Source organism: Mesonia aquimarina, from assembly GCF_003667275.1.
In the GTDB taxonomy this organism is placed as follows: Bacteria; Bacteroidota; Bacteroidia; order Flavobacteriales; family Flavobacteriaceae; genus Mesonia; species Mesonia aquimarina.
In genome coordinates, this window is the sequence record NZ_RCNV01000013.1 from 1 (window position 1) to 57,671 (window position 57,671).

At 34.0% G+C, this 57,671-nt stretch carries 56 protein-coding genes (1 of these 56 running past the window's edge); 28 read left to right on the top strand and 28 right to left on the bottom strand.

From position 1 onward, the window contains the following. The 9 genes from D9R05_RS13965 to argH all read left to right on the top strand — a co-directional run. Positions 1–182 (top strand): T9SS type B sorting domain-containing protein (locus D9R05_RS13965; protein ID WP_162985003.1); only part of this gene is annotated, 182 nt, incomplete at its 5' end. 375 nt (positions 183–557) lie between these two features. Continuing rightward, positions 558–1,184: a GNAT family N-acetyltransferase gene (locus tag D9R05_RS13970; RefSeq protein WP_121667851.1), complete on the top strand. Its 627-nt coding sequence runs from the start codon at positions 558–560 to the stop codon at positions 1,182–1,184. Continuing rightward, positions 1,181–2,371: an argininosuccinate synthase domain-containing protein gene (locus tag D9R05_RS13975; RefSeq protein ID WP_121667852.1), complete on the top strand. Its 1,191-nt coding sequence runs from the start codon at positions 1,181–1,183 to the stop codon at positions 2,369–2,371. The genes D9R05_RS13970 and D9R05_RS13975 overlap by 4 nt, the downstream gene beginning before the upstream one ends. Position 2,372: 1 nt before the next feature. After that, positions 2,373–3,329 carry an N-acetyl-gamma-glutamyl-phosphate reductase gene (gene argC, locus D9R05_RS13980; protein WP_121667853.1) on the top strand — a complete coding sequence of 319 codons (957 nt, stop codon included), beginning with the start codon at positions 2,373–2,375 and terminating at the stop codon, positions 3,327–3,329. Positions 3,330–3,340: 11 nt separating this feature from the next. Beyond that, entirely contained in the window at positions 3,341–4,483 is a 1,143-nt protein-coding gene (locus tag D9R05_RS13985) for an aspartate aminotransferase family protein (protein ID WP_121667854.1), read from the top strand. 8 nt (positions 4,484–4,491) lie between these two features. After that, the gene (locus D9R05_RS13990) at positions 4,492–5,436 is read left to right on the top strand and encodes an N-acetylornithine carbamoyltransferase (protein ID WP_121667855.1); all 945 of its coding nucleotides are present in this window, start codon (positions 4,492–4,494) and stop codon (positions 5,434–5,436) included. After that, entirely contained in the window at positions 5,433–6,206 is a 774-nt protein-coding gene (gene argB / locus D9R05_RS13995; protein WP_121667856.1) for an acetylglutamate kinase, read from the top strand. Before D9R05_RS13990 ends, argB begins: the two co-directional genes overlap by 4 nt. Beyond that, positions 6,206–7,270 carry a M20/M25/M40 family metallo-hydrolase gene (locus D9R05_RS14000; protein ID WP_121667857.1) on the top strand — a complete coding sequence of 355 codons (1,065 nt, stop codon included), beginning with the start codon at positions 6,206–6,208 and terminating at the stop codon, positions 7,268–7,270. The genes argB and D9R05_RS14000 overlap by 1 nt, the downstream gene beginning before the upstream one ends. Before the next feature lie 10 nt (positions 7,271–7,280). Beyond that, positions 7,281–8,561, top strand: coding sequence for an argininosuccinate lyase (gene argH, locus D9R05_RS14005; RefSeq protein ID WP_121667858.1), 1,281 nt, complete (start codon positions 7,281–7,283; stop codon positions 8,559–8,561). Positions 8,562–8,781: 220 nt separating this feature from the next. Here argH and D9R05_RS14010 read toward each other — a convergent pair whose 3' ends face one another. Together D9R05_RS14010 and gldJ are read right to left on the bottom strand one after the other, a co-directional pair. Then, the gene (locus D9R05_RS14010; RefSeq protein ID WP_121667859.1) at positions 8,782–10,059 is read right to left on the bottom strand and encodes a UDP-N-acetylmuramoyl-tripeptide--D-alanyl-D-alanine ligase; all 1,278 of its coding nucleotides are present in this window, start codon (positions 10,057–10,059) and stop codon (positions 8,782–8,784) included. Positions 10,060–10,130: 71 nt separating this feature from the next. After that, positions 10,131–11,801 carry a gliding motility lipoprotein GldJ gene (gldJ, locus tag D9R05_RS14015; RefSeq protein ID WP_121667860.1) on the bottom strand — a complete coding sequence of 557 codons (1,671 nt, stop codon included), beginning with the start codon at positions 11,799–11,801 and terminating at the stop codon, positions 10,131–10,133. Positions 11,802–12,009: 208 nt separating this feature from the next. On the opposite strand from gldJ, the gene porU reads away from it, so the two are divergent. The 9 genes from porU (at position 12,010) to D9R05_RS14060 (ending at position 24,783) form a co-directional block, all read left to right on the top strand. Beyond that, a complete protein-coding gene (gene porU / locus D9R05_RS14020; protein ID WP_121667861.1) occupies positions 12,010–15,828 on the top strand; it encodes a type IX secretion system sortase PorU in 3,819 nt (1,272 codons plus the stop codon). A 39-nt stretch (positions 15,829–15,867) separates the two neighbouring features. Further along, positions 15,868–17,034, top strand: coding sequence for a type IX secretion system outer membrane channel protein PorV (gene porV, locus D9R05_RS14025; protein ID WP_121667862.1), 1,167 nt, complete (start codon positions 15,868–15,870; stop codon positions 17,032–17,034). A gap of 183 nt (positions 17,035–17,217) precedes the next feature. Beyond that, positions 17,218–18,216 carry a pyruvate dehydrogenase (acetyl-transferring) E1 component subunit alpha gene (pdhA, locus tag D9R05_RS14030; RefSeq protein ID WP_121667863.1) on the top strand — a complete coding sequence of 333 codons (999 nt, stop codon included), beginning with the start codon at positions 17,218–17,220 and terminating at the stop codon, positions 18,214–18,216. A 5-nt stretch (positions 18,217–18,221) separates the two neighbouring features. Beyond that, positions 18,222–19,940, top strand: a complete 1,719-nt coding sequence (locus tag D9R05_RS14035) for a pyruvate dehydrogenase complex dihydrolipoamide acetyltransferase (protein WP_121667864.1) — start codon at positions 18,222–18,224, stop codon at positions 19,938–19,940. 85 nt (positions 19,941–20,025) lie between these two features. After that, a complete protein-coding gene (locus tag D9R05_RS14040; protein WP_121667865.1) occupies positions 20,026–20,970 on the top strand; it encodes a M20/M25/M40 family metallo-hydrolase in 945 nt (314 codons plus the stop codon). A gap of 9 nt (positions 20,971–20,979) precedes the next feature. Next, positions 20,980–21,663, top strand: coding sequence for an SDR family NAD(P)-dependent oxidoreductase (locus tag D9R05_RS14045; RefSeq protein ID WP_121667866.1), 684 nt, complete (start codon positions 20,980–20,982; stop codon positions 21,661–21,663). Positions 21,664–21,666: 3 nt separating this feature from the next. Then, complete coding sequence (locus D9R05_RS14050; protein WP_121667867.1) at positions 21,667–22,263, top strand: SprT-like domain-containing protein; 597 nt, start codon at positions 21,667–21,669, stop codon at positions 22,261–22,263. A gap of 7 nt (positions 22,264–22,270) precedes the next feature. Beyond that, positions 22,271–23,350 (top strand): mannose-1-phosphate guanylyltransferase, encoded by a 1,080-nt coding sequence (locus D9R05_RS14055; RefSeq protein WP_121667868.1) that lies wholly within the window; start codon positions 22,271–22,273, stop codon positions 23,348–23,350. Between the two features lie 2 nt (positions 23,351–23,352). Further along, positions 23,353–24,783 carry a DUF389 domain-containing protein gene (locus tag D9R05_RS14060; RefSeq protein ID WP_121667869.1) on the top strand — a complete coding sequence of 477 codons (1,431 nt, stop codon included), beginning with the start codon at positions 23,353–23,355 and terminating at the stop codon, positions 24,781–24,783. A gap of 92 nt (positions 24,784–24,875) precedes the next feature. Here the strand turns inward: D9R05_RS14060 and D9R05_RS14065 are convergent, their stop codons facing one another. Together D9R05_RS14065 and D9R05_RS14070 are read right to left on the bottom strand one after the other, a co-directional pair. After that, positions 24,876–25,640 carry an ABC transporter ATP-binding protein gene (locus D9R05_RS14065; protein WP_121667870.1) on the bottom strand — a complete coding sequence of 255 codons (765 nt, stop codon included), beginning with the start codon at positions 25,638–25,640 and terminating at the stop codon, positions 24,876–24,878. Continuing rightward, a complete protein-coding gene (locus tag D9R05_RS14070) occupies positions 25,640–26,377 on the bottom strand; it encodes an MlaE family ABC transporter permease (RefSeq protein WP_121667871.1) in 738 nt (245 codons plus the stop codon). Before D9R05_RS14070 ends, D9R05_RS14065 begins: the two co-directional genes overlap by 1 nt. 117 nt (positions 26,378–26,494) lie before the next feature. On the opposite strand from D9R05_RS14070, the gene pafA reads away from it, so the two are divergent. Continuing rightward, entirely contained in the window at positions 26,495–28,177 is a 1,683-nt protein-coding gene (pafA, locus tag D9R05_RS14075) for an alkaline phosphatase PafA (protein WP_121667872.1), read from the top strand. Here pafA and D9R05_RS14080 read toward each other — a convergent pair. From D9R05_RS14080 to gcvP, 4 genes are all read right to left on the bottom strand, one after another. Beyond that, positions 28,174–29,022, bottom strand: coding sequence for a glycosyltransferase (locus D9R05_RS14080; protein ID WP_121667873.1), 849 nt, complete (start codon positions 29,020–29,022; stop codon positions 28,174–28,176). The two genes, pafA and D9R05_RS14080, sit on opposite strands and share 4 nt — an antisense overlap. A gap of 4 nt (positions 29,023–29,026) precedes the next feature. Then, on the bottom strand, positions 29,027–29,551 hold the full coding sequence (locus D9R05_RS14085) for a methyltransferase domain-containing protein (RefSeq protein WP_121667874.1): 525 nt from the start codon (positions 29,549–29,551) through the stop codon (positions 29,027–29,029). 5 nt (positions 29,552–29,556) lie between these two features. Then, a complete protein-coding gene (locus tag D9R05_RS14090) occupies positions 29,557–30,618 on the bottom strand; it encodes a 3-oxoacyl-ACP synthase III family protein (RefSeq protein WP_121667875.1) in 1,062 nt (353 codons plus the stop codon). 204 nt (positions 30,619–30,822) lie between these two features. Continuing rightward, positions 30,823–33,672 (bottom strand): aminomethyl-transferring glycine dehydrogenase, encoded by a 2,850-nt coding sequence (gene gcvP / locus D9R05_RS14095; RefSeq protein ID WP_121667876.1) that lies wholly within the window; start codon positions 33,670–33,672, stop codon positions 30,823–30,825. Between the two features lie 135 nt (positions 33,673–33,807). Between gcvP and D9R05_RS14100 the strand changes: the two genes are divergently transcribed. Further along, positions 33,808–34,617 carry a UbiA prenyltransferase family protein gene (locus D9R05_RS14100; RefSeq protein ID WP_121667877.1) on the top strand — a complete coding sequence of 270 codons (810 nt, stop codon included), beginning with the start codon at positions 33,808–33,810 and terminating at the stop codon, positions 34,615–34,617. Between the two features lie 6 nt (positions 34,618–34,623). Here the strand turns inward: D9R05_RS14100 and D9R05_RS14105 are convergent, their stop codons facing one another. Together D9R05_RS14105 and D9R05_RS14110 are read right to left on the bottom strand one after the other, a co-directional pair. After that, the gene (locus D9R05_RS14105; RefSeq protein WP_121667878.1) at positions 34,624–34,893 is read right to left on the bottom strand and encodes a hypothetical protein; all 270 of its coding nucleotides are present in this window, start codon (positions 34,891–34,893) and stop codon (positions 34,624–34,626) included. 6 nt (positions 34,894–34,899) lie between these two features. Then, positions 34,900–35,460 carry a sigma-70 family RNA polymerase sigma factor gene (locus D9R05_RS14110; RefSeq protein ID WP_121667879.1) on the bottom strand — a complete coding sequence of 187 codons (561 nt, stop codon included), beginning with the start codon at positions 35,458–35,460 and terminating at the stop codon, positions 34,900–34,902. Positions 35,461–35,538: 78 nt separating this feature from the next. Here D9R05_RS14110 and D9R05_RS14115 point away from each other — a divergent pair, with 78 nt between their 5' ends. Together D9R05_RS14115 and hemW are read left to right on the top strand one after the other, a co-directional pair. Continuing rightward, the gene (locus D9R05_RS14115) at positions 35,539–36,786 is read left to right on the top strand and encodes a glycosyltransferase (RefSeq protein ID WP_121667880.1); all 1,248 of its coding nucleotides are present in this window, start codon (positions 35,539–35,541) and stop codon (positions 36,784–36,786) included. Positions 36,787–36,788: 2 nt separating this feature from the next. Beyond that, positions 36,789–37,913 carry a radical SAM family heme chaperone HemW gene (gene hemW, locus D9R05_RS14120; protein WP_121667881.1) on the top strand — a complete coding sequence of 375 codons (1,125 nt, stop codon included), beginning with the start codon at positions 36,789–36,791 and terminating at the stop codon, positions 37,911–37,913. Here the strand turns inward: hemW and D9R05_RS14125 are convergent. After that, entirely contained in the window at positions 37,910–38,368 is a 459-nt protein-coding gene (locus D9R05_RS14125; protein WP_121667882.1) for a GAF domain-containing protein, read from the bottom strand. The genes hemW and D9R05_RS14125 overlap by 4 nt on opposite strands. A gap of 51 nt (positions 38,369–38,419) precedes the next feature. Here D9R05_RS14125 and xrtF point away from each other — a divergent pair, with 51 nt between their 5' ends. Beyond that, positions 38,420–38,998 carry an exosortase family protein XrtF gene (gene xrtF, locus D9R05_RS14130; RefSeq protein WP_240463084.1) on the top strand — a complete coding sequence of 193 codons (579 nt, stop codon included), beginning with the start codon at positions 38,420–38,422 and terminating at the stop codon, positions 38,996–38,998. After that, positions 38,991–39,428 (top strand): exosortase F system-associated membrane protein, encoded by a 438-nt coding sequence (locus D9R05_RS14135; protein ID WP_121667883.1) that lies wholly within the window; start codon positions 38,991–38,993, stop codon positions 39,426–39,428. Before xrtF ends, D9R05_RS14135 begins: the two co-directional genes overlap by 8 nt. A 33-nt stretch (positions 39,429–39,461) precedes the next feature. Here D9R05_RS14135 and D9R05_RS14140 read toward each other — a convergent pair whose 3' ends face one another. The 4 genes from D9R05_RS14140 to D9R05_RS14155 all read right to left on the bottom strand — a co-directional run bounded on the left by D9R05_RS14140 (position 39,462) and on the right by D9R05_RS14155 (position 41,711). Next, the gene (locus D9R05_RS14140; protein ID WP_121667884.1) at positions 39,462–39,740 is read right to left on the bottom strand and encodes a hypothetical protein; all 279 of its coding nucleotides are present in this window, start codon (positions 39,738–39,740) and stop codon (positions 39,462–39,464) included. 120 nt (positions 39,741–39,860) lie between these two features. Continuing rightward, on the bottom strand, positions 39,861–40,112 hold the full coding sequence (locus D9R05_RS14145; RefSeq protein WP_121667885.1) for a hypothetical protein: 252 nt from the start codon (positions 40,110–40,112) through the stop codon (positions 39,861–39,863). Positions 40,113–40,139: 27 nt separating this feature from the next. Then, positions 40,140–40,361, bottom strand: coding sequence for a hypothetical protein (locus D9R05_RS14150; protein WP_121667886.1), 222 nt, complete (start codon positions 40,359–40,361; stop codon positions 40,140–40,142). Positions 40,362–40,463: 102 nt separating this feature from the next. After that, positions 40,464–41,711 carry a 3-deoxy-D-manno-octulosonic acid transferase gene (locus tag D9R05_RS14155; RefSeq protein ID WP_121667887.1) on the bottom strand — a complete coding sequence of 416 codons (1,248 nt, stop codon included), beginning with the start codon at positions 41,709–41,711 and terminating at the stop codon, positions 40,464–40,466. Between the two features lie 92 nt (positions 41,712–41,803). Here D9R05_RS14155 and D9R05_RS14160 point away from each other — a divergent pair, with 92 nt between their 5' ends. After that, positions 41,804–42,931 (top strand): DegT/DnrJ/EryC1/StrS family aminotransferase, encoded by a 1,128-nt coding sequence (locus D9R05_RS14160; RefSeq protein WP_121667888.1) that lies wholly within the window; start codon positions 41,804–41,806, stop codon positions 42,929–42,931. A 66-nt stretch (positions 42,932–42,997) separates the two neighbouring features. Here D9R05_RS14160 and D9R05_RS14165 read toward each other — a convergent pair whose 3' ends face one another. The 6 genes from D9R05_RS14165 to D9R05_RS14190 all read right to left on the bottom strand — a co-directional run bounded on the left by D9R05_RS14165 (position 42,998) and on the right by D9R05_RS14190 (position 48,728). Further along, the gene (locus D9R05_RS14165) at positions 42,998–45,367 is read right to left on the bottom strand and encodes a hypothetical protein (protein ID WP_121667889.1); all 2,370 of its coding nucleotides are present in this window, start codon (positions 45,365–45,367) and stop codon (positions 42,998–43,000) included. A gap of 12 nt (positions 45,368–45,379) precedes the next feature. Then, on the bottom strand, positions 45,380–46,261 hold the full coding sequence (gene fabD / locus D9R05_RS14170; protein WP_121667890.1) for an ACP S-malonyltransferase: 882 nt from the start codon (positions 46,259–46,261) through the stop codon (positions 45,380–45,382). A 94-nt stretch (positions 46,262–46,355) separates the two neighbouring features. Continuing rightward, complete coding sequence (locus D9R05_RS14175; RefSeq protein ID WP_121667891.1) at positions 46,356–46,856, bottom strand: pyridoxamine 5'-phosphate oxidase family protein; 501 nt, start codon at positions 46,854–46,856, stop codon at positions 46,356–46,358. An 86-nt stretch (positions 46,857–46,942) separates the two neighbouring features. Further along, a complete protein-coding gene (locus D9R05_RS14180) occupies positions 46,943–47,803 on the bottom strand; it encodes a fructosamine kinase family protein (RefSeq protein WP_317124604.1) in 861 nt (286 codons plus the stop codon). Further along, entirely contained in the window at positions 47,800–48,282 is a 483-nt protein-coding gene (locus D9R05_RS14185) for a dihydrofolate reductase (protein WP_121667893.1), read from the bottom strand. Before D9R05_RS14185 ends, D9R05_RS14180 begins: the two co-directional genes overlap by 4 nt. An 11-nt stretch (positions 48,283–48,293) precedes the next feature. Then, positions 48,294–48,728 carry a 2TM domain-containing protein gene (locus tag D9R05_RS14190; protein ID WP_121667894.1) on the bottom strand — a complete coding sequence of 145 codons (435 nt, stop codon included), beginning with the start codon at positions 48,726–48,728 and terminating at the stop codon, positions 48,294–48,296. A gap of 63 nt (positions 48,729–48,791) precedes the next feature. On the opposite strand from D9R05_RS14190, the gene D9R05_RS14195 reads away from it, so the two are divergent. Further along, complete coding sequence (locus tag D9R05_RS14195; RefSeq protein WP_121667895.1) at positions 48,792–49,877, top strand: aminotransferase class V-fold PLP-dependent enzyme; 1,086 nt, start codon at positions 48,792–48,794, stop codon at positions 49,875–49,877. 45 nt (positions 49,878–49,922) lie between these two features. Here the strand turns inward: D9R05_RS14195 and egtD are convergent, their stop codons facing one another. The 4 genes from egtD to D9R05_RS14215 form a co-directional block, all read right to left on the bottom strand. Next, positions 49,923–50,888 carry an L-histidine N(alpha)-methyltransferase gene (egtD, locus tag D9R05_RS14200; protein WP_121667896.1) on the bottom strand — a complete coding sequence of 322 codons (966 nt, stop codon included), beginning with the start codon at positions 50,886–50,888 and terminating at the stop codon, positions 49,923–49,925. Between the two features lie 12 nt (positions 50,889–50,900). After that, complete coding sequence (egtB, locus tag D9R05_RS14205) at positions 50,901–52,067, bottom strand: ergothioneine biosynthesis protein EgtB (protein ID WP_121667897.1); 1,167 nt, start codon at positions 52,065–52,067, stop codon at positions 50,901–50,903. Between the two features lie 170 nt (positions 52,068–52,237). Next, positions 52,238–52,564, bottom strand: coding sequence for an energy transducer TonB (locus D9R05_RS14210; protein ID WP_240463085.1), 327 nt, complete (start codon positions 52,562–52,564; stop codon positions 52,238–52,240). 12 nt (positions 52,565–52,576) lie between these two features. After that, complete coding sequence (locus tag D9R05_RS14215; RefSeq protein ID WP_121667898.1) at positions 52,577–53,401, bottom strand: thymidylate synthase; 825 nt, start codon at positions 53,399–53,401, stop codon at positions 52,577–52,579. A 220-nt stretch (positions 53,402–53,621) separates the two neighbouring features. Between D9R05_RS14215 and D9R05_RS14220 the strand changes: the two genes are divergently transcribed. Beyond that, entirely contained in the window at positions 53,622–54,257 is a 636-nt protein-coding gene (locus tag D9R05_RS14220; protein WP_121667899.1) for an outer membrane beta-barrel protein, read from the top strand. A gap of 24 nt (positions 54,258–54,281) precedes the next feature. Here D9R05_RS14220 and D9R05_RS14225 read toward each other — a convergent pair whose 3' ends face one another. From D9R05_RS14225 to D9R05_RS14235, 3 genes are all read right to left on the bottom strand, one after another. Then, positions 54,282–54,917, bottom strand: coding sequence for a bifunctional nuclease family protein (locus tag D9R05_RS14225; protein WP_121667900.1), 636 nt, complete (start codon positions 54,915–54,917; stop codon positions 54,282–54,284). A 109-nt stretch (positions 54,918–55,026) separates the two neighbouring features. Further along, positions 55,027–55,995 (bottom strand): electron transfer flavoprotein subunit alpha/FixB family protein, encoded by a 969-nt coding sequence (locus D9R05_RS14230; RefSeq protein ID WP_121667901.1) that lies wholly within the window; start codon positions 55,993–55,995, stop codon positions 55,027–55,029. Between the two features lie 43 nt (positions 55,996–56,038). Further along, positions 56,039–56,785: an electron transfer flavoprotein subunit beta/FixA family protein gene (locus D9R05_RS14235; protein WP_121667902.1), complete on the bottom strand. Its 747-nt coding sequence runs from the start codon at positions 56,783–56,785 to the stop codon at positions 56,039–56,041. Between the two features lie 170 nt (positions 56,786–56,955). Here D9R05_RS14235 and D9R05_RS14240 point away from each other — a divergent pair, with 170 nt between their 5' ends. Further along, positions 56,956–57,671, top strand: the 5' portion of a protein-coding gene (locus D9R05_RS14240) for a pyruvate dehydrogenase complex E1 component subunit beta (RefSeq protein ID WP_121667903.1). 265 nt of this gene lie beyond the right edge of the window; only the first 716 of its 981 coding nucleotides appear in the window; the start codon lies at positions 56,956–56,958; the stop codon falls past the right edge of the window.

Consider the following 57,671-nt stretch of genomic DNA (forward strand, 5'->3'; position numbering starts at 1 on the left):
TTGATCGCTATGGAAAGCTGCTTAAACAGTTAAGTCCGAGTGGTCCGGGATGGGATGGAACCTATAATGGTAATCCGGTATCGTCTAATGACTATTGGTTTAGAGTAGAGTATATGGAAACTCTGCCCGATGGTAGTTTGCAACCAAGAGAGTTTAAAGCGAACTTTACACTAAAAAGATAAAAACAACAAAATTTTAGGATCAGTTTAAAAGACTTGGTTCTAAAATTTTGTTATTAAATTTTAATTTATATATTTGATGATATGATTTTAAAGAGGAACATAGCTAATTCATTTTACCGCCGCCGCTGTCGCCGTGACTAATTACCTGTGCGATTGTAACTCATTTTCTTTTTTAAAATTATTTTCTTTTGAAATTCATCTTATCATTATTTTCTTTTTACTCTACATCCTGTATTTCACACCGGGTATTTAGACGTGTTTATTTATTTCGCCGCCGCTTGGCGCGTATATAGTTTGTATGGAACTCAGGTGAGTCCGGTTCTTTTTTTCATCCCTTTATCATTTAAACTCTAATTTTTTAATTCTTTGAATCCAATGAAAATAGTCATTGCGAATCAATCGCATATCTCTTATGCACAAGAGATATGTGATTTGGTTAAACTATCAGCAAAAGCACGAGGCACCGGTATAGCAGAGCGTTCTCCTTCTTATCTCAAGGAAAAAATGTGTAGTGGGAATGCTGTCATTGCCCTTGACGAGGAGCAATTTGTGGGCTTTTGTTATATAGAATCATGGGATCATCAACAATATGTAGCCAATTCCGGTTTAATTGTTCATCCTGATTATCGTTATAAAGGAATTGCCAAGGATATTAAGAAAGCTGTATTTAAGCTTTCGAGAGAAAAATATCCAAAGGCAAAAATTTTCGGGATTACTACCGGTTTGGCAGTGATGAAAATCAATTCTTCTTTAGGATATCGACCAGTTTCTTTTTCGCAGTTAACAAAAGATGAACGCTTTTGGGACGGTTGTCAAACCTGTAAAAATTATGATATTTTAAATAGAACCAATCGTCAAATGTGTTTATGCACAGGAATGGTTTATGACCCCTCAGAAGAAGGAACATATACATCAAAAAAAATTAAAGAAAAGACCTATCAACGCTTAAAAACGATTAAGCAAACTCTATTTAATAAAAAAAATAAAACCAATAAATCATGAATAAAAAGAAAGTTGTCTTAGCCTATAGTGGAGGACTCGATACCTCTTATTGTGTACATCATTTAGCTCATGAAAAATCTTTAGATGTTTATGCAGTTAGTGTAAATACAGGAGGTTTTTCATCAGATGAACTAAAGGAAATGGAAAAAATGGCATTTCAATTAGGAGCTTATCATTTCGATGCCTTAGAGGCAGAGCAAGATTATTACCAAAAAATCATTAAGTTTTTAATTTTTGGAAATGTATTAAAGAATAATAATTATCCGCTTTCGGTAGGAGCAGAGCGAGTACTTCAAGCGATTATGCTTGTAAAATATGCTCAACATATAGGAGCAGATTTTATAGCCCACGGAAGTACAGGAGCTGGAAATGATCAAGTGAGATTTGACGTTATTTTTCAAATCTTAGCCCCGGAAATACGCATTCTTACTCCAATTCGAGATCAGGGTTTGAGTAGAGAAGAAGAAATAGAATATTTACAAAATCACGGGATTCAACTAAACTGGTATAAAGCTCAATACTCTATTAATACCGGGTTATGGGGTACTAGTATAGGCGGAGCAGAAACCCTAACAAGTGATCTTCCTTTACCGGAAGAAGCTTTTCCTGTTCCTTTACGAAAAAAGAATCCATTACCGATTGAATTGCATTTTGAACAAGGAGAGTTAAATGGTGTAGATACCAAAAAGGGAAGTTCGGTGGAAATGATTCAATATTTAGAAACCATAGCGGCTCCTTATGCTATTGGTAGAGATATACATGTGGGCGATACCTTAATCGGAATAAAAGGTCGTGTGGGATTTGCGGCAGCTTCAGCCTTACTTATTATTGCAGCGCATCAACTCTTAGAAAAACATACCCTTAGCAAATGGCAATTACAGCATAAAGATTACATAGGAAAGTGGTATGGGACCCATCTTCATGAAGGACAATATTTAGATCCGGTCATGCGTGATTTTGAAGCTTTATTAGCGACTTCTCAACAAAGAGTAAGCGGAAGTGTTTTTATCACCTTACATCCTTATCGTTTTACACTTGATGGAATTAAATCTGATTATGATCTTTTAGAAAATACTTTTGCTCATTATGGAGAAACCAATTCAGCTTGGTCTGCCAATGATGTAAAAGGTTTTATTAAGTTGTTCTCTATTCCCGGAAAACTCTATCAATCTGTAACCCATAACTAGTATGATAACAGTTGGAATTATTGGAGGTAGTGGTTATACAGGTGGTGAATTAATACGACTTTTATTACAGCATGCACAAGTGGATATTCGTTTTGTGTATAGTACCACTAAAGTAGGAATGCCTATTGAAAAGATACATCAGGATTTAATAGGAGAAACAACATTGATGTTTACAGATAAGATAGTTGCTGATGTCGACCTTGTTTTTTTATGTGTTGGACACGGGAAATCTAAAGAGTTTTTACAAAAACATACGTTTAGTGAAACGACTAAAATTATTGATTTGAGTACTGATTTTCGGATGGAACATCAAAATCATGATTTTGTATACGGCCTACCGGAAGTCAATAAAGCTTTAATTATGCAATCTAATTTTATTGCTAATCCCGGATGTTTTGCAACAGCCATAAACCTGGCTCTTTATCCAGCAATCAAACATTTACAATTAGACGATGTACATATTCACGCGGTAACCGGAGCCACCGGTGGAGGTGCTCGTTTAGATGAAAAACAACATTTTTCCTGGCGTAGCCAGAATTATTCAAGTTATAAGATTTTTCAGCATCAACATGAGCGAGAAATATTACAGCTTTTTTCTAGATGTAAAGTAGTTCCGCAGTTAAACTTTATTCCCCATAGAGGAAGCTTTGCTCGCGGCATTTATGTGACCTGTTATACGCAATTTTCAGGCGATCTAGCCCATGTAATCCAATTGTATGAATCATTTTATCAAGATGCGCCTTTTACGATAAGATCTGGTATAGCACCCCATTTAAAACAAATAGTGAATACCAACAAGTGTCTACTGCATATTCAGCATATAAATGATAAACTGGTTATTACCAGCATGCTTGATAATTTATTAAAAGGAGCTGCCGGACAAGCCGTTCAAAATATGAATCTCATGTTTGGTTTTGAAGAGACTACAGGACTAAAATTAAAAGGAAGCTATTTTTAAAATCAACACTTATGAAACTATTTGATGTATATACAACTTTTTCAGTTCAACTTGCTCAGGCAAAAGGCTGCTATCTTTATGATGATGAAGGAAAACAATACCTTGATTTTTATGGCGGCCATGCAGTAATTTCTATAGGACATAATCACCCGGTATATTGCCATGCGCTACAGGATCAATTGGGTAAATTAGCCTACTATTCCAATGCAATAGATAAACCCATACAAGAAAAATTAGCTAAAAGTTTGGGAGAGGCTTCTCATTGTCAAGATTATCGTTTGTTTATGTGTAATTCCGGTGCGGAAGCAAATGAAAATGCGTTAAAGCTAGCTTCTTTTGCAACCGGAAAGTCGCGTATTGTTTATTTTGAGAATGCTTTCCACGGTCGGACATCCGCTGCTGTTTCGGTGAGCGATCAAGAAAACTTGAAGTCACCTTTAAACAAACATAATCCTGTAACAAAGTTAAGCTTTGGTCAAGTTGATGAATTAGAAGCGATTTTAACAAAAAATGATGTTGCGGCTGTTATTATAGAAATAATTCAAGGAGTAGGAGGATTACATGAAGCTTCTACTCATTATTACAAAAAAATACAACAACTATGTAAGGATCATAAGGTCATATTTATCGTTGATGAAGTACAAAGTGGCTGGGGTAGAACCGGAAAATTTTTTGCTTTTCAGCATCATGGACTACAACCTAATCTTATTAGTATGGCAAAAGGAATGGGGAATGGCTTTCCGGTGGGAGGCGTACTGATTGACCAATCTTTTTCTGCTTCTCATGGCATGTTGGGGACCACCTTTGGAGGAAATCAACTCGCTTGTGCTGCCAGTTTAGCCGTTTTGGAAACATTACAAAATGAACAATTATTAATTAACGTAGCAGAAATGTCTTCGCTTTTTTGTAAAAAAGCATTGGCTATACCTGCTATTAAAGCAATAAAGGGACGAGGCTTGATGTTGGGGTTAGTTTTTGATTTTGACGTAAAACTCCTTCGAGAATGCTTAGTATACGATTATCAAGTTTTTACCGGCGCAGCCACTCCTAAAAACATGCTACGAATTTTACCTCCTTTAACGGTGACAAAAAAACAAATACAAGAATTTTTTACGGCACTAGAAGCTGCTCTCTTGCAATTAAACTTAACTTAAAGATAACCATGAAACATTGTACTTCATTATCAGATATAACTGATGTTCAGCAAGTAATCGATCAAGCGATAGCGATCAAACAACATCAGAATAGTGCTCCTATTGGAAAGGGTAAAACACTAGGCTTACTTTTTTACAATCCCAGTTTGAGAACACGTTTGAGTACTCAAAAAGCTGCTCGCATGTTAGGGATAGAAGTTATTGTTATGAATATTAATAAGGAGGGATGGACATTAGAATTTGAAGAAGGAGCCTATATGAATCACCAAACTTCTGAGCACATTAAAGAAGCTGCCGGGGTTTTATCATGTTATTGTGATATTATTGGTATTCGTATTTTTCCTTTGTTTAATTCTAAAGCAGAAGATGAACAAGAGCTCGTTTTAAATTCCTTTAAAAAGTATTGTACTATACCGGTGATTAATTTAGAGAGTGCAACGGCTCATCCCTTACAAGGCTTAACTGACGCGATGACAATTCAAGAATTTAAGATTGAAAAACCTAAAATAGTAATGACTTGGGCTCCCCATCCTTCCGTATTGCCACAGGCGGTTCCTAATTCTTTTACGGAAGTAATGAATCAATTATCTATGAAGCATTCTATATGTAATCCTTCTACTCATAATTTGGCTCCCCATATTGTACAATCTACACCTGTATTTAATGATCAGGCAGAAGCCTTGAAAGATGCAGATATCGTTTATGTTAAAAACTGGGGAAGTAACACCTATTATGGAGAAAAATTTCCTATTGATAGAAAATGGACATTTACGCTTGCAAAATGGAAATTAACCAATCAAGCTAAAGTATTGCATTGTTTGCCGGTAAGGAGAAATGTAGTAATAGAAGATGCTGTTTTGGATGGGAGTCAAAGTGCTGTTTTGAATCAAGCTGAAAACCGAACGTATATAGCTGCCAGTATATTAACCGAACTTTTACAAGCTAACTTATGAAAGGTTTACATATTATAAAAGTAGGGGGGAGCGTGCTCAGCGATAAAAAAAGTATAGCCACTCTTTTGGATGATTTTGTAGCTTTAAAAGGAGCGAAGATTTTGGTTCATGGAGGAGGAAATGTAGTTACGGAAACAGCGTTAAAACTAGGCTACACCACTGAAATGATTGAAGGAAGACGTATAACCTCAGATGCGATGATGGAGGTAGTGAGTATGGTTTGTGGTGGGCTCCTCAATAAAAATGTCGTAGGATGCTTACAAGCAAGATCGTGTAACGCTATAGGCCTATGCGGAGCGGATGGAAAAAGTATCCTCTCAAAAAAACGTCTATCTGCCCCTATTGATTATGGACGTGTGGGAGATGTTATAGCTATCAATGAAGACTTTATTGTTAATTTGTTAGGAAAAGGATGTGTACCTGTATTTTCTCCTATCACGATGGATGGAGCCGGGAAATTGCTGAACACTAATGCGGATACTATAGCAGCTCAGCTTGCCATTGCACTCACCCCATATTTTAGGGTTCATCTAACTTTCTGTATCGATAAACCAGGTGTATTGAGTGATCCGCTCGATAATATGTCTGTGGTTCCATTCCTAAATCGAGATACTTATCAAAAGATGTTAGCTCAAAAAATAATTTCGCAAGGTATGCTCCCTAAATTGGAACAGTCTTTTAAGGCACTAGAAAGATATGTGCATCAAGTGTGTATAGGAGGATGTAATGGATTAAAATCAACTCAAAAAAACACTAAAATAATATTATAATGGATTTAAATGAATTATATGATGATGCTATCAAATTATTAAAAGAAATGATAAGCACTCCTTCTTTTTCTACCCAAGAATCGAGGACTGCAGAACTTCTGGAAGCGTGGTTTGAAAAGTATTCTATTCCTTATCAACGATCAAATAACAATGTTTGGGCAATACAAAAAAATCATGGAGAGGCTAAACCTGTAGTGCTACTAAATTCGCATCACGATACGGTACGTCCTGCAAAATCTTATACTAAAGATCCATTTAATCCTCTCATTGAAGATGGAAAATTATACGGATTGGGAAGTAATGATGCCGGAGGATGTTTGGTTTCTTTGTTAGCGGTTTTTACCTATGCTTATCATCAAGATTTAACTTATACTCTTGTATTTGCAGGAACTGCTGAAGAAGAGATTAATGGAAATCAGGGAATCAGTAGTATTATTCCGAAACTCCCTGTACTGACTGCGGCAATTGTAGGAGAACCTACTCAAATGCAGATGGCTATTGCGGAGCGTGGTTTATTGGTTATTGATGCTTTTATAAAAGGAACAGCTTCTCATGCAGCTCATCCTAATACCGATAACCCTATTTTAAAGACTGCTGATTTTTTAAATAAATTGCAAAAGCTCACTTTTGATCGTATTTCTCCATTATTAGGAGAAGTTAACCTTAGTGTGACTCAAATTCATGCAGGTGAGCAACACAATGCTATTCCAGATGAAGTCCATTTGGTAATAGATGTACGGGTGAATGATTGTTACTCCTTGGAAGAAGTTTTTACTATCTTAGCCCAAGAATTTGTCGCAGCTCGTTTTCAAGCACGATCTTTCCGATTACAACCTTCTATTGTTTCTTCTGCACATCCTTTAGTACAAACCGCCGAAAAACTTGGTGTGCTAACCTATGGATCTAATACATTATCTGATCAAGCGCTCTTAACCTGCCCTTCTGTTAAAATGGGCCCCGGAAATTCCCTTCGTTCGCATACGGCAGATGAATTTATTTACCTGCATGAGATTAAAGAGGGAATACAAGCTTATATTAATCTATTATACAATTTAACTTTTTAATACCTGTTATATGAAACTTTGGGAAAAAGGTCACTCTATTGACAAAAAAATAGAACAATTTACAATCGGTAATGATCGAGAATTAGATCGTTACCTAGCCAAGTATGATCTACAGGCTTCGATAGCTCATGCGTATATGTTACAAGAATCGGATTTACTTACAAAAAAAGAAAATCACGCCTTGATAAAAGTGCTGGAAAAGCTACAAAAACAAGTAGAATCCGGAGACTTTCATATTGAAAAATCATTTGAAGATGTACATTCTAAAATTGAATATGAATTAGTACAAAGTTTAGGAGCAACCGGAAAGAAAATACACACCGGACGATCACGTAATGATCAGGTTTTGGTGGCCATGCTATTGTTTTTTAAAGATCATCTTGGGCATCTACAAGAGCAACTTATAACCTTAATTGAACTTTTATTACAGCTTTCAGAAAAACATGAAAAAGCTTTTTTGCCTGGCTATACTCATTTACAAGTTGCTATGCCTTCTTCTTTTGGTTTATGGTTCGCAGCATACGCGGAATTACTAATAGATGATTTATATATGATACAAGCAGCCCTAAAAGTAGTAGATCAAAATCCGTTAGGATCTGCAGCAGGATATGGAAGTTCCTTTCCGATAGATAGAATGTCTACCACTAAATATTTAGGATTCTCTGCACTAAAAGTTAATGTAGTAGCCGCTCAACTTAGTCGAGAGAAAACGGCAAAAAACATCCATATGGCTTTATCTTCTGTGGCTCATACTATAGGGAAATTTGCTATGGATGTGTGTTTATATATGAATCCTCATTTTAATTTTATAGGATTGCCAGATTCGTTAACCACAGGCTCTAGTATTATGCCTCATAAAAAGAACCCTGATTTATTTGAAGTTATGAGAGGAGAATGTAATAAAATACAAGCAGCTATGTATGAAACTAACTTAATTTCAACTAATTTACCTTCCGGATATCATCGTGATTACCAATTGCTTAAGGAAAAAAGTATTTTAAACCTACTTTCTATGGAAAACGTGATTGATATACTCACGTATACGTTACCTCGAATAGAGGTTAAATCTATAGACCAGACTGATCCTGTATATCAATATGTAACTAGCGTAGATGCTATAAATAATCTAGTGATACAAGGTAAGTCCTTTCGAGATGCCTATCAGCTTATTGCTAATGAAATAAAAGAAGGTACTTATGACTCAAAAGAAACGAAAGCTCATACCCATATAGGGAGTAAGGATAATTTAGGAATTGCCATGATCAGAAAAAAGCTTCGTGAGGTTTTGTAATATATTACCAAACTTTTTAGGTTCTTGGTTCAGGTTTTATCGTCCAGACCGCAAAATAAAAAAGCTTCAATTGTAAAATTGAGGCTTTTTTTACGAAGTTGTGTTGTGAATATGAAGTTGAATTACTTTGTATTTAAGGTTTAAGTAGTGTTAAACCAGTGAAGAGCTTTTCCTGTAAGAGGGAGAGGCTTTTTTTATTTTCTGCTCTTTTCTCTTTCGTTTAAAGAAAATCTATTATTCGTTCTAGCGTCATACCTCTCGATCCTTTTATTAGAATATAGCTATTATCTACAAGTTGAATTTTTAAGTAATTAATAAAATCTTCAGTTGTTTCAAACTTTTTCGTATTACTTTTTATACTTGTTTTTTGAAATTCTTTTCCTATTAAAAAAGCATGCTTAAAATTATATTTATTAATTAAATCAACTATTTGCTGGTGTTCACTAGCACTAGTTTTACCGACTTCAAACATATCTCCTAAAATAACAATCTTATTTTTTTCCTTAGATTCGTTGAAGGTTTTTAAAGCCGCCGCCATACTTGTAGGGTTTGCGTTGTAGGCATCTAAGATTATTGTATTGTTATTTTTTTCTATTAGTTGAGATCTATTATTACTTGGAAGGTATGCTTCAATAGCGTTTTTTATTTGATTTAAGGGAACATTAAACTGCAAGCCGATACAAGTGGCTGCAGCCATGTTTTTAGCGTTATATTCGCCTATTAATTTACTAGTAATACTAGTGTTTGCAACCTTGATGGAAGCGTAAGGTTTAGCTGAAATAAAATTGATGTTAAAATCATTTTTTTGACTTTCACCAAAAGTTATAAGGTTGCCACCTTTGCTTTGTTTCAATTGAAGTTCATCGTCAGTATTAATGAATATTTTCTTATTTTCTTTTTTTAAGAAGTCGTATAATTCACTTTTTCCTTTAATAACACCTTCAATTCCACCGAAACCTTCTAAATGAGCTTTGCCAAAATTGGTAATGTAACCGTAGTCCGGTTGTGCAATATTGGTTAAAAATTCAATCTCTTTTAGATGATTTGCGCCCATTTCAACGACTCCTATTTCTGTTGATTGGTTGAAAGATAACAATGTTAGCGGAACCCCAATATGATTGTTCAGATTGCCTTCAGTAGCTTTTGCTTTGTATTTTTTTTCAAGAACAGCTTGAATTAGTTCTTTTGTTGTTGTTTTGCCATTACTACCTGTTAAAGCTATGATAGGTATTCCTAATTTTTTTCGATGAAATTGTGCTAATTGCTGTAGGCATTCTAATACATTGTCAACTTTATGAATGTTAGCATTCTCTGAAGAATTAATTTCATCTACAATGGCAGCCTTTGCACCTGATTCTAGTGCTTTTTTGGCATATGTATTCCCGTTAAAATTTTCTCCTTTTAGCGCAAAAAAAAGTGTATTGGGTTTTATTTTTCTAGTGTCTGTAGAAACTCCATTACTTTCTAAAAAAAGCTTGTGTAAATTTGAAATAGTCATCTGTTATAATCAAAAAAAAGCCCTTTAAACATTATAGAGTAAAGGGCTTTTTGCTTTATTAATCTTTAATTTTAATCTCTTGCTCTTTTACCTTTTTTAGATTTTGAACCAACTCTTGACATTGCGTTTCTAAATCCGATATAGTCGGTTGCCATATCTTGAGGGAAGTAGCGACGTTGAGCAGGATCTAACCAATATGCTCTATCTCTCCAAGAACCTCCTTTGTATACTCTAACTTCATTATCAATAAGTGTTGTTCTTTCAGATGAAGTATCGTATTGTCTATCTAATGAAGAATTTCCAGTAGAGTCTTGCATTACAGAAACTTTATGCTTAGGAGCATTGTACATACGTTTAGATTCGTCTTGAGTATCTCCTTGTTCACGATAATATCTTCCGGAAGCTTTATCGCCATCTCTAAAATCACGATTATCACTTTCTGTAAATTGCGTTCTTAAGTATGTATCTTCTTTTGTTACAGGTTCTTTTTTAATTTCACCAGGAAGACTTCTTGGAACAATTTTTCCGTTACTAAGCGTGTCGTAAATAACATCATCTGGAGTTAAAACCTCAACAGTGCCGTCTTCTCCAATGGAGTTTTTCGTGTATACATTTCCACGATAATAGTTGAAATCATTAAACTCATCGTCAACTATTGGTCGATAAACATCTGCTACCCATTCTGCAACATTTCCAGCCATATCATAAAGACCATAGTCGTTTGGCGGATATGTTTTTATTTCAGCAGTAATGTCAGCTCCATCATCACTCCATCCGGCAATACCGCCGTAGTCACCATCACCTTGCTTAAAGTTAGCTAATTGATCTCCGCTTGTTTTTCTACTACCTGATCGTGTGTATTGACCATCCCAAGGGTATTTTTTTCTACCTCTATATTGGTTGTATTCTCTAGTGCTTGACATTCCTAAAGCTGCATATTCCCATTCAGCTTCAGTTGGTAATCTATATTCTGGTAAAATAACACCATCTTTACGTTGCACATATTTGTGAATCGTATCTTCTTTTACAACTTGTGTAAGACGATCTGCGTTTCTACCTCTAGTAAGCGAGTCATTTCCACCGTAAACTTTGGTCGGTGCATTGATATATGTTTCAGTGCTGAATGTTGAAGAAGCATCCGCTTGAAGTCGAGCTCCCTCTGTAGTGTATCCCTCTTCTTCTAACAACGCCTCGTTTACACGATCTGTTCTCCATTTACTGAATTCGGTTGCCTGAATCCAATTTACACCTACCACCGGATAGTTTTGATATGCCGGGTGACGTAAATAGTTATTAGTCATGGTTTCGTTATAACCTAATCGATTTCTCCAAACTAATGTATCAGGAAGCGCTCCATAATAAATATCTCTATACTTTTTTTCTGTTGGAGGAAAGGTTAATTTGAGCCAGTCTAAATACTGAAGATACATTCTGTTGGTAACTTCTGTTTCATCCATGTAGAATGACTGGACGTGTTGTTGGTTTGGCGTGTTGTTCCAATCATGCATTACATCATCTTGTACGCGCCCCATTGTAAATGTTCCGCCTTCGATAAAAATAAGTCCAGGACCTGTTTTTTGTTCTTCATAATCGGTTTGATATTTCATCATACCTTCTTTACCGGTTAAGTCCCAACCAGTAGCACGGGAATTGTCTTTGTAGTCTCTTGAGTTGTTACAGCTAGCTAAAAAGCCTAGTGTTGCAACGGCAAAAAAAGTTTTAAGAGCGGTATTGATTCTCATAATACAATTTATGTTTGTAAAATTTTGGGTTCGCAATATAACAATTAACGCTAAATTAACAAGTTTGTTTTAGTTTTTTAGCATTAAAATTGTTGCCTTGTGCTTAGAATAACGTTAATTATTTAAGATTAGTATTATTGTATGCTAAATAAATTAATTTTGTGGGTCTAAATATAATACAATTATTTAATTAACGTTATTTCTTGCAATGAAGTTTCTTTATACCATATTTTTATTAGGCTGTTTTTTTTCAGTTCAAGCGCAACAAAAGACCTTTACTATAGAGTGGGGTGAAAAGCCTTTTTCTGAAAATACAGCTATCGCTATCCCTAGTTTTTCTTCAATTAATATTGAATATGATGCTCAAGAGGATGCTATTTTTTACCATAATCAATGGAGAGAGAGTGGTGCTGTTTTGTCTTCGGAGCTCAGTAATATTACATATGAAACCATTTCTGCAGAAAATTTAGGAGCTCTGGATAAAAAAAATATCAAGAATACTCCCGACTTAAAAATGTATACTTCTAAGGCAAGGCAGGTGACTTATTTTCAAATTAGAATAAATCCCATTGTAAGGCAAAATGGTGTTTATAAAAGAGTGAAATCATTTTCTGTAAGTTATACAAAAGGTGCGGCGAGAGATGGTGTGGTAACACAATCTGTTCCTTCTATTACAAATTCCGTGTTAGCGACAGGCGATTGGTATAAGTTTTATATTGAAAAAACAGGGGTTTATAAAATTTCTAGAAGTTTTCTTAGCAATTTAGGAATGGATGTTTCTTCTATAAATCCGCAACGATTAAAAATTGTAGGTCACGGTGGAAATATGCTCCCTTTATTAAATAGTGAGAATGATGCCTACGATCCACCAGAGACGGCTATTAAAGTAGTAGGAGGAGAAGATGGAAGTTTTGATTCTCAGGATTATATTTTGTTTTACGCAAAAGCTGTAAATGATGAGTGGAGCGAGGATAACGAGAGTAACCTTAATTTGTATGCCGAGCGCTCTTACTATTATATAAGTGCCGATGGAAATATAGGTAGACGAGTAATGCCTTATACAGAACCTACTGGAAATGCAACCACTACGATTACAACTTTTGATGATTACCAATATCACGAAGTAGATGAATATAGTATAGCTAAAACAGGAAGACGCTGGTTTGGAGATCGTTTCGATGTAGAGAATACAAAAGAATTCGAGTTTAATTTTGATAACCTAGTTACCTCGGAGCCGGTAGAGTTCGATGTTGAGATGGTTTCAGCTTCAGAAGCTTCTACATCCATGCAAGTTCTTGTAAATGGTCAAGATGCAACCACTTTAGGCTTTAGTAGCTCTAATGATGATGTTTTAGCAGATTCTACAGGAGCTAGCTTCGAATTAAATCTTAATACTTCTACTATTAATGTGGAGTTAAATTATAATAATGGCGGTAATCCTTCAAGTTTGGCTTATGTAGACTATATTAATGTACGCGCTAAACGATCATTACAAATTGTAAACAATCAGCAGTTGGAATTTACATCAGACGAAGCGGCATTGATTTCAGGTGTTGGTGAATATGTTATTCAAAATGCTTCTAGCGTCACAGAAGTTTGGGATGTGACTAATCCGAAAAATATAACTTCAGTAGCCAACACTGCAAATTCAAATTTCTCTTTTAAGGCATCGATGGGTGAAAAAAGAAAATATATAGCCTTGTCTTCCTCAGATTTTTATACCCCTTTGCGTGAAGCGGAAACCCGTATTGATAATCTAAATTTAAAAGGAACAATTTTTGAAAATGCTCAAGGGCAATTTGAAGATGTAGATTATGTAATTGTAACATCAGAATTGTTGCTTCAACAAGCAAATCGCTTAGCTCAATTTAGAAGAGATCAAGATGATTTGAATGTAAAGGTGGTTTTGGTAAGTGATATTTATACCGAATTTAATTCAGGAAAGCAAGATATAGGAGCGATTAGAAATTTTGTGAATTACGTGTATAGTAATGCTTCTACTGCGAATAATCGCTTAAAATATTTATGTCTGTTTGGAGATGCTTCCGTAGACTATAAGGATCGATTGCAAGGGAATAATAATATTGTCCCAACTTTTGAAGTTTTAAACGGGTTTAGTTTAAGTCCTTCCACTACGGCTTCTGATGATTTTTTTGGTTTAATGGATCCTGAAGAAGGGGGGATTTTCGGGAAATTAGATATTGCAGTAGGAAGAATGTTAGCAGACTCTCCTCAAACCGCAAAAGTTTTGGTTGATAAAGTAATTGCTTATGAAGATAAAGTGTCTTACGGAAGCTGGCGAAATGATTTTGTGTTAATTTCTGATGATGCCGATATTTTTGGTGATAGAAACTTACAGGTTCAATTAGATAATGTAGGAGATGATATTTCTGAAAATCAACCGTTTATAAATGTAAAAAAAATACATAGCGATGCTTATCAGCAAATCTCATCATCTGGAGGGTTTCGCTACCCAGAAGCAACAGAAGATATTACACAAGCAGTAGAAGTAGGGGCCTGCGTGGTTAATTATTTTGGTCACGGAGGAATAAATGGCTTAGCTGCAGAGCGGTTAGTAACTATTGAAGGCATACGTTCCTGGCGAAATGAAAATCGCTATAATGTATTTATCACGGTTACTTGTGAATTTACTGTTTTTGATAATCCATTAAGACTCTCTCCAGGGGAGTATAATTTGCTAAATGATAAAGGCGGTTCAGTAGCTATGGTTAGTACTGTAAGAGCAATAGGAGTTACTACCGGCGCTAATTTTAACGAAGATTTTGCTCCGTATTTATTTAATTATAGTGGAGGAGATGATTCTGTTGCAGAGTCTGTCCGGAAAGCTAAAAATGAATCGGGCGGAGGGGTTCGTGTAATTTTTTATTTTGGTGATCCCGCCATGAAATTAGCATTGGCAGATCCTGAAATTAAATTAACACATATAAACGATGTGCCCGTAAACTCTCCACAAATAGATACCTTAAAAGCCCTAAGTAAAATAAAAATGACAGGAGAACTGGTTTATCCAAATGGAGTTAAAGTTAATAACTATAATGGAGTATTGTCGACTACTATTTTTGATAAGCGTATCGATAGAAATACTTTAGGTAACGATGGAACTGAAGGTAGTGATGATGAGTTATTTATTATGGACTTTACAACTTTAGGAGAGACGGTTTTTAGAGGGCAAGCTTCTGTGAAAAATGGTGAGTTTGAATTTGACTTTGTAGTACCAAAAGATATAAAAATACCCGTAGGTAATGGTCGCGTTAGTTTTTATTCAGAAAGAAATCAATTACTTCAAGATAACCGAGGTTATAATAATGAAATATTGGTTGGCGGAGTTAACGAAAATGCCCCTGAAGATAATAAAGGGCCCGAAATACAGTTATATATGAATGACGAGAATTTTGTTTCCGGAGGTATTACCAATGATTCCCCCTTTTTGTTGGCAAAACTTTCTGATGAAAACGGAATAAATACGGCGAGTGGAATTGGGCATGATTTAGTAGCTATTTTAGATGGAGATGAAACCAATCCATACGTGGTAAATGATTATTACGAAACAGAAGTTGATAATTATACACAAGGTAATGTGAATTATAAACTCCGTGACCTAGAGGAAGGATTGCATACCTTAACCTTTAAAGCCTGGGATGTTTATAACAATTCTAGTACAGCAGAAATTCAGTTTTTAGTAGCTGGAGATGATGAATTAAAAATTACAAAAGTGCTCAATTACCCCAACCCATTTACCACTTATACTGAATTTTGGTTTAATCATAATCGTCCTTTCGAGCCTTTGGAAGTACAAGTGCAGGTTTTTACAGTAACCGGAAAAGTGGTCTGGACAAAAAATCAAGTTATCAATACCGATGGGTTTTTGTCCAGAGAAATTACTTGGGATGGTCGCGATGATTTTGGAGACCGAATAGGAAAAGGAGTTTACGTGTATAAATTAACTGTAAAATCTACCCTAACAAATAAGAAAGTAGAGAAATTTGAAAAATTGGTTATTCTCTAATTGATAGAAAACTATATATTTGCCAAACATTAAAATTTTATGAAGAAAGTAAGCCTTTTATTAGCGGGAATATGCCTTTTTATGAATACAAAAGCAAATGCCCAAGATGAAAATATAACCGAATCTGATCGGGTAATAACAACAGCAGTACCTTTCTTGATGATTTCTGGAGATGCCAGAGCATCAGGAATGGCAGATCAAGGAGTTGCTACCCCTGTAGATACCTACTCGCAACAATGGAATCCGGCAAAATATGCTTTTGCAGAACAACAACAGGGGGTTGGGATTTCTTACGTGCCTTATTTAAGAGAATTGGTAAACGATATTAATTTAGGGCAGGTAAATTATTACAATCGTATTAATGAGCGTAGTGCTTTTGCTGGTACCTTTCGCTATTTTAATTTAGGAGAGATAGAATCTCGTCAAACTGCAGAACAACAACCTTTAATTTTAAAACCCAATCAATTTGCTTTTGATTTAACCTATGCTTTGCGTTTGGGAGAGCAATTTTCTATGGCGGTTACCGGAAGGTATATTCGTTCAGACATCAGGTTGCAAACCACCAACGTAGATGCGTCGGCAGCAAATTCGTTTGGTGTGGATATTTCTGCTTTTTACCAAAGTGAAGAAATTGCTTACGACGATTTTAATGGTCGTTGGCGCGGAGGTATAAATATTTCAAATATTGGTCCAAAAATTAAATATGATGATGCTGGTCAGGAAAGCTTTATTCCAACCAATTTTAAAGCAGGAGCTGGGTTTGATTTTATTTTAGATGCAGAAAATACAATAGGTGTTTATGGAGAGATGAATAAGCTTTTAGTGCCAACTCCAAGTGATTCTAATGGAGATGGCGTGATTAATAGAGAAGATGATTATTATAATGAGAGTCCATTTGGAGCAATCTTTTCATCTTGGACAGATGCTCCGGGTGGATTTAGTGAAGAATTAAAAGAGATTACATGGGCATTAGGAGCAGAATATTCTTATCAAGACAGTTTTGCTTTTAGAATGGGTTATTTTAATGAAAGTGACGTGAAAGGTTTTCGTAAATTTTTAAGTCTAGGGGCCGGATTTAAATACTCTATTACTAGAATAGATGTTTCATATCTTTTCTCAACATCAAAAGCGGTAACAAATCCATTAGAAGGAAGCCTGCGTTTTAGTTTGTCATTTAATTTTGGTGAAAACTATAGAGAATACTAAAATTTATGACATAAAAATCATATAGAAAAGTACCGAAAATAAATCGGTACTTTTTTTATGCGTTTTATTTTAAAAAAAGAAACAGTTTTTTTCTGATTAAAGCAGAAAGAGTTTTTCCTTTACCGCATATTATCTTATTTTTGTCTTCCGTTTTTGATCGCGAACGGTACTAAAATTAATTTCATGAAAAAGATAACCAAAGAAACATACCTTAAGTGGTACGAAGATATGCTGTTTTGGCGCAAGTTTGAAGATAAATTAGCGCAAGTCTATATTCAGCAAAAAGTAAGAGGATTTCTGCATTTGTACAATGGGCAAGAAGCTATTTTAGCTGGAGCCTTGCATGCAATGGATCTTGAAAAAGACCGTATGATAACGGCTTACAGAAATCACGTGCAACCTATTGGTATGGGAGTAGATCCTAAAAAAGTAATGGCAGAACTTTATGGAAAGAAGACGGGAACATCGCAAGGTTTGGGAGGTTCTATGCATATCTTTTCTAAAGAACATCGTTTTTACGGAGGTCACGGTATTGTTGGTGGTCAAATTCCATTAGGAGCTGGACTAGCTTTTGGAGATAAGTATTTTAAAAGAGACAATGTCACGCTAACCTTTTTAGGTGATGGAGCAGCTCGTCAAGGAACACTTCACGAAACTTTAAACTTAGCGATGACTTGGCAGTTACCGGTAGTTTTTTGCGTAGAAAACAACGGCTACGCTATGGGAACTTCTGTAAAAAGAACAGCAAATCACGAAGATATTTGGAAATTAGGTTTAGGTTATGAAATGCCTTGTGGACCTGTAGATGCCATGAACCCTGAAAAAGTTGCTGAAGCTTTAGATGAAGCAATTGATAGAGCACGTTCTGGTAACGGGCCAACATTTTTAGAAATGAAAACCTACCGTTATCGTGGACATTCTATGAGTGATGCTCAAAAATACAGAACAAAAGATGAGGTAAAAGAATACCAAAAAATCGATCCTATTTCTAAAGTTCTTTCAGAAATTAAAGAAAATAATTGGGCTTCAGAAGATGAAATTAAAAAGATCGACAAAAGCGTAAAAGATCGCGTAAAAGAATGCGAGAAATTTGCAGACGAATCTGAATTTCCTGAAACTAGCGTAATGTACGACGCAGTTTACGAACAAGAAGATTATCCTTTTTTATCACATAAATTATAAAAATTATGGCTGAAGTTATTAATATGCCTCGCTTAAGTGACACCATGGAAGAAGGTGTTGTAGCAAAATGGTTAAAGCAAAAAGGCGATAAAGTTGAAGAAGGCGATATTTTAGCTGAAATAGAAACCGATAAAGCAACCATGGAATTTGAGTCTTTTTATGATGGCACGCTTTTACATATTGGAATTGAAGAAGGTGATGGAGCTCCGGTAGATTCTTTGTTAGCTATAATTGGTGAAGAAGGAGAGGATATTTCAGATTTAATAAAAGAGGCCGAAAACTCTTCAAGCTCAGAAGGTAAAGAAGATAAAAAAGAGGAAGAAGATGATGAAGAAGAAAAATCAGAAGACAATAAGTCTGACGATACAGAAACTTCAGATGATTCAGCCGAAGAAGAAGATGGTGGCGATGGAGAAATTCCAGATGATGTTGAGGTAGTAAAAATGCCACGTCTTTCTGATACCATGGAAGAAGGAACCGTGGCTCAATGGTTAAAACAAGAAGGAGATAGTGTTGAAGAAGGAGAAATTTTAGCCGAAATAGAAACCGATAAGGCAACAATGGAGTTTGAGTCTTTTTATGAAGGTACGTTGCTTCATATTGGTATTGGTGAAGGAGAAAGTGCTCCGGTAGATTTCGTTTTAGCAATTATTGGACCTGAAGGAACTGATGTTTCTAAATTTTTAGATCAATTGAAATCTGACGGATCTTCTAAAAAATCTAATAAATCAGCTAAAAAAGAAAAATCTTCAGAAGATAAAGAGTCGAAAGATAAAGGTTCTTCAGAAAGCGAAAGTTCAGATTCTGGCGAAAGACAACATACCGATAGTGATGGCGATCGTATTTTTGCTTCACCCTTGGCTAAAAAAATGGCCGAAGAAAAAGGAATTGACCTAGCTGAGGTAAAAGGAAGTGGTGAAAATAATCGTATCGTTAAAAAAGATATCGAAAACTTCAAGCCTTCAGAAAAACCTGCTGAGAAAAAGGCAGCAAAAACTGAAGAGAAAGCAAGTTCTGCTCAACCTTATGTTCCGGCAGGTGAAGAAAGTTTTGAAGAGGTGAAAAATTCGCAAATGCGGAAAACTATTGCCAAACGACTTTCAGAATCTAAATTTAATGCACCGCACTATTATCTAACTATCGGGTTAGATATGGAAAACGCAATGCAATCGCGTAAGCAGATTAATGAGTTGCCAGATACTAAGGTTTCGTTTAACGATATGGTAATAAAAGCATCGGCTATGGCGCTTAGAAAGCATCCGCAAGTAAACTCTCAATGGACTGGAGAGGCTACTAAAATTGCAAAACACATTCATTTAGGTGTTGCTGTTGCGGTTGATGAAGGTTTGGTTGTTCCGGTATTGCGATTTACAGATCAAATGTCTATGATGACCATCAATTCTAACGTAAAAGATTTAGCAGGAAAAGCCCGAAACAAAAAGTTGCAACCTAAAGATATGGAAGGAAGCACATTTACCGTTTCTAATTTGGGAATGTTTGGAATTGAAGAATTTACAAGTATTATAAATCAGCCAAACTCAGCTATTTTATCAGTAGGAGCAATTGTAGAAAAACCGGTTGTTAAAAATGGTGAAATAAAAGTAGGGCATACCATGAAAGTTACCTTAGCTTGTGATCACCGAACAGTTGATGGAGCAACAGGAGCTAAGTTTTTAGAAACTTTTAAAAAGTATTTGGAAAACCCGGTAACTATGCTGGCTTAATCTAATAATATTATCAAGTGAAAAATCCCGTATAAAAGCGGGATTTTTTTATCTTTAATTTTTTATGAATTAATATATAATTTTTATGAAATATATACTTGTATTTTTAGTCTTTTTTAGTGGTAGTCAAATTTTTTCACAAGAAGAATCAGCCGAAGTTTCTATAGATTTTTTAAAAGAAAGTTTGGGTTATTTAGCTTCAGATGAATTAGCAGGGCGAAGAACCGGCTCTGAAGGAATTGAAAAAGCAGCGCACTATATTGAAACTGTTTTTCAAAAAAGTGGATTACAGCCTTATTTTGAAACATATCGTGATAGCTTTCAGGTAAAAGGAAAAACGGGTTATAATATGGTTGGTTTTAAAGAAGGAAATGATCCAAAATTAAAAGATGAACTTATTGTTTTAGGAGCGCATTACGATCATATTGGGGTGGTAGACGAAAGTAAAATCGTTGCTGGAGATTCTATTGCTAATGGCGCTAATGATAACGCTGCAGGAACGACCTCTATTTTAGCTTTGGCAAAATATTTTGCTGATAAACAAACCAAAAGAAGTGTTTTGTTTGTTTTGTTTTCTGCGGAAGAAGAAGGTTTGGTTGGTTCTAAACATATAGCTAAACGATTAAAAAAAGAAGAGGCGAATATTTATACGATGTTGAATTTTGAGATGATTGGTGTTCCTTTAGTAGGTCAAAACTATTCAGCTTATTTAACCGGATTTAATGAATCTAATTTTGCTGAAACTTTTAATAATTACGCCGGGAAAAAAGTATTCGGTTTTTTTTCAAAAGCAAAAGATTTTAAACTTTTTCAACGAAGTGATAATTATCCTTTTTATCAAGAAATGAAGATTCCAGCGCAAACCTTATGTACGTTTGATTTTTCAAATTATGACTATTATCACCATGTAGATGATGAAGCGGAGTTGATGGATTATGAGCATATGAAAAACTTAATCTCAGATATAATTCCGGGGATTGAAGGAATGGCAAATTCTAAAACTAAAGTTATTCAGTTAAATTCTAAGTAGTAAATTTCTATGTCAAAAAATATTGTAATTACAGGAACAAGTCGCGGAATTGGTTTTGAACTTGTTAAAATTCTCGCAAAACAGGGGCATAAAATTTTAGCCTTGTCTAGAAATGAAGATCCAATTACAAATTTGGGCTTAGAAAATGTGACTGCTTTTTCTTGTGATATTAATGTTGAAGCACAATTGCAAGAAGTAGAATGGTTTATTTCAGAAAAGTGGAAAAAAGTAGATGTGCTGATTAATAATGCCGGGAAATTAGTTAATAAACCTTTTACGGAAATTTCTTCAGCAGAATTTGAAGAAGTTTATAAAACCAATGTATTTGGCGTTTTTCAACTGACAAAAATTTTAATTCCTTTTATGCATAAAGCCAGCCACGTGCTTACGATTAGTAGTATGGGCGGGGTTCAAGGAAGTATGAAATTTCCCGGGCTTTCGGCTTATAGTTCAAGCAAAGGAGCCGTTATTACACTTACAGAGGTGTTGGCAGAAGAATATAAAGAAAACGGGCCGTCATTTAATGTTTTTGCTTTGGGAGCAGTCCAAACTGAAATGTTAGAAGAAGCTTTTCCAGGTTATCAAGCGCCGGTTTCTGCACGAGATATGGCAAATTATATTGGTGATTTTGCTTTAACGGGATATCAATTTTATAACGGAAAATTATTGCAGGTTTCTAATTCTACTCCTTAATTTATGAAAGAAATTCTTTCAAATTATATTCCTAAACGAGCCGTGGATCCTGCGTTTCAATTAATTGCCAGCTATAACATTCATCTCAAAATTGTAAACGAAAGAAAAACGCGCCATGGTGATTATCGTGAAGTAAATGGCGCACCGCAAATTACGGTTAATGCCAATCTAAATCCATATCGGTTTTTAATCACGTTAGTGCATGAAATTGCACATTTTATGGCCTTCAAAAAATATGGAAGATTTATAAAGCCGCACGGAAAAGAGTGGAAATACACCTTTCAACAATTAATGCTGCCATTTATTAATCCAAGTATTTTTCCATCTCGGTTATTACCAATTATAGCTAATCATTTTAAAAATCCATCAGCAAGTAGCGATACAGATGCTCGTCTTTCTGTTGCTTTGAAAGCTTATGATCCCGAAAATAATAAAAATTATATCTTTGAGATTCCGTTGGGAAGTACCTTTAGAATTTATAATGGTAAAGTGTTTAAAAAAGGTAAAAAGCGTATAAAACGCTACGAGTGTGTAGAAATAAATACAGGAAAAATTTATATTTTTCAGCCTAATGCAGAAGTAGAATTAGTGAAAACTTAAGGGAATTATGAATAAAAATTATTACGCAGTTATTATGGCCGGCGGTGTCGGTTCTAGATTTTGGCCATTGAGTAAACAATCCTTTCCGAAGCAATTTCACGATATGTTAGGAACGGGAGAATCTTTACTTCAGAAAACTTATAGCCGACTTTCAAAATTAATTCCTTTAGAAAACATCTATATTCTAACCAATAGCTTGTATGAAGATTTGGTGAAAGAACAATTACCAAAAATAACACAAGAGCAAATTGTGCTGGAACCCGCTATGCGGAATACAGCACCGTGTATTCTATTGGCAGCTTTAAAAATTCAAAAGAAAAATAAAGATGCCCTAATGTTGGTGGCACCGAGTGATCATTGGATTGAAGACGAAAATGCTTTTATAGAAAATTTGCAGATTAGTTACGATGCTTGCCAGCGTGAAGATATATTAATGACTTTAGGCATAAAACCAAGTTTTCCTAATACAGGTTACGGTTACATAAAGTATGCTGAAAAAAGTGTGAGTCCGGTAAAAAAAGTACTTCAATTTACAGAAAAACCAGATTATAAAACGGCACAATCTTTTTTAGCTGAAGGCAATTATTTGTGGAACGCCGGAATATTTATTTGGAGTGTTTCTTCAATTACAAAAGCTTTTGAAAAATATAATTCAAAGATGTTTTCTCTTTTTGTAGAACACCTAGACCATTTAAATACCGAAAAAGAACAATCGTTTTTAGCCAAAAAATATCAAGAAGCAGAAAATGTTTCTATTGACTATGCTATCATGGAAAAAGCACCAAATGTATGTGTGCTTCCGGCTACTTTTGATTGGAATGATTTAGGTTCTTGGGGAGCGCTACACGAGCAAATGCCAAAAGATGAGAAACAGAATGTAGTGATTAATGCACAGTCTCACTTAGAAAATACTAATAACTCTATAATAAGAACTGAAAAAGGAAAAGTTGTAGTTGTAGATGGTTTAGAAGATTATATTGTTGTAGATAATAAAGAAGTTTTGCTTATCTTTCCTAAAGGAAAAGAGCAGGATATAAAAAAGATACGCGCCACCATTCAAGAAAAGTTTGGCGACGAACTTGTATAAAAATGACCACACCAGAAAATGACAAGCAACAGGAAGTAAACGAAAAACTTTCTAAAGACTTAAAAGGTACCGCAAAAAGCTTACGTAGTTTTTTACGGGAATTGCTGGATATTAGAAGTGACACCGATCGTGATTCAACTATTGAAGCCGTAAAAAAAGATATTCCTTTTAAAGGTCATAACGCTTGGATTTTGATATTCTCCATATTTGTAGCTTCTATTGGCTTAAATGTAAGCAGTACAGCTGTTATTATTGGTGCAATGCTTATTTCACCATTAATGGGCCCAATTGTAGGAATTGGTCTTTCCGTGGCTATTAATGATATTGATACTTTACGTAGGTCACTTATTAATTTAGGTGTTATGGTCGGGCTAAGTGTGGTTACGGCATTTCTTTATTTTTGGATTTCACCACTTACTGGAAGCAATGCAGAGCTTGAAGCCAGAACTTATCCTACAATTCTTGATGTGTTAGTCGCTATTTTTGGTGGTTTAGCGTTGATTGTTGCAAAAACTAAAAAGGGAACCATAGCGAGTGTTATTTTTGGAGTAGCCATTGCTACTGCCTTAATGCCGCCATTATGTACAGTAGGTTATGGTTTAGCGGAAGGCAACCTTTCTGATGCCGGAGGAGCTTTGTATTTGTTTTCGATTAATGCAACTTTTATTGCCTTGTCAACTTTTGTGGTTGCTAAATTGTTAGGCTTTCCGTTGGTAAAATATGCTAATTCAAAAAGAAGAAAACGTATTGCTCAATTGGCTTCTGTTATTGCCATTATTGTTATGGTGCCAAGTGTGTATTTGTTTTATAATATGCTTCAAGAATCTTATTTTCGACAAGATGCTCGTAAATTCGTAGAAGAAGAATTGATGGTTTATAATGAGTCATTTTTACAAAAAAATTCGACAATTTTAGATTTTGATTCCGGTAACGATCCTAAAATTGAAGTTTCGTTTTTAGGTAAAGAAATTCCTTCTTCGGTTATAAATTTATGGCGAGAAAAGATGAAACGCTATAATAATTTAAACGGCACTTCGCTTATTATTCTTCAAAATGAAAACACAGAATCTTTTGATCAATTGCAATACATGCAAGAATTTAAACGTCGAGATTCTATCAATTTATTAAACAAAGATGAGCGAATCGCATTTCTGGAACAACGCTTGTCCAAACTCTCACGATATGAGAATAAACAAATTCCGTTTGCTAGTATTTCTAAAGAAGCAAAGATAAACTACGAAGGTTTACAAAGTTTTAGTTATGCATCAAAATTAGTTTCGACTTTTGATAAAGTGGATACAATTCCAGAATTTAATGTTTCTTGGATAAAAGAAATATCAGCGGGAGAAAAACAACGAAATGAAGCTAAATTAAAAGAGTGGCTGGCGTATAAGTTAAATTTAGATACCTTAGTGGTACAAAGCGCAAATTAAACAATCTATACTAATTAAATTTTTTAATCAGAAAATCATCCACAGGAAATAAATAAAAACTAGCATTTATTCGCTGATGTTAGTATGGAGATTTAAAGTCCTTTTAATTGTGCTTCTCTCACTTTTTTAAACAAATCTGAAGAATATACAAAGTCGGTTACAGCTTCATTTTCGGTTTTAAAAATCTCATCATTGGTTCCGCGCCAAGCTAAAACTCCTTTTTGTAAGAAAATAATATTTTCACCTATTTCTAATACAGAGTTCATATCGTGTGTATTGATTACGGTAGTTATATCATTTTCTCGCGTAATTTCTTGAATTAAATTATCTATTAAAATTGCTGTTTTAGGATCTAAACCTGAGTTTGGCTCATCACAAAATAAATATTTTGGTTTATTGACAATTGCACGCGCAATGGCAACACGTTTTTGCATTCCTCCACTAATTTCAGCCGGATATTTATGTGGAGCATGATCAAGTTCTACACGTTTTAGAACTTCATCAACCCGCTCCATCATTTCATCTTTTTTCTGGTTGGTGAACATGCGTAGTGGAAACATTACATTTTCGGCAACCGTCATTGAATCAAATAAGGCGCCACCTTGAAAAACCATTCCCATCTCAGTACGCAGATTACGTTTTGCTTCTTGAGAAAGTGAAGAATAAGCTTTTCTGTTATATTCAATAGTGCCTTGTTCTGGTGTAAAAAGTCCTAAAAGGCATTTTAAAAAAACAGTTTTTCCTGAACCAGATTGACCAATAATTAAGTTGGTTTTTCCTTTGTAAAATTCAGTAGAAATTCCTTTCAAAATTTCTTCACCATTAAATCCTTTATGTAAGTCGTTTACTTTTATCATTAGCTTAGCAATAATTGAGTTAATACATAATTTACGATAATAAGTATTACGCTTGTCCATACAAAAGAAGTGGTACTGGCTTGACCAACTTCTAGTGCGCCGCCTTTCATATAATACCCATGATATGCCGGAACGGTGGCTAGAATTAATGCAAAAAAGAAACTTTTTATAAATGCATAAGCTAGATGAAATGGAATAAAGTCAGATTGTAGTCCGCTTAAAAATGCTTCGCCAGAAATAAAACCGCCAAGAACGCCTGCCATATAAGCTCCCATAATTCCCATAAACATAGAAATAGCAATAACAAATGGATAAAAAAGCATGGCAATAATTTTAGGGAAAATTAAATAGTTGGCAGAATTAATCCCCATAACTTCTAAAGCGTCAATTTGTTCCATAACGCGCATCGTTCCAATACTAGAAGTAATATAAGAACCTACTTTTCCCGCCATAATAATAGAAACAAACGTAGGAGAAAATTCTAAAATAATAGATTGTCTTGCTGTAAATGCTATTAAACTTTTTGGAATTAACGGGTTATTTAAATTTAGCGCAGTTTGTATGGTTACTACACCACCAATAAAAAAGGAAATGAAAACAACGATCCCTAAGGAGTTTACCATTAAATCATCAATTTCCTTGAAAATTAATTGGCGTAAAACAGAAGCTTTGGTCATTCTTCTGAATATATTCTTAATCATGATGAAATATTGACCTATATCTTGAAGGTATTTCATGTATTGAATTTTTGTAAAGCTAAAATAGCAAAAATAATTGCCAAAGTATTTAACTTACAATTAATCTTTATTCGCGCTTACATTTAATATTTTTGCATTCTTAAATTGAAATTTTAGATGAAAAAATTAATTTTCCTTGTAAGTGTACTTTTCGTTTTTAGTCAATGTAAAACGCCGGTTGCTGTAGAAAAAAAACAAGAGAATAAAATACAGGATTCTCTAATTGTTGTAGCAAAAAAACCGAAGTTAGTAGTTGGTATCGTAGTAGACCAAATGCGTTATGATTATTTAACCCGCTTTTGGGATAATTTTGGTGATGATGGATTTAAACGTTTAGTAGAAGAGGGGTTTACTTGTAGAAATAATCATTTTAATTATGTGCCTACCTATACCGGTCCGGGTCACGCTTCAGTTTATTCTGGAACTACGCCAGTAGGGCACGGAATTATATCTAACACTTGGTTTGATAAAAAAATAAATAAATCGGTTTATTGCACTGAAGATAATAGTGTAAAAAGTATAGGTATAGCAAATGAAGCCGGCCAAATGTCTCCAAAGCGAATGATGACAACAAGTATAGCTGATCAAAATAGATTACACACTCAATTTAAAGGGAAAACAATTGGGGTTGCCTTAAAAGATAGAGGAGCAATTCTTCCGGCCGGACACACGGCAAACGCAGCATATTGGTTTTACGGGAAAGATCAAGGGAAATTTATAAGCAGCAGTTTTTATCAAAAAGAACTCCCGGTTTGGGTACAACAATTTAATGCCTCAGAAAAAGCAGATTCTTACTTAAAAAACTGGAATACCTTAAATCCAATTGAAAGATATACCGAAAGTGGACAAGATGTTAGTCGCTATGAATTTGGTTTTATAGGAGAAGAAACACCAAGTTTTCCTTATGATTTAAAAAAATTAAGCAATGAAAATTCAGGTTTTGATATTTTAAAAACAACACCTTTTGGAAATAATTTAACAACCGATTTTGCTTTAACTGCGCTGGAAGAAGAAAATTTAGGAGCAGATGATTTTACAGATTTCTTGTGCATCAGTTATTCCAGTACAGATTATATAGGTCATAATTTTGGGGTAAATTCTAAAGAAGTTCAGGACGCATATATTCGATTAGATCAAGATATTTCTCGTTTGCTTTCTACCTTAGATAAAAAAGTGGGAAAAGGAAATTATACTTTATTTTTAACATCAGATCACGGGGCAGTGCAGGTTCCTTCTTTTTTAGCAGATCAAAAAATTCCGGCTGGTTATTTTGACGTGGAAGCTTTTCAAAAAGCTGTTACTTCCTTTTTAGGGAAAGAATATGGCGTTACCGATTTGGTAAAAAACATTTCTAATAATCAAGTGTTTTTTGATTACGAGCGTTTAGCTGAAGAAAATATCAATAGAACCGATTTAGAAAAAAACTTGGCACATTTTATATTGAATTTTTCTCATGTGTCAAAAACAATTACCCGAAGTGCTTTGAAAGAAAGTGAATTTTCTACGGGAACTTTTTCTTTAATTCAAAAAGGATTCCATCAAAAAAGAAGTGGAGATGTAGTTTTCATGTTAGATCCCGGTTATATTATTTATCCTGAAAAAGGTTCTACTCACGGAAGTGCTTTAAATTATGATACGCACGCACCGCTATTATTTTTCGGAAACGGAATTGAGCAAGGAGAAACTTATCAAAAAACTGAAATTACAGATATTGCACCCACAATCTCAGCATTATTGGGAATTGCTTTTCCAAATGGCGCAACCGGAAATGTGTTACCTTTTGTATTTAAAAAGGACTAAAATAATTTCGATTTAATTTTTTTCCATCGATATTTTCGAATCCATTTTCCTTCTTTTTCATTTACTAAAAAAGGAAGCTTATTTTTTTTCGCCTTAAAATATCCGGTTAAATAATCTTTTACCAAAGTAGGTTTTTTCTTCAGTAAGGCTAATTTAAGAGAGGCAATTAAAGTAATTAGAAAACCATATCGGAGTTTGTAAAAAGCTTCGCCTTGCTTATATTTTGAAGAATTATTATAGGTTTCTCCGGTAGCACGAAGATGTTTCACTTTTAAATTTTCATCAGTCTTAACGCTCCAACCGTAAAACTTTGCCAATAATTCATCTGCCGTGTCCCAACCCATAGAAGCTTTTAAGCCGCCAATTTGCTGAAAACAATCTTTTCGGTAAGCTTTTAACGCTCCACGAATATGATCTTTATTGGTTAAGTTTTCAAGTTTCCAATGATCACCAGATTTAATGTAGCAAAACCCGCCAACCATTCCTGTTTTTTTATCTGCTGAAAAATGACTTGCAACTTTTTCGAGGTAATTTGAAGGGAAAATTAAATCTGCATCAAATTTACATACAACATCATACTGATTATCTAGTTGTTCAAGTCCGTTTAGAAAAGCTTGAACAACTTTTCCGCCGGGCAAATGTGTGGGGGTAGAATTGTTATTGAAAAGTTTTACAATTGAATTTTTTTTAGAAAATTCAGTTACTTTTTCAGCGGTTTTATCAGTAGAATTATCATTTACCACTAAAATTTTTTCGGGTAAATATGTTTGTTCTATTAAAGATTGAAGCGTTTGTTGAATGCTTGCTTCTTCATTATGCGCTGGAATAATAATATAAAATCGCATAGATCTACTTTTTCCGCTCTGCGTAAACAATATAATAGCGCGGTGTGAACTTTCTAAGCAATGGGCGAATACCTATTTTTTTAACAGGGTTTGTCCATTTTTTTTGTGCTTTAATTTCCCAACCGGCTTTTTCTAAAAGCCAGTCAAATTGCCAATCTTCAAACTCATGATAATGCCGATCCCATGGATCAGTTTTACTTCGGTATGCAGACGAAAACCATAATTTTAACGGAACACTAGCAACTAATTTGCCGGCTTTAATCTCACTTAAAACATTAAATGGAGCTAGTAAGTGTTCAAATATTTCAAAAGCAGTAACAACATCTACATTTGCTTTTTGTACAGCTGCAAAATCTAGATCTAAGTCCTCTCCTTGCGTGTTTTCCACTTCGTACCCGGCGTTAATCATTATTTCGGAAAAAGGGTTTTTTACACCTAAATCTAAAATTTTTTTTGGGGCTGGACTGACTTCTTCTAAAAATTCTAAGGTGTGTTTATAACGTTTGTTTGGGAAATTATTTTCGTACAAAATTTTTAGTATTGATAAACTAGAGCATTAATATTCATTCCGGCGCCAACACTTGCAAAAATAACAACATCTCCTTTTTCTAAGTGTTGACTTTTTATTTTTTTGCTTGTTACCAAGTCAAATAAAGTAGGTAGTGTAGCAACAGAGCTGTTGCCTAATTCAGCAATGCTCATCGGCATGATATGTTCAGGAGCCGCTTTGTCGAAGAGCTTATAAAAACGCTCACAAATGGCTTGATCCATTTTTTCATTAGCTTGATGAATAAAAATCTTTTTCAATTTTTCTATAGGAACGCCACTTTTATCTAAACAACTTTTCATAGCTGTAGGAACGTGCGTTAATGCAAAATTGTAGATTTTTCTACCATTCATTTTTATGTAGCGTGTGGGCTGATTAAGCTCTTTATTATAAGATTCTTCAAAAGTTAAATAATATGCTTCATTGCGTGCGTAAGTAGCCGATTCGAAGGCTAAAATCCCGTCATTTTCTGTGTCGGTTTTTTCAATGATACTAGCACCGGCACCATCACTAAAAATCATACTATCACGATCGTGAACATCAACCACACGTGATAAGGTTTCAGCACCAATAACCAAGCATTTTTTTGCCATTCCAGCTTTTATAAATGCTTGTGCTTGGATAACACCCTCTAGCCAACCGGGACAGCCAAAAACAACATCATAGGCAACACAAGAAGGGTTATTTATTTTCAATTTAAATTTAACACGAGTTGCTAAACTTGGTACGGCATCACTTTGGATATTATTGTGTTTTACATCACCAAAATTTTGAGCAACAATAATATAATCTAGATTTTCAGGATCTATCTTGGCGTCTGCGATTGCCCGTTCTGCAGCGATAGCCGCAAGATCTGAAGTAGTTAATTCTTCATCGGCATAACGGCGTTCTTCTATACCTGTAATGGCCTTAAATTTTTTAATAATCAATTCATTAGAATCGGGAATAGCACTTCCATCCGGGTTTTTAAATTCGTGGTTTAAAAAATCAGTATTCTTAATACTTTTGGTAGGAATACAACTTCCTATTCCTGTTATTTTGATAGCCATATTTTAGCGTTGATAAATATTTGACAAACTAAGGAATATATTTAAAAAATAGAGGTAAAAGCTTACTTTTATTTCAGAATTGTTATTCTATTATTTTAAAAGCTTTTATTTGATGAATCAATAAAATAAGATAACAGTTTTTATCATAAATCAAAAACCCGAACAGACTTTGTTCGGGTTTTTTGAGTATATATTAGTTTAAAATTACTCAGAATCCATATATTCTTCAATAGGATCGCAAGTACACATTAAATTTCTGTCACCATAAGCATCATCTACTCGACGAACACTTGGCCAAAACTTATTATCGCTAACATAAGGTAATGGAAAAGCAGCCTCTTTTCTAGAATATGGGAAATGCCATTCTTCTGAAGTTAACATTTCCATAGTATGTGGTGCGTTTTTCAAGAGATTGTTTTCTTGATCTTCAATAGCATCAATTTCTTCTTTAATAGAATTTAACGCATCACAAAAACGATCTAATTCAGCTTTGCTTTCACTTTCTGTTGGCTCGATCATCATTGTTCCGGCAACCGGAAAAGAAACAGTAGGAGAGTGGAAACCATAATCAATTAATCGTTTCGCGATATCTACTACTTCAATGCCTTTTGTTTTAAACGGACGTAAATCTAAAATCATTTCGTGAGCAGCTCTTCCTCGTTCTCCGGAATAAAGTGTTTTGAAGTGATTGTTAAGGCGTTGTTTAATGTAGTTGGCGTTTAAAATTGCGTGTTCAGTTGCGCTTTTTAATCCTTTAGGGCCTAGCATAGAAATGTAAGCGTAAGAAATTAAACATACTAAAGAAGAGCCAAACGGAGCAGCAGAAATTGCTGAAATAGGATTAACTCCTCCAGTTTTAATTACTGGGTTTGAAGGTAAAAACGGAACTAAATCTTCAGCTACACAAATAGGTCCTACTCCTGGGCCACCACCACCGTGTGGAATAGCAAAAGTTTTATGTAAGTTTAAGTGACAGACATCTGCTCCAATTTTACCAGGATTAGTTAAGCCAACTTGTGCATTCATATTGGCACCATCCATATAAACTTTACCGCCGTTTTCGTGGATAATTTTTGTGATGTCTTTAATAGCCGATTCAAAAACGCCGTGCGTAGAAGGATAGGTTACCATTAAAGCTGCTAAATTGTCTTTATGCTTTAAAGCCTTTTCACGTAAATCATCTACATCAATATTTCCTTTATCGGTAGACTTCGTTACTACAACTTTCATTCCTGCCATTACAGCACTTGCCGGATTGGTTCCGTGTGCCGAAGAAGGAATTAAGCAAATGTTTCGGTGATTGTCTCCGTTTGCTTCATGGTATTTTTGAATAGCCATTAATCCCGCATATTCTCCTTGTGCACCAGAATTTGGTTGAAGAGAAGTTGCAGCAAAACCTGTAATTTCAGTAAGCTGATCCTCTAAGCGTTTTAACATTTCTTGATAACCTTGCGCTTGTTCAATCGGTGCAAAAGGGTGAATGTTGCCCCATTGCGGGTAACTTAACGGAAGCATTTCTGCTGCCGCGTTTAATTTCATCGTACAAGAACCTAAAGAAATCATGGAATGATTTAATGATAAATCTTTACGCTCAAGTTTTTTGATGTAACGCATCAATTCTGTTTCTGAATGATAGCGATTAAAAACCTCATTGGTTAAAAACGGCGTATCTCTTGAAACTGATGTGTTATCTAATAAGTTTTTCTCTAAACGAGTTATTTTTATGGATTCTTTTCCGGCAACGTGCGCAAAAACAGCAACGATATTATTTAAATCGTTTAAGGAAGTAGCTTCATTAATTGAAATGGAAACCGTTTCTGCATCTGGATAGTAAAAGTTAATTTCACTAGCTTCAGCAATTTGTTTTACTTTTTCAGCATCAGCTTTTACTTGAATCGTATCAAAATAAGTTTCATTAGTTTGATAAAATCCTAGTTTTTCTAAGGCATCGGCAAGTTCTGCCGCAGATTGGTGAACTTTATCTGCAATATAAGTTAGTCCATTTGGTCCGTGATAAACCGCGTACATTCCTGCCATAACGGCTAATAAAACTTGTGCGGTACAAATATTTGATGTTGCACGATCTCTTTTAATATGTTGTTCGCGCGTTTGTAATGCCATTCTTAAGGCTAAATTACCGTCACGATCTTTTGTTACCCCAATAATTCTACCCGGTACATTTCTTTTATATTCTTGTTTTGTAGCAAAATAAGCAGCATGTGGTCCTCCATAACCTAATGGAATTCCGAAACGTTGTGTTGTACCAACGACTACATCTACACCTAATTCTCCTGGAGCACGTAATTTTACTAAGCTTAAAATATCTGCTGCAACAGCTGTTTTAATTTCGGCGTCTTTTGCTTTTTGAACAAATCCTGCATAGTCAAATACTTTTCCTGAAGCTCCCGGATATTGTAATAAGGTTCCGAAGAATTCTTCAGAAAAATCAAATTCTTCGTGATTGCCGATAACAAGTTCAATTCCTAAAGGATTAGCTCTCGTTTGTAAAACAGCTATAGTTTGTGGTAATACTTCTTCAGAAACAAAAAACTTAACTACTTTGTTTTTCTTCTGCGTTCTATTTCTTACTGCAAAAAGTAAATTCATTGCTTCTGCAGCTGCTGTAGATTCATCTAGTAGTGAAGCGTTTGCTAATTCTAAACCGGTTAGATCTACAATCATGGTCTGGAAATTAACCAAAGCCTCTAACCTACCTTGAGCAATTTCTGCTTGGTAAGGCGTGTAAGCGGTGTACCATCCTGGATTTTCTAATACATTACGCTGTATGACCGGCGGAGTATTAGAGTTATGATATCCTAAACCAATGTAGGTTTTAAAAACCTTATTTTTAGCTGCAAGTTTGGTAATATGTTCTAAGTATTCTTGCTCGCTTAAGGCTTCGGGAAGATCAAGCTCTTTTTCAAGTTTAATTCCGTCAGGAAGCGTTTCATAAATAAGTTGGTCTAATGAATCTGCTCCAATAGTTTGCAGCATTTCTGAAATGTTTTCAGGTCTCGGACCGATGTGTCGTAACGCAAAAGAATCTGTGTTCATGTAATCTAAAAATTGCTGTGTTTGTGGTTTGCAAAAGTACGATATTTAAGTGAAAAAAAATGTTAAGTTGTTTATTTAAAAATCAGCTTTATTTATGCTTAATTTTCCTAATAAAATTAGCTGTATTTTTGTGTGATGAGTAAATTAAAAAAAACACTAATTTTTTATATAAACAGTAGTATTCACGTGGCTTTTGCAATTGCTGCTTTAGCTTGGATTAGTTTTTTAGAATTAAATATTCCTGTAGATTTTACAATTTTATGTTTTATTTTTTTGAGTTCTATTACCGGTTATAATTTTGTAAAGTACGCCGGTATTGCGAAATTGCATCATCAAAGTTTGACAAAAAATTTGCGAATAATTCAATTATTTTCGTTTGCCTGTTTTTTAGTATTGATTTATTTTTCATCGCTTCAAACATTAGATGTGATTTGGGTGACCAGCATTTTAGGAATATTTACTTTTTTTTATACTGTTCCTTTTTTACCCGATAGAACAAATTTGCGAAGTTTACGTAGTTTAAAAATTTTTGTTATAGCTTTGGTTTGGGCAGGGACAACAGTTTTACTTCCGGTAGTAAATTTTCAAGAAGTTTTTAATTCAGAAATTGTATTGCTCTTTTTACAACGATTTCTTTTTGTAGTTGCGTTAACAATTCCGTTTGAAATAAGAGATGTGGTCTTTGATCGTGCTAATTTAGGAACATTGCCACAATTAACCGGAACCGAGCAGTCTAAAAAAATCGGCTATGTGCTCTTGTTTTTATTTTTGGGAATAGATTTTTTTTTAGCAGATAATTTTATAAGTACAATTCCAGAAATTCTTACAGTGATAATTTTGGCGGTGAGCATTTATAAATCTTCAACAAGTCAAAATAGATATTTTTCTGCTTTTTGGGTAGAAGGAATTCCGTTGCTTTGGTTGTTTTTCGAGTTTCTTCTTTAAATAAGCTTATTTTCGATTTCTATTTTTATTCAACTCTTCTAAAAAACGATGATGTAATTCATTTTTTTCATTTTTATTAAGCGAACTAAAATTTGCTTGCTGTAGTAAACTGGTTAGCTTTTTATTTTTTTGCCGATATTTTCTGCAATTATTACAAAGTAAAAGATGAAATAATAATTTAACTCGATCCCAGATCGGAGCTTCGTTATATTGGCATTTGTCACAAGTTGCGCTTGCCTTATTACAGCCTGAAGAAGGTTTGTTTTTAGAACTCATAAATGCTTATTTCAACCAGTTTTTTTCTAAACACGATGCTAGTGTGGTGCGAGCACGGTGTATAATTACCCAAAGATTAGACGTACTAATATTAAACTCATTACAAATAACATCAGTATCAATATTATCAATTGTTTTCATCTTGAAAATTTTGGCATGTTTTTCGTTTAAATTTTCTAAACAATTATAAATGGCCATACCTAATTCTGAATTGATGAGCTGGTCTTCAGCATTCTTTTCATGGAGGTTGCTTATTTGTTCTTCAAGCCAGTCGCCTTCACGATCGTTTTGAATATAATCAGGTTTTATTTCAGCTTGTGCCTTTTTTGAATTGATTTTTCTATAATAATCAATAATTTTGCGTTTTAAAATAGATATTAGCCAAGTGCGCTCGGTTGCTTGTCCTTTAAAATTTTTCATCGATTTTAAGCCGGCCAAAAATGTTTCAGAAATAAGATCTTTGGCAACCTCACGGTCATTTACCCTGGTTATGGTATAATTAAAAAGATAATTTGAATAATTATCTACCCATTTTTCAGGATTGATCTGGTGTTTGCTCGAGGCCATAATTTAAAAATCTGATTCTCTAAAATTACGAAGAATCCAGCAGGAAAGGTTTTAGGGAATTGTGAAAAAAAACATAAAATGAAAAAACTTTTAATAATAGGTTATTTATGGCCAGAGCCTGCATCTTCTGCTGCAGGAAGTAGAATGATGCAGTTAATCGATTTATTTTTAGAACAAGATTGGAAAATAACCTACGCCAGCCCGGCAAGCAATAAAGAATTTTCTACAGACCTTACTGCGCTAGGAATACAGAAAAAAGAAATAAAAACCAACGACAGTTCTTTTAATGACTATTTAAAAGAAGAACAGCCTGAAGCTGTGATGTTTGACCGATTTATGATGGAAGAGCAATTTGGTTGGCGCGTTGCAGAAAATTGCCCAAAAGCCATTCGGGTTTTAGATACCGAAGATTTACATTTCTTTAGAAATGCGCGTTACGAAGCTTTTAAAAAAGGACGTAGTTTGCAAAAATCAGATTTGCACAGCGATGAGGCTAGAAGAGAAATTGCCAGTATTTTACGATGCGATATTTCATTGATTATTTCAGAAGCAGAAAAAGACTTATTAGTCGAGCGTTTTAAAATTAATCCAGATTTATTACTTTACATTCCGTTTTTGGTTGATAGATTGCCTTTAGAAAGTTTAGCAGAAAAGCCTTCTTTTGATAAGCGTAATGATTTTATGTTTATCGGTAATTTTTTACACGCACCAAATTGGGATGCTGTTTTATATTTAAAAAATAATATTTGGCCGCTGATAAGAAAACAATTGCCCAAGGCAAAATTGCATATTTATGGAGCTTACGCCTCTCAGAAAGTATTACAATTACAAAATAAAAGACAAGGTTTTTTGGTTGAAGGTAGAACAGAGAATCCGGCTGAGAATTTTGAGAAAGCAAAAATTTTATTAGCGCCGCTTCGTTTTGGAGCAGGAATTAAAGGCAAGTTTATAGAGGCTATGATTGCCGGTACGCCTAGCGTAACAACCACAATTGGTGCTGAAGGAATTTGTGGAATTAATCCCTGGAATGGGGAGATTGCTAACGAAGATCAAGCCATTGCAGATGCCGCAGTTACTTTATATAATCAAGAAAAACGCTGGACAAAAGCACAACAATTTGGGTTTAGAATTTTAAATAAACGTTTTCAGAAAGAAACTTTTGCAGGTTTACTTTTTGAAAAAATGACCTACTTAGAAAATAATCTTGAAAATCATCGCTCCAAAAATTTTATGGGTTCTATGTTGATGCATCACACCTTAAAAAGCACAAAATATATGGCCTTGTGGATTGAAGCAAAAAATAAATTGGCCGATAAAAAACAATAATAATGGCTGGTATTTATATTCATATTCCGTTTTGTAAGCAAGCTTGTTTTTATTGCGATTTTCATTTTTCTACATCCATGAAAAAGAAAAATTCGCTGGTAAATGCGCTCTGTCACGAAATGTATTTGCGAAAATCCACTATTACAGAACCGGTAGAAACTATTTATTTTGGAGGTGGAACACCAAGTTTATTAACATCAGCAGAACTTGAACAGCTTTTTAATTGTATAGATGAATTATTTCAGGTTCAAGAAAACGCAGAAATTACATTAGAAGCCAATCCTGATGATCTTACTGAAGAAAAATTGATTCAACTTTCAGCTTCAAAAATTAATCGCTTAAGTATTGGTGTGCAATCTTTTTTTCAAGAAGATTTAGTACTAATGAATCGTGCACATAATTCAACTGAAGCCTTAAACGCAATTCAATCAGCTAAAAAATATTTCAACAATATTTCAATCGACTTAATTTACGGAATTCCAGATATGAGTTTAGCGCAATGGAAAAAGAATCTGGCTATGACATTAGATTTAGAAATTCCGCATGTTTCTAGCTATGCGCTAACAGTAGAGCCTAATACCGCTTTAAAAAGCATGATAGAAAAAGGTAAGATAAAGCCGGTAGATGAAGACAAAGCAAAGCAACATTTTGATGTTTTGCAAGAAACACTTACTGAAGCTGGATTTGTAAATTATGAATTTTCAAATTTTGGAAAACCCGGTTACTTCTCTAAAAACAATACTGCTTATTGGATGGGTAAACCTTATTTAGGAATCGGTCCGTCAGCGCACAGTTTTGATGGTAAAAAACGTAGTTGGAATATAAATAATAATGCCAAATATTTAAAAGCTATTGAGCAAGATGAATTGCCATTAGAAAAAGAATATTTATCAATAACCGATCGTTATAACGAATACGTGTTAACACGGTTAAGAACGATGTGGGGAGTTTCTGAAGAAGAAATATTATCGAATTTCGGAAAAAAATTCCTTGATTATTTTATCAAGGAATCCAAGGTTTTTTTTGAAGATAATTTATTAGAAAAAGTTGACAAAAAAATTACCATCACTTTAAAAGGGAAATTTTTAAGTGATGGAATTGCTGCTGCTTTATTTTATATTGATTAACTCAGAATTTTGGCAACTTCAGCATTAATAAATTCTAAGAAAACTTCATCTTTTTCGGTAAATGGATTGATAGTGTGCGAATCGATATCAATTTGTCCAATATTTTCGCCTTCAACAAAAAGCGGGACTACAATTTCAGCCTTTACATCGATACTGCAAGCAATATAATTATCTTGTGCTTTTACATCGGGTACAGTAAAATTCTGGTTAGATTCCGCTACTTGTCCGCAAATTCCTTTGCCAAAAGGAATAATAACATGATCGGTATGCGCCCCGGCATAAGCTCTTAGTTTTAGCTCTTTTTTATTACCGTTTTTAAAATAAAAACCAACCCAATTATAATAATCTATATTGTCTTTCAGTAGACTGCAGATTTCATTTAATCTGTGATCTACAGAAAGTTGCTTTTTAGAAAGTATGGTTTTTATTTCTGTTTTTAATTCATCTAAATTCATTTCCTTTTTTTAGCAAAAGTATTTATTATTTCACGTAAATTGGTTTTTGAATTGCATAAATTTGTAGTAGACAATAATGATTTGACAAAGATTTTACGAAAAAATAAAAGTGTACTTCAATTTTTAGCAATATTTGGAGCTTGCTATCTTGTGCTTACCATTCTTTATCATTTTTATTTATCGGTTGCAAGTTCTACAAATTATTATCCAGATTTTATTACACATTTAGTAGCAGAGCAGAGTCAACAAACTATAAGTAGTTTTGGCTATCACGCTAAAATTTTACCTCATTTACAGGAAGCTTCTATGCGTTTATTTGTAAATGAAAAATACTTAGTGCGCATTGTTGAAGGCTGTAATGCTGTTAGCGTACTTATTTTATTCAGTTCTTTTGTGTTAGCCTTTCATGGAAGTTTAAAAAAAACCATTCTATTTTTATTAGGAGGTAGCGTATTAATTTATAGTTTAAACATTTTTAGAATTGCTTTATTAGCTATTGGGATTTATAATTACCCGAACTATCAAGAATTACTACACGGAACGGTTTTTCCAGTAATAATTTATGGAGCAGTTTTTTTGCTTTGGATATTTTGGGTGAGAATTGTTTCTAAAAAAACACCGCATGCGTAATTGGATTAAAATTTTATTGATATTACTCCTATTTGGATGTTTAGCGCTGATCCGTTTTTTTGAAAGTGAATTATTTTTTGATCCGTTTATAGAATTTTATAAAGGAAATTACCAAACCGCAACACCACCAGAAATTGATGTTTTTTTAGTTACGCTAAATACGTTATTTCGCTTTCTGTTGAATAGTATAATTTCTTTACTAATTCTTTGGATAGCTTTTAAAAAGAGAGAAGTGATAAAATTTTCTAGCTTTTTGTTTGCGATTTTTGGTGCAATTTTATTTATAATTTTTCTTTACTTATTATTTAATTTAAACAAAGTCGATTATTTTTTACTGTTCTATGTGCGTCGTTTTCTAATACAACCGGTTTTAATTTTGTTACTAATTCCCGCCTTTTATTACCAGCAATATTTAAAAAAAGCCGATTAAAAAACCGGCTTTATATTTTACGAAAAATGAAGATTAGTGATTATGACCTTCGTGATCATCATGAGTTTCTTCTTCCATTTCTTCGTCAGCTTCATCAGCAGCATCTTCAACTTTATCGGCTCCTTTTTCTATAGCTTCTCCGGTTTCTTCTACACCTTCTTCTATAGCATCGCCAGTTTTCTCTGCAGCGTCCTCAATGTCTTCGCCAACAGCTTCAACAGCTTCTTCAGTTTTTTCTTTTGTAGTTTCTCGGCAAGATGTTGTTGCTAAGACTAATGAAAGAGCAGCAAAGCTCAACATTATTTTTTTCATAATAGGTTATTTTAAAATTTTAAGGGATAAAAATACTCATTTTTTTAACTCCTTAACAAGAAAAAGGTCTTTTTCAAACGTAGAAAAAGACCTTTTTTATTTTAAGGAAAGACTGACGTTTTATAAATCGTCGTTTCCGCCCATTCCAGTATTTTCTTCTACTTCATCAGCACCTTCCTCAGCAGCGTCGCCAACGTCTTCAGCAGCATCTTCTACAGCATCACCTGTGTCTTCTGCGGCATCTTCGATAGCGTCTCCGGTATCGTCTGCAGCTTCTTCCATATCATCAGTTTTCTTTTCTTCGTTTCTGCAAGAAGTAAAGGCTGTACTGAATGCAAAAAGCATTGCCAGCATTACAATTGATTTTTTCATAATGTTATTTTTATAGTTTAGGGTTTATTATTTGTCGTCTCCAATCTTATCGATTTCTTCGTTCACTTCTTTGTCAACTTCATTATCGATTTTTTCGCCGGTACGTTCTAAAATTCCTTTTTCTTCTTTGGTTTCTTTTTCAACCTCAACTTCTTTAACCACCTCTTTTGTTTTGGTTTCCTCTCTACAAGATGTGGTAAAAGCTAAAGCTAAAAAGGTTAGGCAAATACCTAGGCTAAATTTTTTCATAACTTTTTCAATTAATGTTAATTAATGGGCTAAATTATAATATTTACCAAGGCTTTAATAGATAGAATTGATAAATTTTTATTAAAATTTGTCAATAATTTGTTATGACTGTGAAAGTAAGTTAGAAATATGCTTTACTATTTTTACAGTTGCTCCGGTTTGCGAATTGATAAATTCTTTAGCATTCCTGCCACTTTTTTGTCGAAAAGAATTGTCTGTAATTAATCGGTCTAAAATAATTTGAAGGCTTTGTTGATTATCTACCGAAAATAGACCTTTTTGTTTTTGCAGAGCAATTGCTTCCGGAAAATTCAGGTAATTTTTACCAATAACAATTGGCACTCCAAATGTAGCGGGCTCTAGAATATTGTGCAATCCTGTTGTGCCCATTGCTCCACCAACATAGGCAATTGTTGCGTAAGAATATGCTTTTGTTAATAAACCAATAGTGTCTAATATAAATACTTGCGCTTCTTTTAAATTCTGATTTTCGTATTCACTAAAACGGATACTTTTTGCAGTGAGTTTTTTTTGTAAAGCTTTTATTTTTACGGAATTTATTTGATGTGGCGCAATAACAAATTTTACATCTTTTGAAGTGTTGTTGATGTAAGAAACTAGTATTTCTTCATCTTCAGGCCAAGTACTTCCGCAAATAACGCATGTTTTTTGATCTTTAAAGTTATCTAAAAAAGTTAACTCATTTTTTTGATCAAGTTGTCTACTTACACGGTCAAAACGGGTATCGCCGCTCACGCTTACATTCTTAAAACCAAAAGTGTTCAACAGTTTTTTTGAATTTTCTTCCTGAACAAATAAATGTTGAAAAGTATGTAAAGCCTTCAGCATAAATTTTCCATAGGCTTTAAAATAGATTTGATTTTTCCTAAAAACGCCCGAAACCAAAATAGAATTGACTGATTTTTTTTGAAGTTCAAAAAGTAAATTCGGCCAAATTTCATATTTAATAAATAGGGCTATTTCAGGCTGAACGATTTCTACAAATTTTTTGGCATTACTTTTTGTATCTAAAGGAAGGTAGGTAACAACATCTGCTAACGCAGAGTTTTTTTTGATTTCATAACCCGATGGTGAAAAAAATGTGATTAAAATCTGATGTTCAGGAAAATTTTCTTTTAGTTTTTCTAAAACCGGAACGCCTTGTTCATATTCTCCCAAGGATGCAGCATGCATCCAAATAACAGGCTTTTTTTTGCCTACTTTTTCCTCTAAAATGCTAAAACTCTTTTTTCTTCCTTGATAAAATAATTTCATCTTCGGATTAAAAAGTGCGATTAGTGGTAGTAACTTTTCAAAAAGTGTAATTAATATTGAGTAAAGTGTACGCAAGCTTTTTTAATTTTTGCTAAAATACGTTATTCTCTAAAATTGAATTGTTGTTAGAACCGATATTTCGTATTTTCGTAGTTCAATAAAATTATATGAGAAAGATACAAATGGTTGATCTAAAAGGGCAATACCAAGGAATAAAAGACCAGGTAAACGCTTCTTTTCAAGATGTTTTAGAAAATACTAGCTTTATAAATGGGCCAGAAGTACATAATTTTCAAGCAGAATTAGAACATTATTTAGGTGCAAAACACGTAATTCCCTGTGCTAACGGAACTGACGCTTTGCAAATTGCCATGATGGGTTTAGGCTTAAAGCCCGGTGATGAGGTGATTACGGCAGATTTTACTTTTGCAGCTACTGTAGAGGTAATTGCGTTGTTAGGCTTGACTCCGGTTTTGGTAGATGTTGATAAAGAAAGTTTTAATATAGATCCTGCCGCGGTAAAAAAGGCAATAACTCCAAAAACTAAAGCAATTGTCCCGGTACATTTATTTGGACAAAGCGCTAATATGGATGAAATTCTTGCTATAGCTGAAGCACATAAATTATTTGTTATAGAAGATAATGCACAAGCCATTGGTTCAAATTATCATTTTAAAGATGGTAGCATTAAAAAAGCCGGTGTAATTGGTGATATTGGAACAACTTCTTTTTTTCCTTCAAAAAATTTAGGCTGCTATGGTGATGGCGGTGCATTATTCACAAACGATGAAAAATTAGCACATACATTAAGAGGAATTGTAAATCATGGAATGTACGAGCGTTACCATCATGATGTTGTGGGAGTAAATTCAAGATTAGATAGTTTGCAAGCAGCTGTACTTCGGGCAAAGTTGCCAAAACTAGATGATTATAATAATGCAAGAAGAACAGCCGCAAAAAAATATTCTGCAGCACTTGAAAAAAATGAAAATTTACAAGTTCCTCAGATTTTAAATGGAGATGATACGCATGTTTTTCACCAATATTCTTTACGAGTATTGAATGGAAAACGAGATGATTTATTGAAGCATCTACAAAGTAAAGATATTCCGTGCGGTATTTACTATCCAATTCCGCTTCACTCCCAAAAAGCCTATAAAGATAGTCGTTATAATGAGGCTGACTTTAAGAATACAAACGAGTTGGTGAAAGAAGTAATAGCTTTACCAATGCACACAGAATTAGATGATGAGCAAATTAGTTTCATTACCCAAACTATTAACGATTTTATTTAAAAGAATCAGTTAAAAAAAATTATAGAAATCCGATTATATTTAATTATGATCGGATTTTTATGTTTTTTAATGGATGTCAACTTTAATAATATCAGAAATTAAATCACCATTCTCTGTCATTCCTTCAATATATAATATAATTGAATCTTGCAAGGTGTTTTGGATACTAAATGTTTTTTGCCCGTCTTCTAAAGTTACATTCGGCAGCCAGTCTATTACACCGTAATCTCTATAAATTTCACTTGTGTAAGAAGCATATCTAGGCGTATAAAATTCTTTAGCAGAGGAAAACCCTACATTCGCTGTAATGCTCTGGGAGGTATTTTTTATAGGACCGGCATCTATAGTGGTTTTAGTGTTTATTTTTATCACTCCTGCGTTACCTCGCATACCAAAACCTAATCCTGTTTTATTAATGCTAATGGATTCAACTTGAGAAGTTTTTAAGTTTTGTAAAATAGTTCCGTAATCATTTAATACAACTCCGTCTAAATATATTAACGGGCTTTCATAGCCGCCCAGGCCTAAAGACCTTGTAGATACAATTTCTACGCCAGATAAAGAGCGTTTTACTCTAAAGCCTTGCGTTCCTATATAATCTGTAATATAGATATAAATACTGGCTAAATCTTCATCAATGAGAGTTTGGTTAGAGAGTATTTCTTTTTTTTCTCTATCTACTTCTTTCTTTTTATTGCTAATATAAACACTGTCTAAGGATTCAATTCCCTTTAAAAATTCTGAAGGTATTTTAACTTCTTCTGTTGCTTGCGATTTTCTATTTGTTTGAAAAATATAACCCGGTAAAACTTTTGGTTGCTTGGTCCGATTTGGACCTATATTAGCGTAAATTTTAGGCTTGCTAACTTTTTTATTTTTAGAATTGACTAGGCTAAATGAAACTTGAGAACTATCTTCTACATATAAATTTTCAACTTTAAATGAATTGTTTTTTAGATCTACTGTTTCCATAAATCTACTTTCTTCGGAACTGACAAAAAGTTGATTTTCATTATCATCTAAGCTTTCATTTACTCTCCCGGAAATACTAAAACCCTTTTCGCGATCAAATTTTAAGCTTGGTGGATTAGAAAAAATATGATTCCATTTATATTTACTCCAGCCTTGCGTTAATAAAAGCAAGTCTAAATTATATTCTTTTCTTCTGTCTACTTCGGTAAAATAATAAGCTCCATCTTCTATTTTTCCTTTCGTATACGGAGCGAGTAAAAAAGCCGATTTAATATTATCTGCTGGGTTGTAAGCCTTGTTGTTAGCCGGTAATACAGAAATACTTAAATTATGTTCAATTTTTTTAAGAGCGGGAGAACTCATATTGATCTGCAAAGAATCAATATTATTTTTAAATAAATAGGCATGTGTATTTATCTCTTTAGTCGCTGTAGAATTAAAAATAATACGTTCTAAAATTGGTTGGTTTTTATCGTCAAAAACAGTTAAATAATTTACCCCATTACTTAAAACATCTCTTGTGATACTAATAGTCTTAGAAATTTGCTCTTTTTTAAATTGAAATGGAATTTGTTCTAAAATTCCGTTTTTATGAATAGCTAAATAATAAGTTCTTCCTTTGATTTTTTCTAATGTAAAATTATTAGTGTTTATTTCAATAATAATTTTATCTTTTATGAGGTTATTAGTGATCATAGAAAATCCACTGCGCTCTGCCGGTTCCAGCTGTTGCTTAATTTTTTTCCCGGAAAAAGTAGTGATTTCTACCGTGTAATTTTCTTGAAATTTGGGATCTAACCGAAATTTTCCTATTCCAAATTGATTCGATTTAAATTCAGTAATTAACTCTCCTGTATCATTAGTTATTTTAGCCTCAGAAAACTGTATTCCATTTCCATTTTTATCTGTTAACTTAACTCCAATATTATTTTTTGCATCGGCTATTAAATGTCCTCCTTCTGGTAAAAATTGTAAGTCATAAGAATTAAATTTTTCCTGGGGAATATTTGGCGTGTCAATAGAATCATTTGGGAGAATGGTGAATTCTGTATCAAAAAAATATTCTTCTTTAAAGTTTTTCATATAATTAGTATGTGCTACTAATTTATAGGTGCCGGGAGCTAGCCCTTCCAAATTAAAATGGCCAGATCCGTTACCATTGTGCATCCAAATAGTTTTTGAATCAAGACCTTTTGCTTGTGGAGAGAGTAATTTAATGTGTAAGTTGGTAGTTTGGTTATTAGGTTTATCTCTTTTAGGATTAAAAGCGTATGCGCTAAACCAAAGATCTTCTTCCGGTATAAAAACTGTTTTGTTGAGGTGAAGAAAAAAAGCCTCTCTATCCAGTTGAAAATATTCTTTATAATCTTTTTGAAGTGGCGACAGTTCCTTTTTTTCTTGAGAAATTGCCGATAACGAAATTAAAATACTTGCAACTAATAGAAGGCTTTTTTTGTAAATCAAAGTAAAAAATATTTAAAGTTCCGGTGCTGTAGTCACCATTTTTCGATCTATTTTTTTAACTAAACCTTGTAAAACTTTTCCGGGACCAATTTCTGTGAATGAAGTGGCTCCGTCATTAATCATATTTTGCACACTTTGTGTCCATTTTACCGGTGCTGTTAATTGAAAAATTAAGTTTTTCTTAATTTCAGCAGGATTAGTCACGGCAAATGTACTAACGTTTTGATATATTGGGCAAATTGGTGTGTTAAAATTTGTTTCTTCAATAGCTTTTGCTAACTCTTCTCTGGCAGGCTCCATTAAAGGGGAATGAAATGCACCACCAACCGGCAGCATTAAAGCTCGTTTTGCACCACGATTTTTTAATTCTTCGCAAGCTTTTTCTATGGCTGGAACTTCGCCGGAAATTACTAATTGTCCGGGACAATTGTAATTGGCAGCGACAACGATTCCATCAATTTCTGCGCAAACAGATTCTACCAATTCGTCTTCTAAACCTAAAACAGCTGCCATGGTAGAAGGCTGTAATTCGCATGCTTTTTGCATGGCCTCGGCTCTTTTAGAAACAAGTTTTAAAGCGTCTTCAAAACTTAGAGTTTTGTTAGCAACTAAGGCGGAAAATTCTCCTAGCGAGTGTCCGGCAACCATATCTGGCGTTTCATTTTTGCCTAAAACTTCATTCATAATAGTTGAATGAATAAAGACCGCTGGTTGTGTTACATTGGTTTGTTTAAGGTCTTCGGCAGAACCTTCAAACATAATATCGGTTATATTGAAACCTAAAATTTTGTTGGCTTTATTAAAGATATCCTGCGCTTCTGGATATTTTTCATATAAATCTAATCCCATTTTTGGGAATTGTGCTCCTTGTCCTGGAAAAACGTATGCTTTCATAATTTTATTTTTTGCTAAAACAAATGTAATAAAAAAAGACCCAATACTTTTTTACAAAAGTTGGGTCTTTTCCATCGGGGCAAATACAGGTTTTTTATACGTTTAATTTTCCTTTCTTGCCAATATCTGTTTCTTCTCCCGAAATTGCAGAAAAACCAAGTTTTAGTAGGCTAATGTATTTGTTAGTTTTGGTGTCCCAATAATAAGCTTCTTTCGGGGTGAATTTTAATGCGGTTAAGTTAGGATCTTCTACACCATCAAACCAATTGTTAGAAATATCAGCATATAAATCTTCTAATATTTTTTGTTCTACTACAATTTGAATTTCACCGTAGATACTAATAAATTTTTTATCGGCTGGGGAAGAATAGAGCAATTGTGCCAAATTATTTTGTGCAATGTTTTTGTTGTGGTCGCTGTCGCCCGGACTTAAAAACCAAATATCTCCCTTTTCATCAATCTTTTTATGTGTCATCGGTACCGCGTCTAATGGTGTTTTATTAAGTGCAGTAATTAACATTCCGGTTTCAATAGATTCTACAAGCGAATTTAATTTTTTACTAGCTTCGTTATTTGATAATTCTTTAGTTTCCATTTTTTATTTTAAATGTACAAGGAATAACACATTTTTTACGCTAAAGTACTATTAAAATAAAAAGAAGTTTTGTTAATAATTGTAAATCAGGAATGCTTTTTAACTATAGAATTTACAGAATTGTAGTAAGTGCTCCCAAATAAATTTAAGTGCACCAATAAATAATAAAGTTGAAATAAATCAATTCTATCTTTCCAGTTTTTTTGAAGCGGAAAAATTTCATGATAAGTACTAAAGAGTTCTTCAGAAAAACCGCCAAATAAGTGCATCATCGCAATGTCTAATTCTCTTGGAGCAAAACTTACTGCAGGATCTATTAAACAAGGATTTCCTTTGGCTGAAATCATAAAATTACCATTCCATAAATCTCCGTGAATTAGAGCAGGTTCTTCTTCGGGAATTATTGAGGAGAGATTTTTATAAAACGCATCGGTTTTAAAAGAAAAGCCATTTTTTGCTGCTAGTTGAAATTGTGGTTCTAGCCTGTTTTCAATATAAAAATTGACTAAAAATGAAGAATCACTATTATTATATTGCGGTAAACTTCCTATGTAATTGTCTTCTTCTAAACCGAAAGTTTTCTGCGTTTTTTGATGCTGTTTTGCTAAGCCTATGGCAAAATTTCCCCAAAAATCAACTAATTTTTTTCCGGAATTAATATATTCTAAAAGTAAATAAGAGTTGTTTTCAATGGTTCCAAAACTTAAAACATTTGGGGTTTTTAGTGCTTTTGCTGAAGCCAATAAGTCTAATCCGTTTGCTTCTTTAGAAAACATATCGGGAAATTTAGTAGCCGAATTTATTTTAACCACTACTTTTTGTTGATTGGTTTCTATTAAAAATACATCGTTGATGTCGCCACCGGCTAACGGATGGTGATTTTTTAGGCTTCCTAAATTTTCGTGTTCACTTAATTGATGTAAAAAATCGGTATAAATAAGGCTTATTTTTTTAGATAGGTAATGTAGCTAAAAGCGTGTGCGTGTTTCTCGTCTTTTTCGTGAAAAATTTCTCCGGTTTTTTTCCAGTTTTTTTCATTTATTTCCGGGAAAAAAGTATCGGCTTCAACTTTGGTATGTACGCGAGTTAATTCAATTTTATCGGCGTGAGGTAATGCTATTTTGTAAATTTCGCCACCGCCAATAATAAAGGGTTGCTCGTCTTGTTTTGCAGCTATTAAAGCATCTTCTAAAGAGTGGACCACAATGCAATTTTCTGGAGCATAATTTTCTTGTCGCGTAATAATAACATGCGTTCGGTTAGGTAATAATTTTGGGAAAGATTCAAATGTTTTTCTACCCATTATTATAAAATGTCCGGTAGTTAATTTTTTAAATCGTTTAAAATCATCAGGCAAATGCCAAACCAAATCGTTATCTTTTCCTAAGGCATTATTTTCTGCTGCAGCAGCAATCATGGTAAGCATAATAGCGTTATTTAAAATTTTAAATCGTTATTTTTTGGCTCAATTCGGTTAGGTTGAGTATCATTTTTAGGCAACGGATGTTCTTTTTCAACTTGCTTTTGTAATTTTTCAATCTTTTTCTGTTGAAGTTTAACCAAGCGTTCTAATTGGTTTTCTTCCCAATTTTTGCCCATTAGCTTACTTACAAAAAGTACATTAAAAAGGTGGATCAAAAAAAAGAAAAGCCAAATTAAAATAGCCCAAACAAACCAATCGGTTTTAAAAGGACGAAAGTTTTCTCCAAATTTTAAAACTAAATTTAAGACGATAAAAATAATAGAACCGGCCAAAAAAGCAACAAAATGAGTGGTTAGACGTTTTTTCTGTCTGATTCGTCGCTGCGCATTTTCAATCAATTTTCGCTGCTCCGGATCTATTGTTGTATTTTTTTTTGCTGATGAAGCCATATTCCTCGTACCTTAGTATTTCCGTCAAATTTAACTTTTTTTGAACCAATTTTTTATAGGCTTATGAAGAATTTAAGAAATCATTTCCCGGTCGTAAAACACAGTACTTATTTAAATACAGCCGCTACAGGTTTGCTTTCTGAACAAGTGTTTGAATATAAACAAGAGCAAGATTTGGAGTTTCTTACGCTTGGTAGTTTGTTTAGAGATAAAAAATCAGATTTAATGGCTGAAATCAGAGAAAATTTAGCCCGATTTTTTTCAGCTGAAGCTAACAAAATTGCTTTGGTTCCAAATTTTTCATTCGGTTTTAATGTCCTTTTAGAAGGGGTAAAAAAGAATACTAAATTTTTATTGATAGATCAAGATTACCCATCTATAAATTTGGCCGTAGAAGCACGCGATTTTGAAGTTTGTTATGCAGAATTAAATGAAAACTTAGAAGAAAATATCTATAAAACAATTCAAAAAGATAAGCCTGAAATTTTTGCCTTTAGCATTGTTCAATACACTAACGGAATAAAATTAGAGCAAGAATTCTTACGGCAATTAAAAACAGATTTTCCAGATTTAATTTTAGTAGCCGACGGAACACAATATTGCGGGACAGAAAAGTTTAGTTTTAAGGACTCTAAAATTGACGTTCTAGGAGCAAGTGCCTATAAATGGATGAACGCCGGTTTTGGCCACGCATTTTTTATGTTTCAAGAAAATATAGCTTCAAAAATTTATCCTAAAACCAATGGTTTTGGTTCTTCTATTGGTAAATATAAACAAGAAGATAATTCATTTATCGGGAAATTTGAGCCTGGTCATTTAGACACTTCTGCAATTGGTGCAATGCTTCCAGCAATCCATTTACTAGAAAAAATCGGGATTTCAACAATAGAAAATCAGTTAAAAAACTTAGCTGAAGCGGCAAAAAAATCTTTTGAAGAGAAACAATTATTAATGGAAGCGGTTTCAAAAAGAAAAAAACACTCTACTATTTTTAACATCAAAGGAGACGATAAACTTTTTCAGCATTTAATGGAAAATAATATTGTCTGCTCACAACGAGGTAATGGAATTAGAATTAGTTTTCATTATTATAATACGCTGGAAGATTTAGAAAAATTGATGAAAGTTATCGCGAAATTTAAAGGTTAATCTCGTGAGTTTGTTTTGATTTAAAATCTGTTTTAGTGAAATAATTTACTTACGCTGAAAGACATAATTTTTGTAATATTTTTTTTCGTCGGTAAAAAACTCTTTAATTTTTAATCCCGCTTGATTTGCTAACCATTCTACAACATCATCGGTATATTTTTGAGAAATTTCTGTATGAATACTTTCCCATTTTTTAAAGCTAATGCTTAAATCAAGTTCCGGTATTTCTATAGTTTGATCTTCTACACTCACCAAAAAACTTTTTGCAGTTCCGGTTTCCGGATCATAGGTTTCCCAATGCTTAAACTTTTCCAAGTCAAAATTAGCATCTAATTCTTTGTTGATTCGTGCTAATAAGTTTTTATTGAAAGCTTCGGTTATGCCCGTTTTATCATTATAAGCATCTAAAATTATTTGCGGATCTTTTTTCTGATCAAACCCCATAAATAGCATATCGTCATCGCTCATCGCCTCCTGGATGTTCTGTAAAAATTCAATTGCTTTTTCGTGACTTAAATTGCCAATGTTAGAGCCCAGTACAATAATTACTTTTTTTCGATGATTATAGTCGGCTAATTTATCAAGCACCTTAAAGTACATTCCCTCTTGAATATGAACTTCTAAATCAGGTATTTCCTCTTTTAGTGCTTCTTCTAAACGTTCTAAAATATATTTGCTAATATCAATCGGTAGATAGCTGAAGTCATAATTTTTAGCCACTAAATGTCGCAGAAGTATTTTGGTTTTTTTTCCATCTCCAGCGCCTAGCTCAATTAAATCAAACCCATTGTCACTATTAAACTGATCGGCGATAGCAGCAGTGTGTTTTTCTAAAATAGAATACTCACAATTGGTTAAATAGTAATCGGGTAAATTCATGATTTCTTGAAAAAGTTTATCGCCTTTTTCATCATAAATATATTTAGAAGATAAAAATTTAGGGAAAGAAGTTAATCCTTCTTGAACGTCTTGCGCAAAGGCAGAGGTTGAGGTTATTTGTTGGTCTTTCATTCGTAAAGTTGATTATTTCGCTAAGCGAATTCCGTTAAATTGCCAGCGCAAATGGGGATGAAAAAAGTTTCTGTAAGTGGGTGTAGTGTGCTTTTTTGCCGTAGCAATAGAGCCGCCGCGTAATACTTTTTGGTTTACCATAAATTTACCGTTGTACTCGCCTAAAGCTCCTTCATCTTTTTTATAATTAGGATAGGGCAGATAAGCACTTTCTGTCCATTCCCAGCGTTTTCCCCAGTTAAATTTTTCTTGAGCAATTTCCCATTCAAATTCTGTGGGTAAGCGCAAGTTTTTCCATTGCGCAAAAGCATAAGCTTCATAATAAGAAATATGGGTTAAAGTTGCTTTTGGATTAACTCTTTGAAATCCGCCTAAAGTATATTGATGCCATTCGCCTTCAAATTTATACCAATATGCTGGCGAATTAATTTTTTCATCAGTAATCCAATCCCAAGCTTCAGCGTGCCAGAGTAAAACATTTTCGTATCCGTCGGCTTCCATAAAATCAATATATTCTTGATTGGTTACTAATTTATTGGCGATAAAAAATTCATTTGCATAAACTTTATGTTTACCGAATTCATTGTCATAATGAAAATCAGCATCTGGAGTAGCACCAATTTCGTACACGCCTTCTTCTGTATGTAACCATTTTAGTGGATTTTCTTCAATTAGCTCTTCTTTAAAATTATTGTCGTAAACGGGAAGCAGCGGATTGTTTCCTAAAATATATTTAATATCGGTAAGTAATAATTCTTGATGTTGTTTTTCGTGATGAATACCAATTTCTATTACTTTTTGTAAGTCTTCATCAATAGAATTATTTTTCAGAAAATCTGCTAATTCTCGCGTTACATATTCGCGATAAGCATAGATTTTTTCAACAGTCGGTCTCGAAAGATTACCTCGATTAGTACGCACTACTTTTTCGCCTACACTTTCGTAATAACTATTAAAAACATACGCAAATTGTAAATCAAAAAGCTCATAATTTGACTTATGGTTTTTTAAAATAAACTCTTCAAAAAACCAAGTTGTATGTCCGAGATGCCACTTAGGTGGCGAAACAAATTCTACCGGCTGGACCACATAATCTTCTGTAGATAAGGGTTTACAAATAGATTCAGTTTGTTGTCGGGTTTCTAAAAAAAGTTCTAGTTGCGTGCTTGTGGTAATCATAAGATAAAAGCGTTTTAATAGTTACGCTTCTCTCAAAGTTACAATTTTTTAGACACCAACTTCTTTAAGCTTTGTTAAAGCCAAATGAATTTTTTAAAACGTAAACGGAACTTTATAACTAATTGCTCTTGGTTTTCCATTAAGCGTTCCTGGTTTCATTTCCGGAATGCTTAAAATGGTTTTTTAGCAGCGTCTTGAAGGCTTTTTCTCCCTTCAGAAATCTTTTTAATTTCAGGTTCTCCGTTTTTATTAATCAAGAATTCAACAATTAACTTTGTGCCTTTGTCTTTTTCTGAATAATCTTTAGGGTAATGAAAATTTTGCTGAATATGCTGAGCTAGCATCACGTTAAAACAATTGTTTTTTTCGCTTTTTTCTTCGCAACCTGGCCAAACTGGCGCCACTTCTTTACTGCTGACTGTATTTCCTTTGGTTTCTTGAGCGAAACTAGAAAAAGACAAAGCTGAAAAAAACAGCATAAACATAAAATTTTTCATAACTAATGGTTTTTAAATCGCGACAGCACCTTTTATATGCGGATGCGGATTATAGTTTTCTAAGCTAAAATCATCAAAAGTAAAGCCAAAAATATCTTTAACTTCCGGGTTTATTTTCATAGTTGGTAAATTTCGTGGCTCTCTAGATAATTGCAAATTCACTTGCTCCATATGATTACTGTAGATATGCGCATCGCCAAATGTGTGTACAAAATCTCCGGCTTCATAACCACAAACTTGTGCCATCATCATTGTAAATAAAGCATAAGAAGCAATGTTAAAAGGCACGCCTAAAAATATATCGGCACTTCGTTGGTATAACTGGCAAGATAATTTTCCGTCGGCAACATAAAACTGAAAAAATGCATGGCAAGGCGGCAAAGCAGCTTTTCCATTTGCTACATTTTCACTAAACGATTTTGATGTATCAGGCATCGCGCTAGGATTCCAGGCAGAAACTAACATCCTTCTGCTGTTTGGATTCTTTTTTAGCGTTTCTATAATTTCGGTAATCTGATCTATTTCTTCCCCATTCCAGTTGCGCCACTGGTGACCGTATACCGGACCTAAATCGCCGTTTTCATCGGCCCATTCATTCCAAATTTTTACGCCATTTTTTTGTAAATATTCTACGTTAGTATCACCTTTTAAAAACCATAGCAACTCATAAATAATCGATTTTAAATGTAATTTCTTTGTGGTTACCATCGGGAAACCCTCACTTAAATCAAAACGCATTTGGTAGCCAAACACACTTTTGGTGCCGGTGCCGGTGCGGTCTCCTTTTTCATTTCCGTTAGCTAATACGTGTTCTATAAGGTCGTGATATTGTTTCATGAATTATATTTTGGGCGTTCGGGCGGGCTTTCGCGAGTCGCTTTTCTCTATTTCTGCGAAGGCAAAAATAGAGAAAGAGCTTCGACAAATCGCTCAATCCCTAACGCAAAGATAAGTAGAATATAAATAAAAAAAAGACCTTAATTTTCTGTTATAGTTATAACCTGTTAAAGTAAAATAATTTTACAATTAAAACCGTTAATAGAAAAAACACATAATTATGAGAAAAATACTGTTGATTTTAGTTTTATGTATTTCAGTTTCAACTTTTGCGCAAACTGAAGAAAAAGAAACGTCTAACTTTAGTATTGGATTAAACTTTGGTTTAGGAAATTCACTTTTAAATAATGAATTTTTTCAAAATTTGGAAGGTTCTGTTTTTACCACTCAATTTGATTTGAGCTATGATTTACACTTGAATGAGAATGATGCGATTTTTTGGCGGTTTGAGCTAGGGTTAGGTGCAGGTACTTATAATGCAAATCTTTTTTCAGCTATAGGGCAATCTAATCTAAGAGCAGAATATCTAAGAGTACCATTAAAGTTTAATGCTGTTTACAGGTTAGGTAGAAACCAAGAAAATATTTTGAGCAACACAAAATTTATCGCCGGAATAGGCGGGTTTTTAAATCATGTATATAAATATGAAAACAGTAATATAAATGAAACCTCAGAGCTAGATGATATTGATACAGATTTTGGTTTCTTATTTACCTTAGGCCTAGAGCAAGACGTTTCACAGAAATTCTCAGTAATGCTGGGATTAGATTATAGTTTGATGGGCGAAAAAAATAAAGAAGATGAATTAAAATTTAATACTGCAGCCTTTTATATAGGAGCAAGGTATCGTTGGTAACTAAAGTAGAGAGGCGAAATTTTTTTATTCTCGTTTAGAAATTTCGTCTCTAATTTTTGCAGCGGCTTCATAGTCTTCTTTTGATACCGCATCTTCTAATGCTTTTTTTAATTCAGCAAGCGATTGCTTTTTTAACGGGTTATCATCACTTTCTGAGGAAGACGGGTCATCATCTTCTGTTTTTAGTGCATCTTGAATGATAAGCTCTGTTTTTTGTACTTCTTTTTCTTCTGCTTTACCGTCAGATGTTTTTAAGAAAACGCCCGCTTTGTCTAAAATGTTTTTATAAGTGAAAATTGGAGCGTTAAAACGCAAAGCCAACGCAATAGCATCGCTTGTTCTTGCATCAATAATTTCTTCAATTTTATCGCGTTCACAAATTAAACTGGAATAAAAAACACCGTCAACTAACTTATGAATGATGACTTGTTTTACATTGATAGCAAAACGATCAGAAAAGTTTTTGAATAAATCGTGCGTTAAGGGCCTTGGCGGTCTAATATCTTTTTCTAGAGCAATGGCTATTGATTGTGCTTCAAAAGCACCAATAACTATTGGGAGTTGTCTTTTTCCTTCAACTTCGCTCAACAAAAGGGCGTAAGCACCGTTTTGGGTTTGACTGTAAGAAATTCCTTTTATGGTTAAACGCACTAAACTCATACTACAAATTAATCAAAATAAATGAAATAAAAAAGCAGTCTACATAAGAAGAGTTCTTCGTATGTAGACTACTCTTTTAGGCGAATTTTTCGGGCACAATTTATAAAAATTATGCGTTATTCGCCTTAAATTCTTTTAATTTTTCAATGAGTTTTGGTACTACTTCAAAAGCATCACCAACAACCCCGTAATCTGCTGCTTTAAAGAAAGGAGCTTCAGGATCATTATTGATAACTACCTTGTTTTTTGAAGCATTAATTCCGGCTAAATGTTGTATTGCTCCCGATATACCTACTGCAATATATAGGTTTGCAGCTACAGGTTTTCCGGTTTGTCCAACGTGCTCACTATGTGGTCTCCAGCCCATATCACTTACGGGTTTAGAGCAGGCTGTGGCAGCACCTAATACATCTGCAAGTTCTTCTATCATTTCCCAGTTTTCTGGTCCTTTAAGACCACGTCCGCCAGAAACAACAATCTCTGCATCTGCAATAGTGATTTTATTTGTTGCTTTGTCTACTGATTCTACATTAATAGAGAAATCACTTTCATCCAAACTAGGCTCAAAAGCTTCTGAGGAAACTTCTGTTTCGTTTTCTTTTAAACCAAACGCGTTTTTAGCTAATCCTACAATTTTTACATCGGTAGAAATTGAAGTCATATTAAACGCTTTATTGGTAAAAGCCGTTCTTTTAACAGTAAAAGGATCTGTGCTTTCTGGTAGCGCTACAACATTTGGTGCGTAACCAGCCTCTAGATTTACCGCTAAAATTGGTGCTAAATATTTATCGTTTGCTGTTTGGCTAAGGACCACAACTTTAGCATCTTCCTTTTTTGCAGCTTGACTTAAAGCGTCTGCGTAAGCATCTGCATTGAATTTGCTAAGTTTATCATTACTAATTTCTAGAACTTTTGAAACACCGTATTTTCCTAATTCTGAAGTGTTTTCTGCATTAAAACTTACAGCGGTTACTGAACTTCCTAAAGCGTCCGCAATTCCTTTTGCGTAAGAAGCTGCTTCAAAAGCTGCTTTTTTAAATTTTCCGTTTTCGGATTCTGTATATACTAAAACTGACATAATTTTTTTTGTGTTGATGGGTTAACAATTCTGCAAAAGCTGTTTATATTGCTTTAGCATCATTGTGTAATAAATCGATTAATTCGTCTAAATTATCGGCATCTACTAATTTTACGTCTCCTTTAGGTGCCGGCTTTTCAAACTTAACCGCTTCAGATCTTTTGTCTGCATCTACAGGATCAACTACGTTTAACGGTTTTTTTCTTGCCATCATAATTCCACGCATATTTGGTATTTTGAGATCGCTCTCTTCAACCAATCCTTTTTGACCGCCGATAACCAAGGGTAAATTAGCACTTAGTGTTTCTTTACCACCATCAATTTCGCGAGTTGCCGTAGCTTTATCGCCTTCAATTTCTAGTCCTACACAAGTATTGATAAAGTTAGCTTTTATCAATTTTGCTAACATTCCTGGAACCATCCCGCCATTGTAATCAATAGATTCTCTACCGGCTATAACAAGATCGTAGCTTCCATCTTCAACAACTTTTGCTAATTCTTTTGCTACTTGAAAACTATCGGTAGCTGGTGTATTTACACGTATAGCATTGTCTGCTCCAATAGCTAAGGCTTTTCTTAATGTTGGTTCTACATCAGCTTCACCTACAGTAACTACATCTACAGATGCGCCTTGTTTTTCTTTAAACCACATAGCGCGAGTAAGACCAAATTCATCATTTGGATTAATTACAAATTGTACCCCGTTTTTGTCAAATTGACTATCACCTTCAGTAAAATTAATTTTTGAAGTTGTATCGGGCACGTGGCTTATACAAACTAATATTTTCATTTTATTTCTTTTTCGATTAGATAATATACTATGTGAGTGCGAATATAAGTAAAATAAAAAAAAAATACTATGCAAGCATAATAAATTATTTTTGTCGAAAACCTTTAGTTTTTCGATTTGGGTTTGCTTACTTTTGTGCAGTATAAAAATGAAGAGCTCAAAATTTTACCATGAAGACAATTCAATTTAGAGAAGCAGTTTGCGAAGCGATGAGTGAAGAAATGCGCAGCGATGAAGCGGTGTATTTAATGGGAGAGGAAGTAGCGGAGTATAACGGTGCTTACAAAGCATCTAAAGGAATGTTAGATGAATTTGGACCAAATCGTGTGATTGACACCCCGATTTCTGAAGCTGGTTTTAGCGGAATTGGTGTAGGTTCTACAATGACAGGCGCAAGACCGATTATTGAATTTATGACGTTCAATTTTTCGTTAGTGGCGATCGATCAAATCATAAATAATGCTGCTAAAATTAGACAAATGTCTGGCGGGCAATTTAAATGCCCCATTGTTTTTAGAGGTCCAACAGCGTCTGCAGGGCAATTAGGTGCAACGCACTCTCAAGCTTTTGAGAGCTGGTATGCCAATTGTCCTGGTTTAAAAGTAATTGTGCCTTCTAATCCTTATGATGCAAAAGGTTTGTTGAAATCTGCTATTCGAGATGAAGACCCCGTTATTTTTATGGAAAGTGAGCAGATGTATGGTGATAAGGGAGAAGTGCCTGAAGAGGAATATACTATTCCTATTGGAAAAGCTGATATAAAAAGAGAAGGGACTGATGTAACCATCGTTTCTTTTGGAAAAATTATAAAAGAAGCATACAAAGCAGCAGAGAAATTAGACGAAGAGGGAATTTCTTGTGAAATAATTGATTTACGTACTATTCG

Coding starts and splice junctions, on each gene's coding strand:
- D9R05_RS14215 (WP_121667898.1), bottom strand. CDS start 53,401: ATGAAACAATATCACGACCTTATAGAACACGTATTAGCTAACGGAAAT.
- D9R05_RS14195 (WP_121667895.1), top strand. CDS start 48,792: ATGAAGAATTTAAGAAATCATTTCCCGGTCGTAAAACACAGTACTTAT.
- gldJ (WP_121667860.1), bottom strand. CDS start 11,801: ATGAGAATCAATACCGCTCTTAAAACTTTTTTTGCCGTTGCAACACTA.
- D9R05_RS14110 (WP_121667879.1), bottom strand. CDS start 35,460: ATGGCCTCGAGCAAACACCAGATCAATCCTGAAAAATGGGTAGATAAT.
- D9R05_RS14100 (WP_121667877.1), top strand. CDS start 33,808: ATGAGTAAATTAAAAAAAACACTAATTTTTTATATAAACAGTAGTATT.
- D9R05_RS14090 (WP_121667875.1), bottom strand. CDS start 30,618: ATGGCTATCAAAATAACAGGAATAGGAAGTTGTATTCCTACCAAAAGT.
- egtB (WP_121667897.1), bottom strand. CDS start 52,067: ATGATTACCACAAGCACGCAACTAGAACTTTTTTTAGAAACCCGACAA.
- D9R05_RS14115 (WP_121667880.1), top strand. CDS start 35,539: ATGAAAAAACTTTTAATAATAGGTTATTTATGGCCAGAGCCTGCATCT.
- D9R05_RS13990 (WP_121667855.1), top strand. CDS start 4,492: ATGAAACATTGTACTTCATTATCAGATATAACTGATGTTCAGCAAGTA.
- D9R05_RS14010 (WP_121667859.1), bottom strand. CDS start 10,059: ATGACTATTTCAAATTTACACAAGCTTTTTTTAGAAAGTAATGGAGTT.
- D9R05_RS14140 (WP_121667884.1), bottom strand. CDS start 39,740: ATGAAAAAAATAATGTTGAGCTTTGCTGCTCTTTCATTAGTCTTAGCA.
- D9R05_RS13985 (WP_121667854.1), top strand. CDS start 3,341: ATGAAACTATTTGATGTATATACAACTTTTTCAGTTCAACTTGCTCAG.
- D9R05_RS14185 (WP_121667893.1), bottom strand. CDS start 48,282: ATGCTTACCATGATTGCTGCTGCAGCAGAAAATAATGCCTTAGGAAAA.
- D9R05_RS14160 (WP_121667888.1), top strand. CDS start 41,804: ATGAGAAAGATACAAATGGTTGATCTAAAAGGGCAATACCAAGGAATA.
- D9R05_RS14190 (WP_121667894.1), bottom strand. CDS start 48,728: ATGGCTTCATCAGCAAAAAAAAATACAACAATAGATCCGGAGCAGCGA.
- D9R05_RS14175 (WP_121667891.1), bottom strand. CDS start 46,856: ATGGAAACTAAAGAATTATCAAATAACGAAGCTAGTAAAAAATTAAAT.
- D9R05_RS14125 (WP_121667882.1), bottom strand. CDS start 38,368: ATGAATTTAGATGAATTAAAAACAGAAATAAAAACCATACTTTCTAAA.
- pafA (WP_121667872.1), top strand. CDS start 26,495: ATGAAAAAATTAATTTTCCTTGTAAGTGTACTTTTCGTTTTTAGTCAA.
- gcvP (WP_121667876.1), bottom strand. CDS start 33,672: ATGAACACAGATTCTTTTGCGTTACGACACATCGGTCCGAGACCTGAA.
- D9R05_RS14105 (WP_121667878.1), bottom strand. CDS start 34,893: ATGAGTTCTAAAAACAAACCTTCTTCAGGCTGTAATAAGGCAAGCGCA.
- D9R05_RS14210 (WP_240463085.1), bottom strand. CDS start 52,564: ATGAAAAATTTTATGTTTATGCTGTTTTTTTCAGCTTTGTCTTTTTCT.
- D9R05_RS14080 (WP_121667873.1), bottom strand. CDS start 29,022: ATGCGATTTTATATTATTATTCCAGCGCATAATGAAGAAGCAAGCATT.
- egtD (WP_121667896.1), bottom strand. CDS start 50,888: ATGAAAGACCAACAAATAACCTCAACCTCTGCCTTTGCGCAAGACGTT.
- D9R05_RS14000 (WP_121667857.1), top strand. CDS start 6,206: ATGGATTTAAATGAATTATATGATGATGCTATCAAATTATTAAAAGAA.
- D9R05_RS14050 (WP_121667867.1), top strand. CDS start 21,667: ATGAAAGAAATTCTTTCAAATTATATTCCTAAACGAGCCGTGGATCCT.
- D9R05_RS14040 (WP_121667865.1), top strand. CDS start 20,026: ATGAAATATATACTTGTATTTTTAGTCTTTTTTAGTGGTAGTCAAATT.
- D9R05_RS14045 (WP_121667866.1), top strand. CDS start 20,980: ATGTCAAAAAATATTGTAATTACAGGAACAAGTCGCGGAATTGGTTTT.
- D9R05_RS14225 (WP_121667900.1), bottom strand. CDS start 54,917: ATGAGTTTAGTGCGTTTAACCATAAAAGGAATTTCTTACAGTCAAACC.
- fabD (WP_121667890.1), bottom strand. CDS start 46,261: ATGAAAGCATACGTTTTTCCAGGACAAGGAGCACAATTCCCAAAAATG.
- D9R05_RS14220 (WP_121667899.1), top strand. CDS start 53,622: ATGAGAAAAATACTGTTGATTTTAGTTTTATGTATTTCAGTTTCAACT.
- pdhA (WP_121667863.1), top strand. CDS start 17,218: ATGAAAAAGATAACCAAAGAAACATACCTTAAGTGGTACGAAGATATG.
- D9R05_RS14235 (WP_121667902.1), bottom strand. CDS start 56,785: ATGAAAATATTAGTTTGTATAAGCCACGTGCCCGATACAACTTCAAAA.
- porU (WP_121667861.1), top strand. CDS start 12,010: ATGAAGTTTCTTTATACCATATTTTTATTAGGCTGTTTTTTTTCAGTT.
- D9R05_RS14145 (WP_121667885.1), bottom strand. CDS start 40,112: ATGAAAAAATCAATTGTAATGCTGGCAATGCTTTTTGCATTCAGTACA.
- D9R05_RS14135 (WP_121667883.1), top strand. CDS start 38,991: ATGCGTAATTGGATTAAAATTTTATTGATATTACTCCTATTTGGATGT.
- argH (WP_121667858.1), top strand. CDS start 7,281: ATGAAACTTTGGGAAAAAGGTCACTCTATTGACAAAAAAATAGAACAA.
- D9R05_RS14060 (WP_121667869.1), top strand. CDS start 23,353: ATGACCACACCAGAAAATGACAAGCAACAGGAAGTAAACGAAAAACTT.
- D9R05_RS14035 (WP_121667864.1), top strand. CDS start 18,222: ATGGCTGAAGTTATTAATATGCCTCGCTTAAGTGACACCATGGAAGAA.
- hemW (WP_121667881.1), top strand. CDS start 36,789: ATGGCTGGTATTTATATTCATATTCCGTTTTGTAAGCAAGCTTGTTTT.
- D9R05_RS14070 (WP_121667871.1), bottom strand. CDS start 26,377: ATGAAATACCTTCAAGATATAGGTCAATATTTCATCATGATTAAGAAT.
- D9R05_RS14230 (WP_121667901.1), bottom strand. CDS start 55,995: ATGTCAGTTTTAGTATATACAGAATCCGAAAACGGAAAATTTAAAAAA.
- argB (WP_121667856.1), top strand. CDS start 5,433: ATGAAAGGTTTACATATTATAAAAGTAGGGGGGAGCGTGCTCAGCGAT.
- D9R05_RS13975 (WP_121667852.1), top strand. CDS start 1,181: ATGAATAAAAAGAAAGTTGTCTTAGCCTATAGTGGAGGACTCGATACC.
- D9R05_RS14150 (WP_121667886.1), bottom strand. CDS start 40,361: ATGAAAAAATTTAGCCTAGGTATTTGCCTAACCTTTTTAGCTTTAGCT.
- D9R05_RS14055 (WP_121667868.1), top strand. CDS start 22,271: ATGAATAAAAATTATTACGCAGTTATTATGGCCGGCGGTGTCGGTTCT.
- porV (WP_121667862.1), top strand. CDS start 15,868: ATGAAGAAAGTAAGCCTTTTATTAGCGGGAATATGCCTTTTTATGAAT.
- D9R05_RS13970 (WP_121667851.1), top strand. CDS start 558: ATGAAAATAGTCATTGCGAATCAATCGCATATCTCTTATGCACAAGAG.
- argC (WP_121667853.1), top strand. CDS start 2,373: ATGATAACAGTTGGAATTATTGGAGGTAGTGGTTATACAGGTGGTGAA.
- D9R05_RS14065 (WP_121667870.1), bottom strand. CDS start 25,640: ATGATAAAAGTAAACGACTTACATAAAGGATTTAATGGTGAAGAAATT.